Here is a 57,671-nt window from a genome sequence, read left to right as displayed (position 1 = left end):
CGGTGACCTGATACGTGCCCTTCAGATCCGGCTGGTCGAACACCGGGAACATCTGATGCGCCGCAGCCGGCTCGAAGTGCGAGTAGGTGTAGACGCGGCCATCGACCGGATCGACCATGCGGTGCAGGCCCTCGCCGTTGGTGCTGTGCAGACGGCTGTAGGCGATGGTGACGGTATTGCGGCCGGCCACCAGATCGGCGGCGGCCAGCGTGATGAACCACTGGTTGTATTGCGGCGTCACGGCCTTGCCGTTGACGGTCAGGCTGGCGATGGTCGCCTTGTCCAGATCGATGGTCAGCGGCTGCGACGCATCCTTCAGGTCGAAACTCAGCGTGGTGGTGCCGCTGAAGCTTTCCTTGCCGGTCAGCGCGAACGCCAGCGTGTAGTCGACATTGCTGACGCGCGCCGAACGGGCAGCAGCGTCGGTCTGCGACAGATAAGCGTTTTCCGCGCGTGGCGCCACGTCAGCCGCGTGTGCCGCACCAAAGGCCAGTGCCACCGAAGCGGCGATCAGATACTTTTTCATTGACTCTCCCGAAATCGTCGTCGCTCCCGCGCAAGCGGGAGCCCATACTCAGCATGGATTCCCGCGTACGCGGGAATGACGTTGGTTATTTTTTCTTGGTATAGGTATCCAGCCAGTCGATCACCGTGTGATGCCACAGCACCGAGTTGGCCGGCTTCAGCACCCAGTGGTTCTCATCCGGGAAGAACAGCAACTTGCTCGGAATGCCACGGCGCTGCAACGCGGTAAACGCGCCCAGACCCTGCGTGGTCGGAATGCGGAAGTCCAGATCGCCCTGCACCACCAGCATCGGCGTTTTCCAGTTCTTCACCTTCAGCGCCGGGTTGAACTTCTCGTGCAGCTCCGGCACATCGTAATACGCGCCGCCGTTTTCCCACTCGGTGAACCAGATCTCCTCGGTCGAGTAAGCCATGCCGCGCGCATCGAACACGCCGTCGTGATTGACGATGCACTTGAAGCCATCCGACCAGTTACCCTGGATCCAGTTCATCATGAAGCCGCCGTACGACGCACCCAGGGCACAGCTGTTCTCGCGGTCCAGCCATGGATATTTCGCCACCGCCGCCGCCAGGCCCTTCTGCAAATCTTCCAGCGGCTTGCCGCCCCAGTCGCCGCTGATTGAATCGGTGAACTTCTGGCCATAGCCGGTCGAGCCGTGGAAATCGATAAACACCGTCGCATAGCCGGCGCCCGCATACACCTGCGGATTCCAGCGATAGCTCCACGAGTTGCCGAAGCTGCCCTGCGGGCCGCCGTGCACCAGGAAGGCGATCGGATATTTCTGGCCCGGCTGCGCATTCCACGGCTTCATCACGTGACCATAAACGGTCTCGCCATTGGCGCCGGTGAACGAGAACTGCTCGTACTCGCCAAATTTGACGTCGGCCAGCGCCGCTTCGTTCAGATGGGTCAGTTGGGCAGCCTTCTCGCCCGATGCACCGAGCTTGAACTTGAACAGCTGCGCCCCTGCCGCCAGATTGGCCTGCGCCATCACGATGGTGTCGCGCGCCACATCGAAGCCGGCCACATAGCCCTGGCCGGTCAGCGCCGTCACCTTGCCGCTGGCGGCATCGATCGAGAACAGACGGTGTTGGCCGACATCGTCGGCGGTGGCCAGGATGGCCTTGCTGTCCGGGGTCCAGCGGTAGTCCGCAATCGAGCGGTCCCAGCTGTCAGCCACGGTGCGCTTCTTGCCGCTGGCGACATCAATCAGCACCAGGTGGAAGCGGTCCGCCTCGAAGGTCGGCTTGTCCATCGCCACATAGGCCAGCGTCTTGCCGTCCGGCGAATAAATCGCCTTGGCGTCCCACGCCTTATTGTCTTCGGTCAGATCCTTGATCTCGCCGCCGGTAGCCGGCACCGTATAGACATCGAAGTTGGTCGACCACGCCTCGGTGCGGCCGGCGATGCGGGCCGAGAAGGCCACCGTCTTGCCGTCCGGGCTGAAGTGATATTCGTCATGGTCGCCGAACGGTTTGGACGGCACATCGCCGTCCAGCTTGCCGGTCAGGCTGACCGGCTGCACGCTGACCTTGCCGCTGGCGTCGATCGGCGCCGAATACAGCACATTGTTGCGGCCATCGGCCCAGGTATCCCAGTGGCGCACGAACAGCTTGTCGAACACCTTGCCGCTGGCCTTGACCTTGGCCTGCTCGTCCAGGCGCTGCCTGGTGCACGCCAGATCGGCGCAATCGCGGAACACGGCCATGCTGAACAGCAAACGGTCGCCCTGCGGCGACAGCCGGAAATTATCGACGTCCAGCGGCAGATCGGTCACCTTGCTTGCCTCGCCGCCGGCCAGCGGCAGACGCCATACCTGCGACGAACCGGAGCGGCCCGACAGGAAATAAATCGCCTCGCCGTTCGGCGCCCATTCCGGGTCCGCGCTGCTGGCGGCGGCCTGGGTCAGGCGCACGGGCGCAGCCTGCGGATGGCGCAGGTCGAGCAGATACAGCTGGGTATTGCCGCGGTTCTTGTCGAGGTCGGTGGTGCGCACGGTGTACACCACGCGGGTGGCGTCCGGTGACAGCACCGGGTTGCCGACCCGCTCCATCTTGACCATGTCTTCGACAGTGAAACCGCGCGGCGCGGCCATCGCACTGGACGCCATGGCGGCGCCCAGCAGCAGCAAGGGGAATCTCATTCGGTCTCTCCGATGTTATAAAAAATATACCAGCTTGTGGCCGGGCATCGGGAATCATACCAAGAGCGCCGCCTGCTGCGACATATCCTCAGGAAATTGTTACTTTACGCTACTTAACCTGCACGCTTAGCGGTTGACGCCGGTCGGCATGGTGAAGCGGCGCTGCTCCAGCAACTCTTCGGCGTTGACGTTCTGCACGCCATTGCCGGGCGCGCAATCGCGCCGCTTGATCGAGCTGCCGGTCGGCGCATCGTCCGAACGGTTCGGCTTGCACTTGACTTCCGCCGTCGCCGGCGCCGCCGGATCGACCGCCACCTCAGGCTGCGACGCGCACGCCGCCAGCACCAGACACACACCGCTCAACACAACTGCCTTCATTGCTTCTCCTCCAAAGAAAGTAACTGACTTTCATATACTATCAGTTTCATAGCAAAAAAAGCGTTGACTTATTTAAGACGACCGGTCATATTACGCACATGGCCAAAGCAAACGTTAAAGAGCAAATCCTCACCACCAGCGTGACCCTGCTGCACAGCAAAGGGTTCAACGCCACCAGCGTACAAGACATCACCGACGCTGCCGGGGTGCCGAAAGGCTCGTTCTACAACCACTTTACCAGCAAGGAAGCGCTGGGGATGGAAGTATTACAACGTTACCTGGCCGCCGTGGCCGCCATCGCCGCCGTGCTGCACGAGCGCAGCCTGGCACCGACGGTCCGGCTGCAACAGTATTTCGATGGCATGATCGCCGCCAACGCCGCCAATGACTTTCACAGCGGCTGCCTGCTGGGCAATTTCAGCACCGAATTGTCCAACCAGATCCCGGCCATGCGCGGCGCCATGCAGCAGGCGTTTGCGGCCGGAGCCGACAGCCTGGCGGCGGTGATCGCCGAAGGCCAGCAGGACGGCAGCATCGGCAACCAGATGCCGGCCGCCGACCTGGCCGCGTTCATCAACGACGCCTGGCAAGGCGCGGTATTGCGCGCCAAAGCCGAGCAGAGCCGCATCCCGCTGGACCGTTTTGTCCGCCTGGTAATGAGCAACATCCTGCACTGATTTTTTTTCGGCCATTTTTAAGATGACCGGTCATATTGTAGTTAATTAAACCACTCGAAAGGAACCACCATGAATCTCAAAGACTCCGTCGTCCTCGTTACTGGCGCCAACCGTGGCTTGGGCAAAGCCCTGGCCGAAGCCGCCGTCAAAGCCGGCGCCCGCAAAGTCTACGCTGCCGCCCGCAAACCGGAAACCGTGGATATCGCCGGCGCCACGCCGATCAAGCTGGACGTGACCAACGCCGCCGACATCGCCGCCGCCGTGCAAGCCATCCCCGACCTGACCGTCCTGATTAACAACGCCGGCATCCACGTGGTGGGCGGCGTGATCCGCGCCGACGCCACCGAAGCAGCCCGCGCCGAACTGGAAGCCAACTTCTTCGGCCCGCTGGCGCTGAGCAACGCCTTCGCCCCGGTACTGGGCCGCAACGGCGGCGGCGCCATCATCAACATCCTGTCGGCGCTGAGCTGGGCCAGCTTCCCGACCACCGGCACCTACAGCGCCTCCAAGGCCGCCGCCTGGGCCCTGACCAACGGCCTGCGCGGCGAACTGGCCGCCCAGAACACGCAGGTGGTGGGCGCCCACATGGGCTACATGGACACCGACATGACGGCCGGCGTCGACGCCCCGAAATCAAAGCCGGCCGACATCGCCAGCGCCATCTTCACCGCGCTGGAAGCCGGCGCCGACGAAGCGCTGACCGACGACGTCTCCAAACAAGTGCGCGCCAGCTTCGCCGCCCCGCGCGCCTTCTACCTGGGCGCCCCACGCGCCTGAGCGATGCCGCAATGCAGCATTGAGGTTGCGGCCAAAAGCGGCCGCAACCGATAGAAAAAATTATTGTAACGTGCAAGAAATGGCGTATTTTCGCGTGACGAAACAGGGCATAATCTACCTCGCAGCCAAGTGAAAAGCGCGCGTTCTCCGCCGGCCTGACGTGTGCGCAATTCGTTTTCCCCGCCGGTAATGCATCGCATTGTATTGCCTCACAACTAGTTGTGAACAATTGTAAATCGGCGTTGTATGAGCCCGTTTATCACGCTAAGGTAGCAGCTTGAACCTCGGGCGTGTCGGCTCCTCTGCGACGACCTCCGCGCAGCCGACGTCACACGGAACTACGGGAAACGCTATGCTTACTGCCACCTATGTCTTGTTGACACTCTCCATCGAACAGAAGAAAGAACGCCACTTCATCTCGCGGCTGCTGCAGTACGTGCAGACCATCGCCCGCCGGCCCCAGGAAATCGACCCTGTGTTCATTGAATCCCAGCTCAAGGAACTGACCAGCTTTGCCGAAGCGCGCCACCAGCGCAAAGTGGAAGCCTGCCTCATGCCGGCCGTGCGCGCCGCCGAACCGAATTGCGCGCCGCTGATGAACGACCTCGAATCGCTGAGCAAGCGCGGCAGCGCCATGCTCAACGCCGTCTACCGCTGCCTGCGCCGCGCCATGCGCCGCAGCGCCTCGCAGGGCAATTTCCTGTGCAAGACCATCGACCTGTATTGCCAGAACCTGCTCAAGCGCCTCGACAAGGAAGAGCAGGAACTGCTGCCGCTGGCGCAAAAAGTCATCTCCAGCGAAGAGTGGTTCGAAATCGGCAGCAAGTTCCTGGCGCAGGACGACGACAACGCCGCCTCGCGGCCGGAACTGCGGCCGATCCGCAGCCGCATCTACCCCAGCGGCGCCACCGCCTAGCGGAAGGCGTAGCTGGCGTTGACGTACACGAAGCGCCCGCGCGGATCGTAGGTGCTGACGTCATAGCCATACTGGAACTGCGCCGCCACCGGCACGAACGTCTGCGGCTGGCGATCGAACAGATTGCGCACGCCCAGCGTCAGCGTGGTGTTCTTCAAGCCACGCCACGCGATATTGGCGTCGTAGGTCGCCATCGCCCCCATGAACACCCGCTGCCCCAGCAGATCATGCGCCGCCTCGTAACGCGCGCGGTAGTTCTGGATCAGCGTGGTGGCCAGCGCGCCCTGGGTCCAGGTCGCATTCAGCGTGTGCTTCCAGCGCAGCACCACGCCGCCGGCATCGGCGCCGATCACCGGCGTGCCCTTGCTGTCCACCAGCGTGCCCACCTTGTGCGACAGCACGCCGCCCGGACTGGTCTGATCGAACTTGTCCATATACGTGCCGTTCAGCGCCACATCCAGCTTGCCCGGACCGAAAGCCTGGCGGCTGGTGATGAACACATCCGCGCCCTGCACCGTGGCGTTGCCGGTATTCGCCAGCACCGTCTTGACCAGATCGATATCGTTGCCGTTCAGGACCACCAGATTGGCATACGCCGGATCGCCGGCGCGGTAGCGCGAAACCACCTCCTGCGCCGACGGCGTCGCCAGGATGTCGCTGACCTTGATGCGGAACCAGTCCACGCCCGCGTTCAGCCAGCTGGCCGGCGACCACACCACGCCCACCGACGCCTGGCGCGACTCCTCCGGCTTCAGCTGCGAATTACCGCCGGTGAGGCCATTCACCTGCAATGAACTCTGGCCCGTCTTCGGGTCGCTGAACGCCACCGTGGTGCCCAGCACCTGCGGCGTCCACAGATCGCTCAGCGTCGGCGCGCGGAAGCCGCTGCCCGTCGAGCCGCGCAACAGCAAACTGCGCACCGGCTGCCAGCGCAGGCTGGCCTTGTAATTGGTCGACGAACCGACATCGTTGTAATGGTCGTTGCGCAGCGCCAGATTGGCCTCCACGCTGCTCAGCAACGGCGCGTTGATTTCGCCGAATACCGAACGGATGGTGCGGCTGCGATCCACCACCGCCAGCGCGCCGCCCGCGCCGCCGACGTCACCGCTCAGAATCGCCGCGCTGGGCAAAATCTTGTAGCTCTCATGCCGCGCCTGCGCGCCTGCCGCGTACTGCACCGCGCGGCCATCGAGTTTGAATATATCGCCGGTGATTTTGCTGTCGATCAGATCACTGTCCGACCAGCCGTCGATGGTCTTGCCGGTGTACTGCGCCGTCTTCAGTTTCTCCGCCAGCGCGCCGGTCTGCACGCCGCCCGGCGCCCACGGATTCCAGTTATTGGCCGGATCGTTGATGATCTTCGCATACTCCACCTGCAGGAAGTACCCGGACGGCAGCGATCCCGACACCTTGCTGCGGTTGGACGTCAACGCCACCTCATAGTCCTGCCCCCACACCGTGCCGCGCGCGCCACCGACAAAGCGCGACTGCGTCGCCACATCACGCGACTGGCGCGGCCCGAAATCGAACACGCGGCTGGTAATCGCCAGCGGCTGGCCAATGATCGACGTAAAACCCTGCGCCGTCAGATAAGGCACCACAATCGACTGATATACCGGATTACTCGGATAAAGGATCAGCGACGGATCAACCTTCTGCTTGACGAACGCGCTGTCCACCACCAGGAAACTGCGCCGCACAGGGCTGGTCTGTATGGTATTGGTCACCACGCTGCGCGAAAGCAGCGCATCGGCAAACAACTGATGGTCGTTGTTGATCTTGAAAGTCAGGTTGCCGGTCAGGTTGCCCAGCTCACGCGCCGGAATCAGATTGGTGGCCGAGGCGCTGTCATACGCGCAGTAAGGCGCACCCTTGCTGCTCGGCGTCGGATTCTGGAACATCTGGATATCCGCGCACTTGCCCTGCGCCGCCAGCGGATTGCCATAGCCGGTCGCCGGCGACGCACCAAAGCCTGGGCCACGGTCATTCGGATAAGCCCCCGGAATCACCACGCCCTCGATATTGCCCTGCCCCGTCGCGCCGGATACGTAGTACGGCATATTGTTACCCGACCTGGCGTAATCGCGGTCCCGCCCGAACAGCGCCTTCTCCTTCTCCCACGACGCCGACACCACCGCGCTGTAGCCATCGCGCTCCAGATTCCCCAGGCCGCCGGTCACCGACGCCTTGTTATTCTGCCCGCCGCCATGTGTGGTCGGCGAACCAGTGCCGCCACTGACCTCAATGCCCTCAAAGCTCTTCGACAAAATGAAGTTGACCACACCGGCCACCGCATCGCTGCCATACACGCCGGACGCGCCATCCTTCAGCACCTCGATGCGCTCAATCGCCGCCAGCGGAATCACATTGACGTTGACCGTGGCCCCGCCGCCGCCCGCAAACGCTGCCAGCCGGCGGCCATTGACCAGCACAAGCGTGCGCTGCGCGCCCAGCCCGCGCAGCGAAATCGACGACAGCCCGAAGGTGCCGCTCGACGCCCCGGCCGCATTCGACGTCGCCCCCGCCGACGACAGCGATGCGATCGACGCCAGCAGCCCCTCCGTACTCGTGGCGCCGATGCGCTGGATATCCTGCTTGCTGATCATCTGCACCGGCAGCGCGGTCTCCGAATCGGCGCGTTTGACCGACGAACCGGTCACCTCCACGCGCTGCATCTTCTCGCTGTCCTCCTGCGCGATGGCTGGCGCGATCACCGCCGTCGCCGCCAGCCCACCGGCGAACATCACTGAGTGGTGAAGCTTTACTGAGAATTTACTGAGAAGCGCCTGCTTCCTGCATCATGCGGCTGAGCAGATACAGTCGCGGCACAATCGAATCGATGGTGATGTATTCATCCTTGCCATGCACGCCGTCGCCGGCCAGGCCGAAAGCCTCCAGCACGATAGCCGTTCCGGCGCGGCTGGCGTAACCGGCGTCAGTGCCGCCACCGGTGCCTGGATACAGCGCCAGCTTGCGGTCGATCTCACCGTAGATGGCCTGCGCCTTCACCGCACAGGCGCGCGCCGCATCGGTGGCGATGAACGGCGGCCGTCCCTGCTCGATCGCCACCGTGGTAACGGTATCCGCCACCAGCGGCTTGGCCACCTTCTCGCTGAGCGCCTGCTGCAGGCGCTGCGCGCCATCGGTCGCACTCAAGCGTACGTCACCCTGCGCGGTGGCGCTGGCGGGAATCTGATTGGTCACCAGACCGGCATTCGCGCGTGTCCAGTTCAACTGCGCGCCCGGCACATTGATATCCTGGGTTTGCAGCAGCTGGTGCGACAGCTCGATCAGCGTATTGCGGCCAACCTTCGGCGCCACGCCGGCGTGCGCGGCGCGGCCTTGCACCGTCATGGTCGCGGTGGCGATGCCGCTGGCGCTCAGCAGAATGCCCTCCATCTGCGCACCATTCGGCTCGCACGAAAACACAAAGTCATGTTGCGCCGCCTGCGTCGCGATCCATTCGCCGGACGCGCGCGAACCGACTTCCTCGTCCGGGTTGAAGATCACCGTCAGCTGCGCATAATCCCGCCAGCCGCGCGCATGCAGCATCTCGATGGTGTGCAGGATCAGCGCAATGCCACTCTTGTCATCCGCAATGCCGGGACCATACACCCGGTTGCCGTCCACGTGATACGGCTGCGAGACAAGGATGCCGGGCTGGTACACCGTATCCATATGCGCGATCAGCATCAGCCGCTTGCTTCCCTTGCCGGTAAAGCGGCCGGTGACGATGCCGTCCTTGCGCTCCACCACCGCACCCAGCGCCTTCAACCGCAGCGCGCTGACATCGGCCACGCGCGCCACGCCGGCCGTATCGCTGCTGCCGGATTCAATCAGCACCAACTCTTTCAGCGTGGCCAGCAACGGCGCCTGCTGCGCGCGCGCCGCCTCCAGCAAGCCCTGATCGGCCGCCATTGCGCCATGCATAGCGCCACCCAACACCACCGCGAGTATCAGCTTCTTCATTTACCGTTCCTGGCCAGTTGCACATAGAAGCGGACCGCTTCCAGATAGTTATCGATGCCGATGCGTTCGTTGGTGCCATGGAAGCGCGGCAGATCATCCGGTCCGGCGCGCACCGGCGAGAAGCGGTACACATGCTCGCTCACGTCCTTGTAGTGGCGCGAATCGGTGGCGCCGATCACAATCCCCGGGGCCACCGCCGCGTCGCTGAACACTTCGCGGATGGTGCGGTTGATCAGCGCGTACTGCGCCGACTCGATCGGCGAAATGCGCGACGGCTCGGAGGCTCCCACATCCAGCGCCGCATGCACCGCATCGTTATTGACGGCCTGCTTGACGTGCTCCATCACGCCGCCCACCGTATCGCCCGGACGAATACGGAAATTGACCACCGCGTCGGCGCGGCCTGGCAGCACGTTGTCCTTGTTCCCCACGTGGACCACAGTCAGCGCGGTGGTGGTGCGCAGCATGGCGTTGGTTCCTGCCGACTGCTCCAGCTGCTTCTTCACCAGGGGCCCGAACAGCCACAGGTTGGACAGCGCCACCCGGTTCATGCCCTGCATCTCCGGCGCAATGATGTCGAAGGCATCGCGCGCCACGCCGCTTAACTCGGCCGGCATCTGCTTGCGCTCCAGATCCGTCAGCGCGGCGCTCATCATGCCGATGGCGGTGTTATGCGGTGGCATCGACGAGTGACCCGGCGCCGTGGTCACCTCCAGATTGACGCTGGCATAGCCCTTCTCCGCCACACCGATCAGCGCTACCGGCTTGCTGACGCCGGCCATGATGCCCTCCGTCACCAGCATGCCCTCATCCAGCACATAGTCCAGCTGCACGCCGCGTGACTTCAGCAGCCGCGCAATCTCCACCGCGCCACGGCGGCCGCCGACTTCTTCGTCCGCGCCGAAGCCGAAATAAATGGTGGCGCGCGGCTGATAGCCCGACGCCAGCAAATACTCCACCGCCTCCATCTGCGCCACCAGGCTGCCCTTGTCATCCCACGAGCCGCGGCCCCACACAAAGCCGTCCTTCACCACACCGTCGAACGGCGGCTGCTGCCAGTTGGCTTCCGTACCCGGCGCCACCGGCACCACATCCTGGTGCGCCAGCCACATCACCGGCTTGGCCTGAGCGTCGCTGCCCTGCCACGTGAACAGCATGCTGTGGCCGATCATCTCGCGCTTCAGCGCCGCATGCATGCGCGGGAAAGCCTGCGCAAGGTAAGCCTGCATGCGCTCAAACTCTTCGGCGTTGACAGCGCCCGACGCCGGGTCGGAAATCGTGCGGAACTTCAGCGCGCCGGCCAGCCGCCCCGCCACCGCATCGCGCTCCAGCGCCAGCGGCGCGGCCGGCGTCACCATGAGCTGGCGCGACGTCAACCGCCAGGTATTCCACGCCACCGCCGCGACAATCACAGCGATAACCAGTAGTGCGGCATACAAAAGTCGCTTCAACATAAAATGAAAATCCATGTAAAAAAGTGCGCCAGATTGGTGCGCAACGCGACCTTGCGTTGCCCTTTTCGGACACTGTTGTTTTGATTTCTTGCGAACGATTCTAAAGCTTGCCTAAGCAATATCGTGCAGCTAATATCGCCAATATGCAGACCAATCCCGCCACCGACCTCGCACCGCTTGACGTGCAGCTGCTATGGCTACCGGAAGCGATGCCGGGTAATTTGTTTGCCGCCATCGATGTGCTGAATGTGGCGGCAGGGATACTACAACTGCGCAAGCCGCACGTGCCGGCGCCGCTGACGTGGCGCGTGATCACCCCGCCCGGCGTCGCCTCGCCGCTCAACGCCGACGCCATGGCCGGCATGCAGAAACTGCCGCCGCAAGAACTACCGCCCAACCGCACGCTGATCGTGGTGCCCGGCCTCGCCGCCCGCAACGCCCCGCACCTGGGCGACATCGCCGAGCGCCATCCCGACGTGCTGCAACTGCTGCACGACCACGCGCTGCACGGCGGCCTGATTGCCGCCTGCTTCACCGGCATGGTGTTCCCGGCGCGTCTGGGCCTGCTGACCGGCGCCCCGTGCGCGCCGCCGTGGGCCTACCAATCGTGGATGAAACTGCACTTCCCCGAAGGCGACTTCGACACGGACGAACCGATGTCCTTCCACGAACGCGTATCGACCTGCGTCGCGCCCGGCCTGCAAACCGAATTCATCGCCGCGCTGCTGGGCCGCCTGCTCGACCCCGACCTGATGGAAGGCTGCCTGCAAGTGCTGCAATATCAGCAGCGCCGCCAGCAGATCACCTCCGAACTAAGCGGCGTCTGGCTCACGCCCACCTCCGACAGCCCCGTCTACCGCGCCACCCAATGGCTGCAAGCCAATCTGGAACAGCCGTACAACCTGCACGCACTGGCCGAAGCCGCCGCCACCAGCGAACGCACGCTGCTGCGCCACTTCCGCCAGGCGGTCGGCATGACGCCGCTGGAATATCTGCACAAGCTGCGCGTGGAGCGCGCCAAGGTGATGATGGAAGTCTCGCTGCACAACTTCCACACCATCGCCTCCGCCTGCGGCTATGCGGACGCCGGCTCGTTCCGCCGCCTGTTCCAGCAGGCCACCGGCATGAATCCCAGCGTCTACCGCGAACGCTTCACGCTGCGCGCGCGCCGGCCGCATTGGAAGGTCGAACAAAAATCGCAAGAGGCACTCACATGAGCCACGGCGCCAAAATCCTGCACCTGCGCGGCGCTGCCGGCATGAACGCGATCTACCGCAAAGTCAGCTGGCGCCTGCTGCCATTGCTGATGCTGTGCTACGCGGTGGCGTACCTGGACCGCGTCAATGTCAGCTACGCCAAGCTGCAAATGGGCGCCGACCTCGATTTCAGCAACCAGACCTACGCCTGGGGCGTGGGCATCTTCTTCATCGGCTACTGCCTGTGCGAGATCCCCAGCAACCTGCTGCTGGAAAGAATCGGCGCCCGCAAAACGCTGCTGCGCATCATGCTGTGCTGGGGCGTGACCGCTGCTGCTGGCGCCTTCGTGCGCGAACCGGTCGAGTTCTACGTCATCCGCTTTCTGCTTGGCGTGTTTGAAGCCGGCTTCTTCCCCGGCGTGATCCTCTACCTGACCTACTGGTATCCGGCGGCGCGGCGCGCGCGCGTGATCGCCCTCTTCGCTTCGGCCGCGCTGCTGGCCGGCGTAGCCGCTGGCCCACTGTGCGGCGCCACGCTGCAATACATGCACCAATCCGGCGGCCTGCAAGGGTGGCAATGGCTGCTGGTGCTGCAAGGCCTGCCGGCCGTGCTGCTCGGCGTGGTCGCCTACTTCTACCTCGATGACAGACCGGAAGACGCACGCTGGCTGTCGTCGTTTGAACAGCAGATGATCGAACAGGATCTGGAACGCGACGAAGCAGCGCTCAACGCCGCCGCCGGCAACGACGGCCATGCCCCGCACGCGCCGGACGCCCGCAACGGCAACGCGAACGCCAGTGCCGCCGACGCTACCGACGCCGAGCCGCCATCCGCCTTCGCCACCATCTGGTCGCTGGTGCGCCAACCCGCCATCGCGCTGCTGGCCGTGGCCAACCTGCTGCTGATGGGCGCCAGCTACGCATTGATCTTCTGGTCGCCGACGCTGATGCAGCGCTGGGGCGCCGGCAGCCATATGCAGCTTGGCCTGCTGGCCGTCATCCCCAACCTGGCCGGCGTGATCGGCATGATCCTGATCGGCTACGACTCCGACCGCCGGCGCGAGCGGCGCGGCCACTTCATCGCCTGCATGGTGCTGGCGGCCGGCGGCCTGGCGCTGGCCATCGCCGGCGACAACCGCCTCACCTGGTCGCTGGCTGGCCTGACGCTGGCCTCAATGGGCATCGCCGCCGCCTCGCCGCTACTGATCGCCATCGTCACCGGCATGCTGAACCGGCGCCGCGCCGCCGCCGGCATCGCGCTGATCGGCAGCTTTGGCCTGCTGGGCGGCGCCTTCGGGCCACCGCTCAGCGAACGCCTGCTGGCATGGGGCGGCAGCGCCGCCATGCTGGCCGCGCTGATCGTCCTGTACCTGGCGGCGGGCGCCATCCTGCTGCTGGCATTGCGCTTCGCCCCGCGCCACGGCGATCCTGACGCGGGCCGTGGTCAAACCGACAAGATGGCCCGCAACTAACGGTTCGGCTAGAATCTGGGAGGCGCTGCGATCCGGCGCTCCCGTTCACCCAACCTACAAGCGAAACTTCGATGCGTTTTGTATTGCCACTTGTGGCCACCGCCATTGCGGCCCACGCCGCTGCCGTCAACGCCGCACCAACGCCCATCACCCTTGATCAAGCCATGGCCAATCCGGACTGGATCGGCAACCCGGTGGAATCCGCCTGGTGGGGCTGGGACAGCCGCCAGGTCTACTTCAAGCAAAAACGCACCGCCTCCGCCGTGCGCGACACTTACCAGATCGCCGGCAGCGCCGCCAAACTGGTGGACGAAAAACAGCTGGCCAACCTCGATAGCGCCGATCCGGTCTACAACCGCGAACGCACCCGCGCCGTCCTACTGCGCAACGGCGACCTGTTTGAACGCGACCTGAAAACCGGCGCGCTGACGCAGATCGTGCGCGGCACCACGCCGGCCTCCGACGCCCAATACGCCGCCGACGGCAACCACGTACAGTTCCGCGTCGGCAGCGACTGGTTCAGCTGGAGCCGCAGCGAACGTCTGGTGTCGCCGGTCGCGCTGCTGCGCACCGCCAAAGACCCGGACGCCGCGCCGGACGCCGACTTCCGCCGCGACATGCAGCTGCGCCTCATCACCACGCTGGCGCAACTGAAGAAGGACAAGGACGACACCCGCGACCAGCGCAACGCCGACCGCGCCGCCGACGCCACCCGCGCGCCGCTGCCGATCTACCTGGGCGACAAAGTCACCATCGAAACCAGCTCGCTGTCGCCGGACGGCCGCTATCTGCTGGTGGTCACCGCCGCCAAGGACGGTGACAAACGCCGCATCGGCAAGCTGCCGAAATACGTCACCGAATCCGGCTACGAAGAAACCGACGAAGAGCGCAAGCGCGTCAGCGAAGCCGGCCCGCTGGCGCATCAACTGAAGCTGATTGAAGTCGCCACCCGCAAAGTGACCGACCTGTCGCTGGACGACCTGCCCGGCATCAAGGAAGACCCGCTGGCCGCGATGCGCGTCGCGCAGAAACTCGATCCGATCAAAGGCAACCGCGCCGTGCGCTTCGAAGGCCGCGAAGACTCGATCCGCTGGAGCGCCAACGGCGCGCGCGTCGCCGTGCTGGCGCAAGCCATCGACAACAAGGACCGCTGGATCGCCGCCGTCGACCTGGCCGCCGCCAGGCTGCAACCGCTGCATCGCCTGAGCGACGCCGCCTGGGTCAACAACCGCGGCAACGACTTTGGCTGGCAACAGGACAACAGCACGCTGTGGTACGAATCGGAAGAAAGCGGCTACTCACACCTGTATCTGCGCAGCGCCGACGGCAAGGCGCGTCCGCTCACCTCAGGCAAATGGGAAGAGTCCAACGTCACCTGGTCGGGCGACGGCCAGACCGCCTACTTCATGTGCAACCCAAAACTGCCGGGCACCTATGAAGTCTGCTCGACCAACACCAGGGACGGCGCGCTGAAGGAACTGACGTCGCTGGGCGGCGTCGAAAGCTTCGCGCTGTCGCCGGACGGCCGCAAGCTGCTGGTGCGCTACTCCACCGCCTACATGCCGGCGCAGATCGGCACCGTCAGCAGCAGCGGCGGCGCCATCACCCAGCTGACCGACACCCGCACCGCCGACTACAAGGCACGCGAATGGATCGAACCGCAAATCGTGCCGGTGCCGTCGACCCACGGCGCCGATCCGGTGTGGGCCAAGCTGTATCGCCCGGCCACGCTGGAAGCCGGCAAAAAATATCCGGTCGTGATGTTCGTGCACGGCGCCGGCTACCTGCAAAACGTCACCAGGCGCTACCCGGTCTATTTCCGCGAACAGATGTTCCACAACCTGCTGGTGCAGAAGGGTTACATCGTGATCGACATGGACTACCGCGCCTCGCTCGGCTATGGCCGCAACTGGCGCACCGCGATCTACCGCCAGATGGGTCACCCGGAACTGGAAGACTACGTCGATGGCCTGAACTGGATGGTGGCCAATCAACAGGGCGACGTTAAAAATGTCGGCATCTACGGCGGCAGCTACGGCGGCTTCATGACCTTCATGGCGCTGCTGCGCGCACCGGACCAGTTCAAGTCCGGCGCCGCGCTGCGTCCCGTCACCGACTGGACCACCTACAACCACGAATACACCGCCAACATCCTGAATACGCCGGAGCTGGACCCGGAAGCGTACAAGGTATCGTCGCCGATCGAATACGCCGATAAGCTGAAAGGCAACCTGCTGATCGCCCACGGCATGATCGACGATAACGTCTTCTTCCAGGACTCGGTGCGCATGGCCCAGCGCTTCATCGAACTGAAAAAGGCCAACTGGGAACTGGCGCCGTATCCGCTGGAGCGTCACGGCTTCGTGCATCCGGAATCGTGGTACGACGAATACCGCCGCATCTATGAACTGTTTGAACGCACGCTGAAATAAGGGACTCTATGAAAAAGCTTGCCGCCTCGCTGATCCTGGCGACGTTATTCACCGCCGCCCACGCCGAGCCGAAACACCCGGCGTGGTCGCGCAGCGCCAACGTGTATGAAGTCAACCCGCGCCAGTTCAGCAAGGAAGGCACGCTGAACGCGGTCGCCGCCAGCCTGCCGCGCCTCAAGCAGATGGGCGTGGACATCGTCTGGCTGATGCCGATCCATCCGATCGGCCAGAAGAACCACAAGGGCACGCTGGGCAGCTACTACGCGGTGCAGGACTACACCGCCGTCAACCCGGATTACGGCAGCGTCGACGACCTGCGCAAGCTGGTCAAGCAGGCGCACGCGCTGGGCATGCACGTGATCCTCGACTGGGTGGGCAACCACACGGCGTGGGACAACCCGTGGGTGACGCAGCATCCCGACTGGTTCAAGAAAAACGACAAGGGGGAAATCTACTCGGTCACCTTCAAGAACGAAGCCGGCGGCACCGAAGAATGGAGCGACGTCGTTGGCCTTGACTACGACAACAAGGAACTGTGGAAGGGCATGACCAACGCCATGGCCTTCTGGGTCAAGGACGCAGGCATCGACGGCTTCCGCGCCGACGCCGCCGGCATGGTGCCGACCGCGTTCTGGGACCAGGCGCGCGCGCAGCTGGACAAGATCAAGCCGGTGTTCATGCTGGCGGAAGCGGACGATCCGGCGCTGCACGACAAAGCCTTCGACGCCAGCTACGACTGGCCGCTGAACGGCATAATGAAAAAGATCGGCAAAGGCGAAGCCGGCGCCGCCGAGCTGCGCGACTACGTGACCAACCCGCCGAAAGCCTTCCCGCGCGACGCCTTCCGCCTGCAGTTCACCAACAACCACGACATCAACTCGTGGGAAGGTGCGGACAAGGATTTATACGGCCCGGCGTGGGGCGCGATGACGGTGCTGAGCTACACGCTGCCAGGCATCCCGCTTATCTACAACGGCCAGGAATCGCGGCTGGACAAGAAGCTGGAGTTCTTCGAGAAAGATCCGATCGACTGGAAGAACTATGAGCTGGAAGGCTTCTTCGCCGGCCTCAACGCGCTGAAGAAGCAGAACCCGGCGCTGTGGAGCGGCACGGCCGGCGGCGCGGTGCAGTTGCTGGACGTCGGCAACCCGCAGGTGTTTGCCTTCAAGCGCCAGCAGGGCGCCAACCATGTGCGCGTGATCGTCAACCCGACCGCCCAGCCGCAGAAATACAAAGTGCCCGGCGAACCAGGCCAGTCCACGCTCAAGCCGTGGCGCTGGCGGATCATCGTGCCGGAGTAACCCCAAAACGAAAGGGTCTGACCCCGTACGGGGTCAGACCCTAGCCGCAGCGCTGTGCGGGTTGCAGCAGTGCCACGCACATCGCAATCAAATACCACCCTATTCCGTCGCCAGCCGCTTGCCGAGGCGGTACAGATATTCCTGACCGTCGTACAGCGACTTCACGCGGATGTGTTCATTCAGACCGTGCGCGCCGCTGCCTTCCGGACCATGGAACATGCCGCTGACGCCATAGGTCCAGATACCGGCGTTGTTGAGGAAGCGGCCATCGGTGCCGCCGGTGGACATGGTCGGCACCACCGGCACGCCCGGCCACATGGCGTTGCTGATTTCCTCCACCGCCGTCATCAGCACCGGCGTCATGGGCGGCATCGGACCGTCGACGCCATCGCCGATGCGGGTGATCTTGATCTTGTCATCGGCCACCACGCGCTGCAAGATCGCCTGCACCTCGGCGATCGGCTCGCCCGGCAGGATGCGGCAATTGACCGTGGCCCGCGCGCGCTGCGGCAGCGCGTTGTCGGCGTGGCCGGCATCGACCCTGGTCGCCACGCAGGTGGTGCGCACGGTGGAATTGTGGACCGGGCTTACCGCATACAAACGGTCCAGCGCCGCCTGGTCCGGCGGATCTTGCAGGATCGCCTTCATGTCCTGCGCCACCTGGCCCTTCTCAATGGTCGACATGCGCTCGTAGTAGGCGCGCGTGACCGGCGACAGCTTGAACGGGAACGAGAACTGCCCCAGCCGCGACAAGCCATCGGCCAGATGATAAATCGCGTTGTCCTTGAACGGCGCCGAACTGTGGCCGCCGGGATTGGTCACCTCCAGCTGGAAGCTCTGGTAGATCTTTTCGCCGGCCTGGATGCCGTGGCGGACCGGCTTGCCGTCCTTGTCCAGCAGACCGCCGCCGCCTTCGTTCAGCGCGATCTCGGCGTCGATCAGCGCGCGGTGATGGTTGACCAGATATTCGGCGCCGTCAAACCTGGACGGCACCAGCTCCTCATCGCAGGTCAGCGCCAGGATGATGTCGCGCTTCAGCGGCAGCTTTTCTTTCTTGTAGAGCAGCATATTGTTGACGAAGGCGGCGGCCATGGCCTTATCGTCCGATGAGCCGCGTGCGTAGAACATGCCGTTCTCCTCCACCAGCTTGAATGGATCGCGCTCCCAGTCCTCGCGCTTGGCCTCGACCACATCGATGTGGGCCAACAGCAGCAGCGGTTTCTTGCTGCCGTCGCCCTTCAGGCGCGCGATCAGATTGCCCTTTTGCGGGCCGCCGGGCGGGATGATCATCTGCAGTTCGCTGTCCTTGAAACCGCCGGCTTTGAGGCGCCTGGCCATCTTCTGCGCGGCCTCGGTGCAGGAGCCGACCGAATTGGTGGTATTGGTCTCCACCAGTTCCTGGTAAATCGACCGCATCTGCTGCTGCACCGGCGTCAACTCCGCCCCGTGCGCCGCGCCCGCCGCGGTCAACAACGCCCACCACCAAGCCGCCTTCTTCATATCATCCCTGTCTGATCAGATTGTCTAATTGGCCAAATTTAGCCCTCCATCATGTTGCTGTCAATAAAATGGATTCAGGCTCTTGCCAAACCCGGCGAGTGGTCGCTATAATTGCGGCCCTTGGCCTGGTAGCTCAGTTGGTAGAGCAGAGGATTGAAAATCCTTGTGTCGGTGGTTCGATTCCGCCCCGGGCCACCAAGAACAGTCCTAAACGAAACGCCAACCCATACAGGTTGGCGTTTTGCTTTGCGCGCATTTATGCACCCAGTTTCCCAATTGATATATTTATTGCAAAATTGAGTTGCCAAAAGGCTAATTTACAATAAAAAGTATAGTCCCGTTCGCGTGGCCATATATGATTTCATCACTAGGGTAATAAATATGAAATACGTTCCTCTTCTTGCCATAGCCATGTCTTTCCTCGTCACTGGCTGTGCTTCCGTGACCATGGCGCCTCAAGCAGATTCCGCCAAAGCCAAACAATTCGCTGCCCCTGGCGCGAATAATGCTGGACTCTACGTTTACCGGAACAGCTTTGTTGGCAAGGCACTGAAAAAGGATATCTTTATCGACGGTAACTGCCTCGGCGAAAGCGCACCAGACGTGTTTTTCTACACCGAGGTTGCAGGCGGTAAAACCCTCAAGATCTCCACCGAATCCGAGTTCTCGCCAAATGAACTGACCCTGAGCGTCGACTCTGGGAAAAATTACTTCGTCCGTCAATACATCAAAATGGGCGTGCTCATTGGCGGCGCAGGTGTTGAACTGGTGACCGAGCAACAAGGCAAAACCGATATCGCACCGCTGGAAATGGCCCAAGCCGGCAAATGCAGCGTAACGAAATAAACGCGATTTCTATGGAGCCATGACCGGCTACAGCGACTTAGACTTCAATGCCACCTTCGGGTGGCATTTGTTTAGAATTTCGCAAACTCTGCCGAAGCGCTCGACCCATGGTGCACACCGCTGCCATACTGCCGATCAGAGACGCCTATAAATGCCGCGCCGCCAAGCCTTGTGCAGTAATCAATGACACTGCTTTCTTATCGAAAGAAACAAAAGTATCGCCGCCAAGCGATTGCCCCTCGTAGGCGATGGCACCGTCGGCGAAATCACCTCCCGCTTCAAGCATCCGTAACCCAGCCTCCACGGCGGGGCGTAGCAGGACATTGGTGTCGACGGATATTTTCACTTACGATCAGCCCAGGCTTGCGCCGTCGCGTCATTGATCTCCTGCAGCGTGGCCACTTTTTCTGTACGCCCGGCCAGCAAACCGACAAAGCCTCCGATTGTTCCACTTGGCTGCGCAGCCTTCAGTAGTCCTTTGGAATCCGGTAGCAAATCGAGTTCGATCTTGTCGCCAGGCTTGATGCCGAGGTGTTGCAGCACCTCTTTTTTCAATGTGACCTGCCCACGTGCGGTAACTGTCAAAATCGCCATGATGCCCCCTGTGCTCAATCCATAAAGTGTAGTTCAATTGCGCGGGGTTTCCGCCGCGTTTAGGTATATTGTCGCTTCTCTACTTTTGCCATTATCACCACATATGAAATCTGTCCTGGCAGCCGCCCTCCTGCTCCCCCTCCTCGCCAGCGCCAATGACGGTGTCGGCGGTGTCAGCGCTGGCGGCATTGTGTTCCGCAAGACCGATGCCATCGCCATGAAGAAGGAAGTGCTCACCGTCAGCCACCGGTTGATCAGCGTCGACTATGAATTCCTCAACGAGGCGGCGCAGGATGTGGAGGAGACCATCATCTTCCCGCTGCCCGCCTATCCCGCTGCGCAGCAGCCCAACGATACCTACTACGGCCAGCCCAACGGCTTCTCGATTAAGGTAGACGGCAAGCCGGTCGGCTTCCGTACCGTGGTGCAAGCGCTGCTGGACAAGAAAGACGTCACCGAACAACTGCGCAAGCTGGGCCTGACCGACGCGCAGATCGCCTATCACCCTTCCTTCAGCCCGCCCACCAAGGAGCAGACGTTCACCGCCCAGCAGCGCCAGCAGCTCACCAGGCTCAAGCTGATCGCTGAAGGATCGGATGGCGACATGGCGCCGGCGTGGCAGATCCAGGTCAACTATGTGTGGCAGCAGAAGTTCCCGGCCAATAAGGTAGTGCGGGTGCATCACGAGTACCGGCCCTTCATCTCGGCCGGTCCCGGCGAATCCGTCATGGATGACGAGACCGCCAAGCTGTACTGCGCCGACGCCGCCTTTCTGAAAAGCTGGCACAAGCTGGCCAGGCACAACAACGATCGCACCGACAGTTACCTGAGCGCCGCCAAGGTCTCCTACATCCTCAAGACCGGCAATACATGGAAGCGCGGCATCGAGGACTTCACGCTGAATGTGGTCAAGAGCACGCCGGCCGAGCTGGTCAGCCTGTGCTTCCCCGGCGCCTTCAAGAAGACCGACGCCAAGACCTACCAGGTCCACCTGAGCAACTTCCAGCCGGCCCAGGATCTTGAGGTCTACTTCGGTAACGTCGAGCCGTCGGACGAGCCCAACAACGGCGTGATGCCGGTGCTGAACAAGTAAGCCTAGCGGCTGCGGCCGGGGGGACGGAACCACAGTTCGCGCCGGTCCAGCGGTGTGGCGGCCGACAGCAGCGGATTGCGCAATTCAAACACGCGACGCGCACCCAGCGTCGAGCGCGCCGCCATCTCGCCGAAATACTCCTGGAACAGGCGCACGTAGCTGCCATCGGCCAGCATGCTTTCCAGCCCGCGCTGGATGGCCGCCGCCAGTGCGGTATTGGATTTTTTAACGAAGAAGTAGAACGCGCTCGGGTAGTGCAGCGCCAGACCCGGCGCCACCATCAGCCCCTGCTGCGCGAACGCGGCCGCCTCGTGCCAGACTTCAAACACGGCGCGCGGAAAATAATCAACCCGCCCGGACTCCAGCATCTTGAACATGCCGGCGTAATCGGACGCGGTCTGCACCTTGTAATGGTTGGCACGCAGGATGTCGGTGTCGGGCCAGTCGTGCCCTTGCAGCGCGTCCAGCGCCTGCAACTCGGCGGCCTGGCGGATGACGCCGAAGCGCTCGGCGTCGCTGCGGCGTATCAGCAGCAGGCGCCAGCCGATCAGGCCCATGTCGAGCGGAATCCGCACCGGCAGCAGGTCGCGCTCGCGCGTCTGCGAAGTCATGGTCCACAGCACGTCGACCACGCGGCCGGCCTGCAACTCGGCCAGCGCGCGGTTTTGCCGCATCATCACGGCGGTCGGTTGCAGCGCGTAGTCGTGGCCGGAGCGCGCCAGCGCCATGCGCAGCAGGCGCACCGGATAGTGCTCGGCGCCGTCGCCATGCCCTTCCGCTTCCGATTGCGGATGGCGCACCAGCGTGGCGCCGCGCGCCGGTGTGATGCCCAGCGCCAGCGCGCTGCCCAGAATGAATCGTCTACGGTCGAACATGACCGGATATTAACTTAAAAGCAAGTCAACGTAAAATGACGAAATGTATCAACTATGGCGCGCCGCCAGCCTGGCGCGCAGCTCCTTGATTTCGGCGGCGTAGTTGTCGCGCGCGGTGACCGCCCCCACCAGTTCCATCTCGGCCGTCAGCCGGGCGTCGGACAGCGCCGCCGCCGCCGCGACATTGCGCTCGATCTGCGCGCGCAGGTCGGCCAGTTGCGCATCCTTGCCTTCAATGGCCAGCTGGTCCTTGGCCTTGCCGACCAGCGCGTCGGTGGCGATGCTGCGGGCGTTGCGCAATTCGGCCATCAGCTGTTGAATCTCCTCGTCGCGCTCGTCGGCCAGCGCTTTGGCCTGGTCGCGCGCGGCGGTGGTATCGGCCAGTTCGGCGCGGGCCGCCTGCAATGCTTCTTCAGTGCGCGCCAGCGCTTCGCGCGGCCCGGCAACGGCCGCTTCCGCCGTCTGCTGCACCCAGTCGCCCAGGGCGCTGACGATGGCTTCGGGGATCTCCAGTTTTGCTGCGGTCATTGCGGGCTCCAGTCAGGTGTAAGTTCGTACGATACCGCAGGCGTTGCCATCGAGCAAGCAATCGGGCAAGCATAGGCGCTGGCCGTGACCATCCTGCCAACACTATCAAGGACGCTTATGACTGCGCCAAAGAATTTCTGAATATTCATTGTCGCGTGCGGCCCCTACTATGACCTGACCGGGTGCATTCCGACATCCAGATATCAGGAGAACCAACATGACTGACTTGAAACGCCGCAGCGTCCTCGCCAATGCCGCCGCTGGCGCCGTCGCCCTGGGCGCCACCGCCGCCGTCAAAGCCGCCGAATTCGGCAACCCAGACCGTCCGCTGCAAGGCGCGATCAACTCCAGCGCCGTCGCCAATGCCGAGCCCGGCCCAAAAAATGCGCTGCTGCGCGACCAGCTGCCGTCGTTCACCAATCCGCCGCCGACCGACGTCGGCGGCATGGCGATTCCATGGGCTTCGTTCAACCTGGCGCACAAGCGCATCCAGAACGGCGGCTGGGCCCGTGAAGTGACCACCAAGGCCTTCCCGATTTCCAAGGACATCGCCGGCGTCAACATGCGCCTCGGCCCGGGCGGCGTGCGCGAGCTGCACTGGCACCAGCAGGCCGAATGGGCGATCATGGTCAGTGGCGAGGTGCGCATCACCACCATCGACAGCCTGGGCCGCGCCGAAGTGGCCGACGTCAAGACCGGCGACCTGTGGTACTTCCCGCCCGGCCTGCCGCATTCGCTGCAGGGCCTGGGCGCCGACGGCGGCGAGTTCGTGCTGGCCTTCGACAACGGCGCCGCCGGCGAATTCAACACGCTGATGGTGTCTGAATGGCTGGCGCACACGCCGCCCGACATCCTGGCGCAAAACTTCGGCATCCCCGCCGACAAGTTCAAGAACATCCCGCTGGAGCAGCTGTGGATTTACCAGGGCGCACCCGCCGGTCCGCTGGCCGCCGCCCAGGCGTATTCCGCCTCATCCGCCGGCCGGCCCGACCATCCGTTCATCTTCCGCACCGGCGCCATGGCGCCAACGCTGCGCCAGCCCGGCGGCGAAGTGAAGATTATCGACACCCGCAACTTCCCCATCTCCAAAACGGTGGCGGCGGCGCTGGTCACGCTGCGCCCCGGCGGCCTGCGCGAGATGCACTGGCATCCGGATGCCGATGAGTGGCAATACTTCATCCAGGGCAAGGGCAGCATGACGGTGTTCAACGCCGGCCCGGCGGCGCAGACGGTCGACTTCAACCCCGGCGACGTCGGTTACGTCGAGAAAAACCTCGGCCACTACGTCAAGAATACCGGCAGCACCGACCTGGTGTTCCTGGAGCTGTTCAAGTCGGACCACTTCTCGGAAGTCACGCTGTCGCAATGGCTGGCCAACACGCCGCGCCAGCTGGTCAAAGAGCACCTGCAGGTGGACGACGCCACGCTCGACGTGATCCACAAGCTGAAAGACCGCCGCGACGTGCTGGCCTGAAGCCCCGGCAGCACCGCCCGCCGCCGCGCCCGTACCAGCGGGCGCGGCGGATTGAACCACGCTACCGCAGGAGAGCCGCCCCATGTTTGCCGCCATCGATAGCAAGGCCACCGTCGCCGCCATGCGCGACAGTCTCGACCATCCCCAGAGCGGCGCGCGCGGGCTGCTGGCGTTTGCCGGCCCGGCCGTGATCGCCTCGGTGGCGTATATGGACCCCGGCAATTTCGCCACCAACATCCAGGCCGGTTCCACCTACGGTTATCAGCTGCTGTGGGTGGTGCTGCTGGCCAGCCTGGTGTCGATGCTGTTCCAGGCCATGTCGGCCAAGCTCGGCATCATCACCGGCCGCAGCCTGGCGGAACTGTGCCGCGACGAGTTCCCGCGCCCGGTGGTGATCGCCATGTGGCTGGGGTCCGAAGTGGCGGCGATGGCCACCGATCTGGCCGAATTCATGGGCGGCGCGCTCGGCATCTCGCTGCTGTTCCATATCGCACTGGGCTGGGCGTTGATGATCACCGGCATCGTCACCTACGCCATCCTGTCGCTGGACAAAGCCGGCTTCCGGCCGCTGGAAATCGTCATCGGCGCGCTGGTCGCCGTCATCGGTCTCAGCTATCTGGCCGAGATGATCATCACCCCGCCGGACTGGCACGCGGCGCTGTTCCACAGCGTGGTGCCGGAACTGCACGGCAAGGACGCGCTGATGCTGGCGGTGGGCATCGTCGGCGCCACCATCATGCCGCACTCCATCTACTTGCATTCCGGCCTGACGCAGAACCGTGCACCGGCCCGCAACGACGAACAGCGCCTGCGGCTGGTGCGCTTCTCCAACCGCGAAGTGATGATCGCGCTCGGCATGGCCGGCCTGGTCAACATGGCCATGGTGGCGATGGCCGCCAGCGCCTTCAGCAAGACCGCGCCCGGCATCGCCGACATCACGGTGGCCTACCACACGCTGACGCCGGTGCTGGGCGCCGGCGCCGCGCTGCTGTTCCTGATTTCATTGCTGGCGTCGGGCATTTCCAGCTCGGTGGTCGGTACCATGGCCGGCCAGAACATCATGCAGGGCTTTGTCGGCTTCCACATTCCGCTGCTGGCGCGGCGCCTGATCACCATGGTGCCGGCAGTGCTGGTGTGCCTGACCGCCAATCCGATGACCGCCATGATCGACAGCCAGATCGTGCTCAGCATCGTGCTGCCGGTGCCGCTGATTGCGCTGGTGGTGCTGTCGTCGCGCCGCTCGGTGATGGGCCGCTTTACCGCCGGCCGCAAGCTGACGGCCATGGCGGTGCTGGCCACCGCCGCCATCATCGGCCTCAACCTGGCGTTGCTGTGGCAGGCGCTGGCATGACGCGCTTACAACACGGCCAGCGGCGCCAGCCGCAGCGCCGCCTCGTCCAGCAAAAACTGGCGGAAGCCGCGCGCCACCGACGGCAGCGGCCGGTCGCCGCAATGCACCACATGCCACTGGCGCTTGACCGGCAAGCCCTGCACCGCCAGCACCGTCAGCAAGCCGGCGCGCACATCGGCCTGCACCTCCTGCGCCGAAAGCAGGCTGACGCCCATGCCGGCGATCACCGATTGCTTGATCGCCTCACTGCACCCCAGTTCCATGAAGCGCGGCGGATTGGACAGGCTGAGGAAGATGTCGTCGGCCACGATGCGGGTGTCGGTGCCGCTCTCGCGCACCAGCAGGCATTCGCTGGCGATGCGCGCCACCGGGATCTCGCGCTCGGCCGCCAGCGGATGCATGGGCGAGGCCACCAGCACGAACGGATTGGCGGCAAACGGTTCTGCGGCCAGACTGGGCAGGGACGGCGCACGCACCATCACCGCCAGGTCCAGCTGGTCGGCGCGCAGCATGGACAGCAGCTGTTCGCGCGGCCGCACCTGCATGTCCAGCTGGAGCCCGGCATGCTGCTGAAGAAAAGCGTTAATCATGTGCGGGAAGAAGCGGCTGCCGGACGTGATCAGCCCAACGCGCAGACGCTGCACGGCGCCAGTCATCAGGTCGGCCAGCGACTGCTCGGCGGCGTTCAGATCGGCCAGGATCACCTGGCAGTGGCGCAACACCAGCGAGCCGCCCTCGGTCAGCGCGATGCGCTTGCCGTTGTGTTGAAAGAGCGGCAAGCCCGCCAGTCCCTCCATCTGCTTGATCTGCATCGACACGGCCGGCTGGGTCAGGTGCAAGTCCTCCGCCGCGCGAGAAAAACTCAGGTTGCGCGCCACACTTTCAAAGATTTTAATCTGGCGTAGTGTTATGTGCTTCATAGGTGGATCAGTCTCCTTCCGCAGCCAGTGTAGGCAGCTTTATATTGTGCGGCCCCTCCCGCCTGGCTAGCGGTGACCACTCATTCCAGCTATTAGACCATTCATCGCGACAGGCTGCAGGCTGTCGCTCCGGCGTGGCGCCAGCGTGTTAAATTGCTATCCTTGGTTTTCCTTCCACCGACGATGAGGTATCCATGATCCGCTACGCCCTGCCTGCCCTGCTCCTGACTAGTGTCTTGCCAGTTTATGCCCAGTCCCCCGCCGCCGAGGTGCCGCTGATCGAGCGCGGCAAGATTTTCGGCAACCCCAGCAAAACCGCCGCCAAGATCAGCCCGGACGGCAAGTGGCTGTCATGGATCGCGCCGCGCGATGGCGTGCTCAATGTGTGGGTGGCGCCGGCTGACAAGCTGTCCGACGCCAGGCCGCTGACGGACGAAAAAACCCGGCCGATCCGCAACAGCTTCTGGTCGCCCGATTCCAAGGTGGTGCTGTTCATCCAGGACAAGGGCGGCGACGAAAACTTCCTGCTGTACGGCGTCAACGTCGCCAGCGGCAAGCAGACCAACTACACGCCGTTTGAAAAGACCCGCGTGCAAGTGCTGCAAATCAGCAGCAAGATCAAGGACCGCATCCTGGTCGGCGTCAACAACCGCGATCCGCGCTGGCACGACGTCTACAGCCTCGAGCTGGCCAGCGGCAAGCTGACGCTGGTGCAGCAGAACGACGGCTACGGCGGCTTCGTGGCCGACGACAACCTCAAGCTGCGCATCGCCCAGAAAGCCCGCGACGATGGCGGCGCCACCTACTACCGCATCAGCGACGGCAAGATCGACACCACGCCGCTGGCCGAAGTGAGCCTGGAAGATTCGCAGACCACCGGCCCCGGCGCCTTCACGGCGGACGGCAAGACGCTGTACTGGATCGATTCGCGCAACCGCAATACCGCCGCGCTGGTGGCGCAGGATGTCGCCAGCGGCAAGGCCACCGTGATTGCCGAAGACGCCCGCGCCGACATCGGCCAGCCGCTGTTCGACGAACGCACCGGCCGCGTGCAGGCCTACACCGTCAACTACCTGAAGCAGGAATACGTCCCGGTCGATAACAGCATCAAGGAAGACCTGGCGTTCCTGAAGAAAAACACCAAGGGCCAGTTCGCCGTCACCTCGCGCACCGAGGCCGAGGACAAATGGCTGGTGGCGGTCGATCCCGTCACCGCGCCGGCCTCGACCTGGCTGTACGACCGCAAGGCCAAGAAGCTGACCCAGCTCTACGTCAGCCGGCCGGAGCTGGATGGCGCGCCGCTGGCGGCCATGCATCCGCAGGAAATCAAATCGCGCGATGGGCTGACGCTGGTGTCCTACCTGACGCTGCCGAAATCGGTGGACGCCAACGGTACTGGCAAGGCCAGCAAACCGGTGCCGATGGTGCTGCTGGTACACGGCGGGCCGTGGGCGCGCGACGGCTTCGGCTACAACGGCTACCACCAGTGGCTGGCCAACCGCGGCTACGCGGTGCTGTCGGTGAACTACCGCGGCTCGACCGGCTTCGGCAAGAAATTCATCTCGGCCGGCGATCTGCAATGGGGCCGCAAGATGCATGACGACCTGATCGATGCGGTGGACTGGGCGGTCAAGAACGGCGTCACCACGGCGGACAAAGTGGCCATCATGGGCGGCTCGTATGGCGGCTACGCCACGCTGGCCGGACTGACATTCACGCCGACCACCTTTGCCTGCGGCGTCGACATCGTCGGCCCGTCCAACCTGTTCACGCTGCTGCAAACCATTCCGCCGTATTGGGAAGCGGGCAAGCAGCAGTTCTACAAGCGCATGGGCGACCCGACCACCGACGCCGGCAAGGCCTTGCTGAAGGAACGCTCGCCGCTGAACTTTGCTGCCGACATTCAGCGGCCGCTGCTGATCGGCCAGGGCGCCAACGACCCGCGCGTCAACGTGCGCGAGTCGGAGCAGATTGTGGCGGCGATGGCGGCCAAGAATATTCCTGTGACGTATGTCGAGTTTCCGGATGAAGGCCATGGCTTTGCGCGGCCAGTCAACAACATTGCCTTCAACGCCGTGACCGAAAACTTCCTGGCCAAATGCCTCAACGGCCGTGCCGAACCGATCGGCGGCGCCCTCAAAGCCTCGACCGCCCAGGTCAAACACGGCGCCGAATTCGCTCCGGGCCTGGCGGACGCCATCAAGTAAGACCATCACCCTTGTGCTGCCTAAGTAGCTGACTGAGGCACGCACGATACGCTGGCGGTATTCCCCCGCCGCCAGCGATGGTCGACAATGCCGATACAGTCCTTTAAATGCAGAGACACGGAAAAAGTGTTTAACAACCTTGCTGTGCCGAGGTTCGCTCAGTTTCGGTCCGCGCTTGAACGAAAAGCGCTACAGGATTTGCTTCGTGTGGACCGCCGCTGGACCGTCTGAAGTCGAGGTGGTGGATTATCACAGCTAGAAGGAGGTAAGCATGCTTGAAGATAAAATGCGCCCGATTCATCCAGGCGAAATCCTGCGCGAAGATTTCATGGTGCCGTTAAAGATGAAGCCTGTAGCGTTTGCCAATATGCTCGACTTGCCGGTTACCGTAGTCGCCGAAGTGCTTGGCGAGAAACGCAGCGTGTCCACCGAAATTGCCGCGCATATCGTGCGGCATTTTGGTGGGCACGTGGACTTCTGGCTACGCCTTCAGCAAAGCTACGACGAGAAAATCGCCCAGCTTAAACCTGGCCAGCCCTGGCCAGCGACGCGCGCAGTGTCATCGTGACGGGGTAGTTGCGGGTGACCGGGCGTTGCAGGTCGTAGCAGCGGTTCAGCAGGTCGCTGACACCGTTCTGCGTCATCTCGCGCCATGGCATGTGGACCGTGCTCAGGCGCGGGGCGGAGAATTCGGCGCTGGGCGTATCGTCGTAGCCGATGACGGAAATCTCGTGCGGCACGCGAATGCCTGCTTCCTGGAAGTAGGACAGCGCACCGGCCGCCATCTCATCGTTGGCGCAAAACATCGCGGTGCAGCGCCGCCCGGATTCCACCAGCTCTTTCGCCGCCGACCAGCCGCCCGCCGGCGAGAAGTCTTTCTCCACCGCCCACATAGCGCCCGTGTCGATGCCGGCCGCCGTCAGCTCCACCTTGAACGCCGTCACCCGCGCCACGTTATCCGGCAGACTGGCCGGCCCCGACACCAGCGCAATCTCGCGGTGCCCATGGTCCAGCAGGGTGCGCGCAGCGATCTTGCCGCCCAGCTTGTGATCGACCGTGAAGCACTGCCCGGAGATGCTGTCGAAATAATGGTTCAGCACCACCATCGGCTTGGGACGCGGCCCTAGCACGCTCAAGTCTTCCTCCTGCAACACGTTGGTCATCAGGATCAGCCCGTCGCAACCGCGCTCGACGAGAAAAGTCAGCCCCTCGATGGCCTGCTGGCGCGCCCCGCCCAGGCCAGCGCCAAACGCCACCACCATATGCAGCCCGGCCGCGCGCAATTCGTTGTCGATGATTTGCAGGATCGGCGTATAAAACGTCCCGCTCAGCACCGGAATGTAGACGCCGACCATGCGGCTGTTGCCAGACAACAGGGTGCGTGCCGCATGCGACGGCCGGAAGCCGAGCTGGTCGATCGCAGCCCGCACCTTGACCAGCGTGGCCGGCGACACCGAACCCTTACCGCTCACCACCCGCGATGCCGTGCCCAGCCCTACGCCCGCCAGGCGGGCTACGTCTTTAATGGTCGCCACGTTGAGTCTTCACATAAGTCATGATGTTCAGGAAAGTATCGGTCCAGTAGCGCTGCCGGTTGGCCGCAAGGTACTGTACCAGTTCCTCGTGCGCAGCGGCACTGGTCGTCAGATAGTCGCCACCCACGCCGTGGAAGGTGAAATTGACCATGGTCCCCTTCGCTGCCGCCTGCTGCACAATCGCAATCAGCTGCTGGCCGCTCAGCCCCTCCGGCGCATACACGCCCACCGCCGACGGATTGAGCGTGGCCATCGACGGCGTCACCGCCTCGCCGCCCACCTTGATCGCGACAAACGCCGGCGCCACCGCCTTCAGGTAGTCGGCGCCGGCCGCCAGCGTATCGCCGCACGGCACGGTGTAAGTACGTTCGCGCTTGCCGTCGATCGCGTACAGCATGGTGTTGCCCAGCAAGACCTGATCCTGCATCTGCGCCACGCTGGTGGTGTCGAGGTCGCGCTGCGGCTGCACCCACTCATGCCCCGGCGCGCGCCGCGAACATTGATGGAACAGGCTGTGATTGCCCAGCTCGTGACCGTTGCGGGCCGCCGCGCGCCATGCCGCCATCCGCTTGTCCACCGCCGGATTGGACAGTTGCAGGTAAAAACTGCCCTTCAGCCCGGCGCGGTCCAGCGCCGGAATGGCGATATCCAGCTGCGAATCGAGCGCGTCGTCATACGCCAGGCTGACCGCCGCCCGGGCGCCGTGCGGCCATTGGAAAGGTAATCCATTTTGCGCCGCAACAACGCCGGACAACACGCTCATCCACGCCGCCGCCAGCACCTGCAAAGTCGATATTTTCATCAAAAGTGTCTCTTTTTGGAAACGTTCCCAGATCATGTTGCCCGCCTTATCTTCCTATGTCAACCAAAACGGGTGCACAATTTTAAGGCATGCCAAATTGACTTTGAATTTCGATCAATGCTATATTCGCCATGTTAGTTGGAAAGGTTTCCAAGAACACGATGAAAAGTAGCAGGCAGGCGGTTGATAAAAACACAGAAAACACAGGAGATGACATGCATTATCCGAAGGCACGACAAACATTGATGAGCCTGGCAGTCGCCAGCGCATGCGCGGCCGCCGCCGTGCCAGCCATGGCGCAAGACGCCCCGGTCAAAGCGGCGGAAGCCACGGAGGTTCAGAGCGTCGTCGTGACCGGCCTGCGCCAGTCGCTGATTTCGTCGATGAACCTGAAACGCAATTCCGACGGTATCGTCGACGGCATCGTCGCCGAAGACATCGGCAAGTTCCCGGATACCAACCTGGCCGAGTCGCTGCAACGCATCTCCGGCGTCTCGATCGACCGCTCGATCGGCGAAGGATCGAAGATCACCGTGCGCGGCGTCGGTCCCGACTTCAATCTGGTGCTGCTGAACGGCCGCCAGATGCCGACCTCCAACCTGGGCGACCTGAACGGCCGCGCCTTCGACTTCGCCAACCTGGCGTCGGAAGCCATCTCGCAGATCCAGGTCTACAAGACCAGCCGCGCGGAAAACGCCACCGGCGGCATCGGCGCCACCGTCAACGTCATGACCGCCAAGCCGCTCGACCGTCCGGGCATGCACTCCAGCATCGGCGCCAAGGCGGTGTACGACACCTCCAACGACAACCTGCCGTCCGACGTGCAAGCCAACCGCTCGCTGACGCCGGAGGTCTCGGGCCTGTACTCCAACACCTTCGCCAACAACACGATTGGCGTGGCGCTGACCGGCAGCTACCAGGAACGCAACCTGGGCTACAACACCGCCGCCGTCTCCAACGGCTGGAAAGGCCCGTACGCCGGCAACGCCGGCCCGCTGATCGGCGCCGGCAACCAGGTCACCAACGGCCCCGGCGCGACCGACCTGTACTCGCTGCCGCAGAACTTGAACTACAACTTCAACGGCGTCAAACGCCAGCGCACCAACGCCCAGCTGACCTTGCAGTACAAGCCGGTCGACTCGCTGGTCACCACGCTGGACTACACCTACTCGGAAAACAAGATCCAGACCAAGCGCAACGACATTTCGGCCTGGTTCAACTTCGGCCCGTCGGCCAGCTCGTGGACCAAGGGGTCGCCGACCAGCCCAACCAGCTGGACCGAGTTCGTCACTGGCAGCGACATCGCCATGGGCGCCGCCGACTTCGCCACCAAGACGCAGAACAAATCGCTCGGCTTCAACGCTGTCTGGAAAGCCACGAACACGCTGCGCTTCGAGCTGGACACCCACCATTCGACCGCTGAATCCGGCGCCGACAGCCCGTTCGGTTCCAGCAACACGCTGGGCACCGCCAGCTTCAGCCGCGGCACCACCACGGTAGACTTCAGCAAGGACTTCCCGGTGCTGAGCATCCAGGGCGCCGACTTCGTCAAGGCCGGCCAGCAGGTCACCGGCTCGGTCTTCACCAACTCCTACATGAAGGGTGAAGTCGACCAGACCCAGGTCAAGGGTGCATGGAAAGTGCTGGAGGCGTCCGAGCTGAAATTCGGCGCCGGCTTCAACAAGGTCGAGAACCGTTCGGCCTTCTCCAACCAGCAGCGCGACACCTGGGGCGGCGCCACCAGCCCGGCCGATTACCCAAGCAGCGTCTGGCACCCGAACTCGGTTGGCCAGTACTTCGACCAGATCAACGGCAGCGCCAACCCGAACCTGTTCAACCAGTTCTACACCTTTAACTTTGCCCAGGTGCGCCAGATCGCCGCCAACGCGTCCGGCCTGCCGGCGCTGTACCTGCCGAAGAGCACCTTCGACAACGACGCCCGCACCCAGGAAAAAACCAAGTCGGCCTTCGTCCAGTTCAATACCGACTGGGATACCAAATTCCCGATCCGCACCGCCATCGGCATGCGCTACGAGAAAACCGACGTGGTCTCGACCGCGCTGGTGCCGGCCGCGACCGGCATCAGCTGGGTCTCGCAGAACGAACTGCCGATCAGCTTCGGCGCGCCGACCTTCACCACGCTGGGCGGCTCCTACCACCACCTGCTGCCGAGCTTTGACTCCGACATCGAGCTGACGCCGACCCAGAAGCTGCGTTTCAGCGCCGGCGAAACCATCGGCCGTCCGCGCTACGACCAGATCCAGGGCGGCCAGACGCTGGACCGCCTGACGCGCACCGACGGCGGCACCGGCTCGCAAGGCAACCCGGCGCTGAAACCGGTCAAGTCCAAGAATCTGGACCTGTCCTACGAGTGGTACTACGGCAAGCAGAACTTCTTCTCGCTGGGTTACTTCAAGAAGAATCTGGAGAACTACGCCGGCCAGTCGCAGATCATCGCCACGCCGTTCAACCTGCATACGCCAGTGGGCGGCGCGCTGTGGAACGAAGCGCTGTCGGCCGGCAAGTGCCTGGCGTCGGACACCACCTGCATCCGCCAGTACATCTTCACCAACCACCCGACCGCGCCGGGCGTGACAGCGCCGGGTGTCAATGGCGACGTCAACGGCACCATCGTTGGCCAGCCAAGCGATCCGGTTGCCAACTTCCGCATCACCTCCTTCTCCAACCAGAAGAAGGCCAGCCTCAGCGGCCTCGAGCTGAACCTGCAGCACATGTTCGGCGACAGCGGCTTCGGCGTGTCGACCAACTACACCTATGTGCACTCGGGCCTGCGCTACGACAACAACAAGGTAGGCGAGCAGTTTGCGCTGGTCGGCCTGTCGAACTCGTCGAACGTGGTCGGTATCTACGAGGACAAGAAGTTCACCGCGCGCGTGGCCTACAACTGGCGTGGCGAGTTCCTGTCGTCGACCTTCGACGGCTCCGGTCCTAACCCGCAGTATGTGGAAGCATATGGCCAGGTCGACATCAGCCTGGGTTACAACTACAACGACAAGCTGAGCTTCCAGATCGAGGGCATTAACGTCGGCAACGCGATCCAGCGCGTGCATAGCCGCACCCAGAACCAGGTGGAATCGGTGACGCAAGCCGGCCCACGTTACATGATCGGCGCCCGCTACAAGTTCTAAGCCGGTGTTGTAACTTCACCACGCCCCCGTCATTCCCGCGAAAGCGGGAATCCATGCTGAGCCTCCCGGCCGGCGTTCCATGGATTCCCGCCTGCGCGGGAATGACGGTTTTTTTTGCTTAACCGGGGTCAGCTTTTCGGTTAAACTTTATGCAACTCACTGAAAGGCAAGCTATGCTGCAACGCATCGTGATCATCGGCGGTGGTTCAGCCGGCTGGCTCACGGCCGGCCTGCTGGCAGCCGAACACCGCGCCGCCCATGGCGGCCTGCACATCACCCTGATCGAATCGCCGGACGTGCCGCCCATCGGCGTCGGCGAAGGCACCTGGCCCAGCATGCGCGACACGCTGCGCCGCATCGGCGTGTCCGAATCCGATTTCTTCCGCGAGTGCGACGCCGCCTTCAAGCAGGGCTCGCGCTTCAACCGCTGGACCACCGGCGGCGCCGACGACGCCTACTTCCACCCGTTCTCGCTGCCGCAGGGCCACGGCGAGGTCAACCTGCCCGAGCACTGGCTGGCGCAGCACCCGCACCTCCCGTTTGCCGACCTGGTCAGCTACCAGCCGCACCTGTGCGTCGCGGGCCGCGCGCCGAAACAGGTGGTGACGCCGGAATACGCCTCGGTGGCCAACTACGGCTACCACCTGGACGCCGGCAAGTTCGGCGTGTTCCTGCGCAAGCACTGCCTGGAAAAACTCGGCGTGCACTACGTGCCGGACCACGTCACCGCCGTCAATGCGCACGACAATGGCGACATCGCCTCGCTGCAAACCGCCAGGCACGGCGCTGTCGAAGGCGAGCTGTTCATCGACTGCACCGGCATGCAATCGCTGCTGCTGGGCCAGCATTACGGCATCCCGCTGATCAGCCAGAAACACGTGCTGTACAACGACTCGGCGCTGGCGGTGCAGATCCCCTACCCGGCCGACGACACCCCGATCGCCTCGCAGACCTCGTCCACCGCGCAAAGTGCCGGCTGGATCTGGGACATCGGCCTGCCGACCCGGCGCGGCGTCGGCCACGTGTATGCCAGCGCCTACCTCAGCGACGACGAAGCCGAAGCCCAACTGCGCGCCTACATCGTGCAGACCGGCGGTCCGCGCGATATCCCGCAGCCGCGCAAGCTCAGCTTCCATCCCGGCTACCGCGAGCAATTCTGGCACCGCAACTGCGTCGCCATCGGCCTGTCTGCCGGCTTCATCGAACCGCTGGAAGCATCGGCGCTGGCCATCGTCGAGATGTCGGCCGCCATGCTCAGCGACGACCTGCCAGCCACGCGCGAAGCGATGGACATCGTCGCCGGCCGCTTCAACGAAGCCTTCCGCTACCGCTGGGAGCGGGTGATCGACTTCCTCAAGCTGCACTACGTGCTGAGCCGGCGACGCGACTCGGCCTACTGGCGCGACAACGCCGTCGACGTGCCGGAACGCTTGGCCGGCCTGCTGACCCTGTGGCGTCACCGGGCGCCGTCGCGCAGCGATTTCAACCGCATCGAGGAAGTCTTTCCGGCCGCCAGCTACCAGTACATCCTGTACGGCATGGGCTTCCGCAGCGACTTCAGCCGGGCGCCAAAACCGCACGAGGCCGCACAATCTGACGCCTATTTCCAGGAAGCTGCTACATTAACGAAAAAAATGTTGCACGGGCTGCCGGACAACCGGTCGCTGATTAACCATATCAAGCTTCACGGCTTGCAAAAAATATAGAACGAGACACTATGCCTAACCCGGTTTTACTCAACAATATCGATCACAAGGATCTGCGCGTCATCACCCGCCGCGGCGCCGCCTACGGCGACCAGCTGATGGCCGTGCCCACCTTCCCGGCCGAGTTCCGCGACGTCCAGGCCTGCTACCCGATCGTCTTCCGCAAGACCACGGACGGCCTCGGCTTCGAGCCGCTGGTGCTGTTCGGCTTCCAGGACGGCGAAAACCTGTTCCTGCAGGGCGAGCGCTGGGATGCCCCCTACGTGCCGATGATGCTGGAACGCCAGCCCTTCCTGATCGGCCTGGCCGGCAACGAACTGATGATCAATGTCGACCTCGATCACCCGCGCGTCAGCCGCAGCGAAGGCGAGGAAGTGTTCAAGCCGCACGGCGGCACCACCGACTACCTGGACCGCGCCAACTCGCTGCTGCTGGCCATCCACGAAGGCATGCAGGGCATGCCCGGCTTCCTGCAGGCGCTGCTTGACAATGAATTGTTGGAAAGCTTTACGCTGGATGTCGAGCTGAACGACGGTTCGCAGAACCGCATGATCGGCTTCTACACCATCAACGAAGACCGGCTGCAGGCGCTGGGCGGCGACGCCATCGTCAAGCTGCACCAGGCCGGCTATTTGCACGCGATCTACATGGTCATCGCCTCGCTGTCCAACTTCCGCATGCTGATCGACCGCAAGAATGCCCGCCTCGCCTGAACCCATCCGCGAGATCGGCGGTCTGGGCCCGGCCGATCTCAGCGACGCCATCCTGACCTCGACCCAGCCGCTGGTGCTGCGCGGCCTGGCCGCCAGCTGGCCGATGGTGCGCGCCGCGCGCGAAGGCGACCGTGCCGGCCTCGACTACCTGCGCCAGCACTACCAGGACGCCACCGTCGGCGCCATGCTGGGCGGCGCCGAGGCCGGCGGCCGCTTCTTCTACAACGACAGCGTGGACGGCTTCAACTTCCAGCCGGTGCACGCCAAGCTGAGCGGCGTGCTGGAGGAAATCGAGAACAAGCTGGCGCTGGACCCGGCGCCGACCATCTACGTCGGTTCGACCACCATCGACACCTGCCTGCCCGGCTTTCGCCAGCATAACGATCTCGACCTCGGCCAGCGCGACGCCCTGGCCAGCATCTGGATCGGCAACCGCACCCGCATCGCCGCCCACTACGACCTGCCGGACAATGTGGCGGTGGTGGCGGCCGGGCGCCGCCGCTTCACGCTGTTCCCACCGGAGCAGTTGCCCAACCTGTACGTCGGCCCGATCGATTTCACGCCGGCCGGCCAGGCCATCAGCCTGGTCGATTTCCACCAGCCGGATTTCGACAAGTTCCCGAAATTTGCCGAAGCGCTGCGCCACGCGCAAAGCGCCGAACTGGAAGCCGGCGACGCCATTTTCATCCCCAGCATGTGGTGGCATCACATCGAGGCGCTGTCGCCGTTCAACGTGCTGGTCAACTACTGGTGGCGGCAGTCGCCCGATTACATGGACACGCCGACCAACGCCCTGATGGCGGCCTTCCTCACCATGCGCGACCTGCCGTTAGAGCAGCGCAAGGCCTGGCAGGAAATCTTTCGTCATTACATCTTCGAAGCCGACACAGAAACGGCCGCCCATATTCCGGCACACGCCCGCGGCGTGTTGTCGCCACTGACCGCCGACGGGGCACGCGCGCTGCGCGGGCATTTGCTTAAAAAACTGAATCGCTAGAGGAGACACCATGCGAGATCCAAACAATCGCCAACCGGTGCGCCGGGTGGTCATCTGCGGCGGCGGCACCGCCGGCTGGATGGCCGCCACCGGCATCGCCAAGGTGCTGGGCAAGCAGCTCGACATCAAACTGATCGAGTCGGAAGAAATCGGCACAGTCGGCGTCGGCGAAGCCACCATTCCGACGCTGACCAACTTCCACAACGTGCTGGAAATCAACGAGCAGGAATTCATGGCCGAAACCCAGGCCACCTTCAAGCTTGGCATCAGCTTTGAAAGCTGGCGCAACCTCAAGGAAGACTACATCCACTCGTTCGGCACCACCGGCATCGACCACTGGACCGCCGGCTTTCAACACTTCTGGCACAAGGGCGTTCAGCGCGGCCTGGCCGGCGACTTCGGCGACTACTGCCTGGAGCTGAAGGCGTCGAAGGAAAACCGCTTCGCCCACCTGCCCAACAACGGCATGAACTACGCGTATCACCTGGATGCCAGCCGCTACGCCAAGTTCCTGCGCCGCCTGAGCGAACCGCGCGGCGTGCAGCGCATCGAAGGCAAGATCGTCCGCTACACCAGGCACGACAACGGCGACGTGCGCTCGGTGGTGCTGGCCTCTGGCCAGGAAATCGAAGGCGACTTCTTCATCGACTGCACCGGCTTCCGCGCGCTGCTGATCGGCGAGGCGATGGACGAGCCGGTGGAAGAATGGTCGCAATGGCTGTTCTGCGACCGCGCCATCGCGGTGCAGACCACATCGGTCGGCGACGCCGTGCCGCTGACGCGCTCCATGGCGCATCAAGCCGGCTGGCAGTGGCGCATTCCGCTGCAACACCGGGTCGGCAACGGCATCGTCTATTCAAGCCGCTACCTGGATGAAGACACCGCACGCAAGCAGCTGCTGGCCAACGTCGAGGGCAAGACGCTGATCGAGCCGCGTGTGATCAAGTTCCAGCCGTGCCAGCGGCGCCATACGTGGAAAGGCAACGTGGTGGCGATCGGTTTGGCCAGCGGCTTCCTGGAGCCGATTGAATCGACCAGCATCCACCTGATCCAGCGCAGCGTGATCCGCCTGATGCAGATGTTCCCGTCCGACGGCATCCAGCAGGCCGACATCGACGAGTACAACAACCAGTGCAACAGCGAGATCAACCACATCCGCGACTTCATCATCCTGCACTACCACGCCAACAACCGCACCGATTCGCAGTTCTGGATCGACGCGCGCGAGATGAAGATACCGGCCTCGCTGCAGCACCGCATCGACCTGTTCCGCGAAACCGGCCGCGTGTTCCGCGTGCCGAACGAACTGTTCGCGGAAAATTCGTGGATCCAGGTGATGATCGGCCAGGGCATCATGCCGAAGTCGCACCACTCGACGGCCGACCTGATGGGCGACGAGGAACTGAAAGCCTTCCTCGGCAACATCAAGAGCCGCATCGACCGCACCGTGGTGCAGCTGCCGACCCACCAGGCCTACGTGCAGCGCTACTGCGGCCGTCCGGACGAAGGCGCCAAGGCGGCCTGACCCCGCAAGCCTTTAGTGATACGCAAGCGTTACCACTTAGGGGTCTGACCCCGCACGGGGTCCGACCCCGCCTGGCCGTGCGGGTCTAAGAGCCAAGCCGCTCCACCAGCTGGTCGAACACCAGCCGGATGCGGGCCGGCACCGGCCCGCGCTGCGGCCGATACACATAAATATCCCACGGCTCCGGTTGCAGCTTCTGCAGCACCGGCACCAGCCGGCCACTGGCGATATGTGGATCGGCCATAAAGCCCGGCAACTGGCCAAAGCCCAGCCCGGCCATGATGGCGTCAAACTCGGCCTCGGAATCGCTGCTGAGGAAACGCGGATTCACCGGCGAGATGTGCAGGCCGCCGGCAAAGTACCAGGGCCACGCCTTGCCGGTGCTGTGATCGCGCAGCGACGTGGTCGGCAACGCATGCAGATCCTCCACCTGCTTGGGCTTGCCGTGCCGCGCAATCAACTCCGGCGTGCCCACCGTGCGGAACGGCTGCGGCGCCACGCTGCGCGCCACATAGCGGCTGTCGCGCAGCGAACCGAAGCGCACGCCGATATCGATGCGGTCGTCCACCACATCGGCATGGGTGTCGCTGAACTGCACGTCGAAGCGCAGCAGCGGATGGTCGCGGCCCAGCGCGGTCAGCACCGGCAGCATCAGCATGCGGCCCAGCGCCACCGGCGCGGTCAGCCGCACCAATCCTTCCAGCTGCGCCGTTGCCGCTTCGGCCGGCGGCTGGAACAGCGCATCGACCCGCTGCACGCTGTCGCGCGCCTGCGCCGCCAGGTGCTCGCCGTAAGTGGTGATCTGCACCCCGCGCGTATTCCGGTGGAACAGCAGCTCGCCCTGCGCCGCCTCCAGGTCCTGCACCGCGCGCGTCACCGCCTGCGGCGAAATCCCCAGCCGCGCCGCCGCTTCCTTGAAGTTGCGCGCTTCCGCCGCCGCCACGAAGATGCGCAGCATTTCCAATCGATTGAGCATGATTTTTATAATTCCAAAAAGTGGAATTCTCAAATCATATCATTTCCATTTATTTACATAGTCGGACTTCCTATACTGGCTGCATCAACCAACCACAAGGAGTTACGACATGAGCACCAACATCGAAAACAAAGTTGTTGTCATCACCGGCGCCAGCAGCGGCCTGGGCGAAGCCACCGCCCGCCATCTGGCCGCGCGCGGCGCCGCCGTGGTGCTGGGTGCGCGTCGCACCGACAAGCTCGAGCAGATCGCCGCCGACATCCGCGCCGCCGGCGGCAAAGCCGAAGTGGTCGCCACCGATGTCACCAGCCGTGAACAGGTGCAGGCGCTGATCGACACCGCCGTGCGCGTATTCGGCCGCGTGGACGTGCTGATCAACAATGCAGGCCTGATGTCGATCGCGCCGCTGGACGAAGTCAAGGTCGACGAGTGGGACCGCATGATCGACATCAACGTCAAGGGCGTGCTGTACGGGATCGCCGCCGCGCTGCCGCAGTTCCGCAAGCAAAACAGCGGCCACTTCATCAACATCGCCTCGGTGGCGGGCGTGAAAGTGTTCAGCCCGGGCGGCACCGTGTACAGCGGCACCAAGTTTGCGGTACGGGCGATTTCCGAAGGCCTGCGCCACGAAGTAGGCGGTGCAATCCGCACCACCACCATCGAACCGGGTGCGGTGGACTCGGAGCTGAAGCACGGCAGCTCGCATGAACAAAGCTCGCAGTTCGTCAACGAGTTCTACAAGCAGGCCATCCCGGCCGACTCGGTGGCGCGCGCGATCGCCTTCGCCATCGAACAGCCGGCCGACGTTGACATCAACGAAATCGTGCTGCGTCCGACGGTACAGGAGTTCTAAACGGCTTCGCCGCGCCACAGGTAGCGCTGCAGGTCAACCACGGCGCCGCCCTGGTTGACCACGCCTTCCGCCTGCAGGCGCGCCGCCTGCTCCGGCAAAAAGTTCAGCAGCTCGCCCCGGGCGTTGACGATGCGGTGCACCGGCAAGCTGGTGCTACGCTTGATGTAGCCAGGCAGTGCCCGCACAAAGCTATCCGCCACGCCGATGGCGACCGCCACATCGCCGTAGCGCAGCACGCGGCCGGCAGGAATCGTCGGCACAAAATCCAGGAATTTTTGGTAGGGAGATTCGGGCAGCGGCGGATAACGGCCGTCGACCAGCGTGAGCGCATCGCCGATGCGCAATTCGCCGCCCATCTCGATCACACCCAGCACACCACGACGGCGCAGCAGTTGGCGCAGGTTGGGCGCCACATGGCTGATGCGCCGGCACGCCTCGCAAAACATCGTCAACCGAATCTCGACGCCGGAGACCGTGACCAACGCCGTGCCAGGCCGGAACAGCGCCGGCTGCTCGCTCGATAGCACGATATTTTCGCCCAGCGCACCTGGCGCAATGTCCAGCGCCCGCAACTCGCTAGCCAGCGTCACCAGCACCTGCCGAGGGCTCAGCCGGTTGGCATGGGCATCACCATGGATGCCCAGGCCCGCCTCGCACACCATCGCCTCGCCCTGCCCCAACGCCCGCAGCGGCTGGCCGCGCGCGGGCTTCAGGTATAGACGTTCGATGCGACTGCTCACGCAGTTATTTGCCGGCCACCACCACGCCGCACGCCAGGCGCTTGCCGGAGTTGCCGGTTGGCTGGGTGACGAAATCATCCGGATCGGCATGCACGATCAGACCACGGCCGATGATGCTGTTGGCGGCGCCGGCGTCCAGCGAAATCTGGCTGGTCGGCACGCTCAGGTGCAGCGAAGCCTTGCCGCTGGCGTCGGCCGTGATGTTGCCGAAGTCGCCGCCGTGATGGGCGGTGGTTTGTGGGCCGCCATGCTGATGGTTGCCTGGATTGAAGTGGCCGCCGGCGCTGGTGCCGTCGGGCGCGCTGCAATCGCCTTTTTCATGCAGATGGAAACCGTGCACGCCCGGCGCCAGGCCGGCGAGGTCGGCGTCGATGCGCAACTGGTCGCCCTGCTGCGTGAAGCGCACCGAACCGGAGGCGGCGCTACCGGCGGTCGGTTTCAGCACCACGTCCGCAGTGGAATCGGCCGCTTGCGCCGCACCGGCCGCCGCCAAGGCCACGCCAACCGCCAGCAGATAGGAAATCGAGATTTTGCGCATAGTAAGAGTCTCCATAATAAAGGCCAAAAGCTTATTGTTGCATTGTTTTCCAGGGACTGTGCACACCTTTACACTTCAGTTATAGTGCTTCTCAGGCAAGCACTTCGCCGCGCCGACCTTGCGAGGATATCTCATGAAAAAACTGTTTGTAGCCAGCCTGATCCTGTCCCTGAGCGGCGCTGTATTTGCGGCTGAGCCGACCGCGCAGCAGAACAAGATGAAAACCTGTAATGCCGACGCCGCCGGCAAAAAGGGGGACGAACGCAAGGCCTTCATGAAGGAATGCCTGAGCGCCAAGCCGGCCGCCGCCGAAGAGCCCAAGCTGACCCAGCAAGACAAAATGAAAAAATGTAATGGCGACGCCACCGGCAAAAAAGGCGATGAGCGCAAGGCTTTCATGAAGGAGTGCCTGAGCAGCAAATAAACTGCCGTCACCCCCGCACAGCGCTGCGGCCAGGGTCTGCCCCCATGCGGGGTCCGACCCGGGCGGCCGGGATTTTCATTACCGCCTTGGCACATTAATTGCTCTGAATATACTTTTTTGTGTTCAAGCCACGTAATGACCAATTACCCTCAAGCTGACGCGGACATATTCCTACCCCATATGCCCGATGTCGCCCGCTGTGAACTCTCGCTGCGGGAACTGAATCAGATGTGGCGGCTTATCGAGTCGTCCGCCAAGATGAACTGCCCGGCCGAAGCACGTCTGCTGCTGCCGGCCATGGTGGCCACGCGCACCGGTTTTGCGCATCTGGAACAAGCGCTGGTTGCCAATTTGGTGCAGGAGAAAGTCCGCCATGTGCTGGCCGAACTCGGCACCCAGGCGCGCTATGCGATCGACATCCTGGTGCGCAACCTGTTCGAGCGCACCGCCGATGTCGGCTTCCTCGCCACCGACGCCGATTTGTGCCGCTTCGTCGCCGGCCTCGACGACGACAAGGACGCCGCCCGCCAGCGCCTGCACGACTACCGCGACAAATACACCGTCTACGATGAAATCCTGCTGCTGGACCTGGAAGGCCGCGTGCTGGTGCAGGCCGATCCGGCCACACCGGTGGCGTATAGCCGCGACCCGCTGCTGCAACAGTCGCTGGACGCCAACGGCTACGTCGAAACCTTCCGCGCCACCGACCTGCGTCCCGGCAAATCGCGCGCGCTGATCTATTCGCACCGCATGCTGCATCCGGACACCGGCGAGCCGGCCGGCGTGCTGTGCCTGTGCTTCAATTTCGAGCAGGAGATGGACGCCATCTTCGCCGCCTACCGCGATCCGTCGCACCGCGCCAACATGCTGCTGCTGGACGCGCAAGACCACGTGATCAGCAGCGCCGATCCGCTGTGGATACCACCCGGCGTGCGCGTGCCCACCAACGCCGACGGCCAGCCGCAATTGCTGATGTTCGGCGGCCGCGAATACCTGGTGCGCACCTTCTGCTCGGAAGGCTACCAGGGCTATCCCGGCCCGGCCGGCTGGAAGGCGCAGCTGATGATCCCGGTCGACCTGGCGTTCCGCACCAGCGGCGGCCACTCGCTGGCCGAGGTCGAGCCGGCGCTGATGCAAGGCCTGCTGTCGCATGCGCAGGCGTTCAGTCCGTCGCTGCACGAGCTGATGAGTTCCGTCACCCGCACCACCCGCACCATCGAGCGCATCGTCTGGAACGGCAAGGTCACCAGCGCCGCCAACGACCAGGTCAACGCCGACGGCAGCCACTCGGGCGGCATCAACAAACTCAACACGGTGCTCGACCAGATCACCGAAACGGGCGAGCGCAGCGACGCGCTGTTCTCGCACTCGATCCAGGATTTGTACCAGACCGTGCTGGCCTCCAGCATCAGCGAGGCCGAACTGACGTCGCAGTTGCTGGTTGATATGCTGGACCGCAACCTGTACGAACGCGCCAACGATTGCCGCTGGTGGGCCTTGTCGGCGCAGCTGCGGCGCGGGCTGGCGCAGCCGTCCGATGCGCAGACCAAGGCCATCGCCGACGTGCTGGCGTATATCAACAGCCTGTACACCGTGTATGCGCGCCTGTTCGTCTACGACCGGGGCGGCCGCATCATCGCCAGCACCGGTGGCGACGAGATCGTCGGCCAGTACATCAGCGGCGACACGCTGGGCCGCGTGGCGGCGCTGCGCAGCGAACTGGATCACTATCCGGAAGCGTTCGGGCCGTCGGCCTTCTACGGCGGCGAGGCCACCTACATTTACCATGCGGCGATCCGTCATCCGGAGCAAAGCGGCACCGTGGTCGGCGGCATCGGCATCGTGTTCGACGCCAGGCCGGAGCTGCTCAACATGCTGCACAGCGGCGTCGCCAGCCGTGCCAACATGCGCGCCTACTTCGTCACGCCGCAGGGCCAGGTCCTGTCCAGCACCGACGCCGCCTGCGCGCCGGGCGACGTGCTGCAACTCGATACCGGCCTGCTGGCGCAAGCCGATGCCGGCCACGGCGCCAGCGTCTCGCGCATCATGCAGCACGACGGCCAGTACGTGATCGCCGCCTGCACCCGCAGCGCCGGCTACCGCGAATTCCGCGCCGTCGACGGCGTCGAACAGCCGGTGATCGCGGTGCTGCTGCAAGCCTTCGGCCCGGTGCGCAACGAACTGCCGGCGCGCGCCGCCGTGCGCATCGAACGGCTGCGCGACAGCGGTCCGGACTTCGCCATCTTCTACGCCGGCCGCACGCTGATGGCGCTGCGCGCCACGCAGATCCAGGAGGCGGTGCCGTTCGCCAAAGTGCAGCGCACCACCAGCGCCGGCCACCCGGCCCGCATGGGCATGCTGGACGTGCCGCTGGCCGGTGGCCAGAAGCACTTCGTCTGGGTATTCGACCTGGCGCTGCTGGCCACCGGCAAAGCCGGCACGGTCACCGACAACAGTCAGGTGATGCTGGTGCACAGCGGCGCCACCGTGGTCGGCCTGCTGGTCGACGACCTGCACTCGGTGCAGCAGTTCGACAGCGCCGACATGACCGAGTCGCCGTTCGGCAGCGGCGACATGGCGCTGGCGCCGCGCCTGATCAAGGCCAACCAGGGCAATGTGCTGATCCAGGAGATCGACATCGACCGGCTGATGGCGCGCCTGCGCGGCTGATGGTGAACTGAGCGCCAGTTATGCGCCGGCGACGTGCAGCAGCCGGCGCTCCTGGCGACGATACAGCACCAGCGTGGCGCACAGGCCGCACACGGCGGCCAGCGTCATCCACCAACCCGGCGCGCTCTTGTCGCCGCTGTAGGCGATCAAGGCGGTGGCGATGGCCGGCGTGAAGCCGCCGAACAGCGCCGTCGCCAGGCTGTACGCCAGCGAGAAGCCGACCGTGCGCACATCTTCCGGCATCACCTCGGCCAGCGCCACCACCATCGCGCCGTTGTAGCTGGCGTACAGGAAGGACAGCCACAACTCCACCTCCAGCATGCGGCCAAAGCTGGGCGCCTGCACCAGCCAGTGCAGCGCCGGGTAGGCGGTCAGGATGGTCAGCACGGTTACGCCCAGCAGCAGCGGGCGGCGGCCAATGCGGTCCGACAGCGCCCCCATCACCGGCAGCCAGATGAAGTTGGAGATGCCGATCAGCGCCGTCACCACCAGCGCGTCGGTGCTGCTCAGGTGCAGCACGGTCTTGCCGAAAGTCGGCGTGTAGACCGTGATCAGGTAGAACGACACGGTGGTCATCGACACCAGCATCATGCCGCACAGGACCAGGCCCCAGTTGCTGACCATCGAGCGGAAGATTTCATGCAGTTCCGGCCGCCGCTTGCGGGCCTGGAAGGCCGCCGTCTCCTGCAACGAGCGGCGCAGGAAGAACAGCACCGGCACGATCATGCAGCCGATGAAAAACGGAATGCGCCAGCCCCAGGCGCTGATGTCGGCCGGCGCCATCAGTTCGTTCAGGGCGAATCCCAGCGCCGCCGCCACCACCACCGCCACCTGCTGGCTGGCCGACTGCCAGCTGACATAAAAGCCCTTGTTGCCCGGCGTCGCCATCTCCGACAGGTAGATCGACACGCCGCCCAGCTCCACGCCGGCCGAAAAGCCCTGCAGCAGGCGGCCGGTCAGCACCAGCGCCGGCGCCAGGTAGCCGATGCTGGCGTAGCCCGGCACGCAGGCGATCAGCAGCGTGCCGGTCGCCATCAGCGCCAGCGTCACGATCAGCCCCTTGCGGCGGCCGACGCGGTCGACATAGGCGCCCAGCAGGATCGCGCCGAGAGGGCGCATCAGGAAACCGGCGCCGAACGTCATAAAGGTCAGCATCAGCGACGCCACGCCGTCGCCGGCCGGGAAAAACGCGGCGGCGATGGCGTTGGCGTAAAAGCCGAACAGGAAGAAATCGAACATTTCCATGAAATTGCCGCTGACCACGCGGATCACGGTGCCGGTTTGGGTTGCCACATCGTCCTCAATGAAAGCTGCGGCACACCGCCGCGTCCGCCTCACTATAGAGGAAATAGTCGCCGGCAAACAACACAGCCCCCATTTTCGGCAGTTCGTCACAAAACTTTCGGCAGAGGCAAGCAAGTTCAGTAAAATCAACCATGTCGAATTAAACAACTTTACCGAGGAATTATCATGCGCCGTACCGCTGCCGCCGTCCTGATCCCCGCCCTGTTCACGTTTGGCGCCCTGAGCGCCCCGCATCTGCAGGCGGCGGAATCCACCCGCGCGCTGCCGTCGTTCATCGCCATCAACGCCAAGGGCGCGTTTGCCATGACGGTGGAAGTGGGCAAGGCGCAGTCGGTGGTGATCAGCGGCGAGGACAAATTCGTCGCCAACCTGAAGACCGAGGTGATCGACAATGAACTGCAAATCACGCTGCCGGAAAAGGTTTACAAGGGCAACCTGAAAGACCCGCGCATCACCATCACCCTGCCGGCGCTGAGCCGCGTCAAGGTGGAGGGCGCCGGCGAGACGCTGCTCAACAAGGTCAACACGGACCGCCTGGACATCAGCTACCAGGGCGCCGGCCGGCTGGCCGCCAACGGCAAGGTCAAGTACCTGCGCGTGAACGCGCGCGGCGTTGGCGAAGTCGATACCAGCAAGCTGCTGGCCGATCGCGTGGACGTCAGCTTTGAAGGCATCGGCAATGTGAGCGTTTATGCCACGGACCTGCTCAACGCGGTCGCCAAGGGCATCGGCGAACTGACTTACTACGGCCATCCGAAGACCGTCAACAAGTCGGTGTCCGGTATCGGCAACGTCAAGGCCGGCGACTAAGCGACGGAGTAAGTTGCTCGGTGACACCGTTAGCGAATGCGGGTACTATCAGTTTAATAAGAACCGCAACGCACCCGGGAGATTCGCTTCGTGGCTGTGGCAAACGACATCGCACACTGGCGCGCACAGATCTTTGCCAAGCTGCTGCTGGTGGTGTTTGTGCTCGGATTATTCACAGCGATTCCCAGCGCGCTGCTGGCCGCCAGCGAGGGCATGTGGTCGATCGCCGTCGTTGATGTGGTGGCGCTGGCGTGGATCGGCGCCATCTGGCGCTGGCGCAGCCTGGCCTACACGGCGCGTGTGGTCAACTTCCTCGGCGTCGCCATCGTGGTCGGCATCGCCCTGCTGCTCAAAGTGGGGCCGGTCAGCCAGATCTACCTGATGGCGGTGCCGGTGCTGGCGGCGCTGCTGCTGGGCCTGCGCCCGGCGCTGGTCACGCTGGTCCTGACCGCGCTGATCGTCATGGTGCTGGGCTTTAACGACAACGCCAGCCTGCACCTCTCCGGCCTGCCGGACGAAGGCTTTCTGCGCGCCGCCATCATCTCCCTCAACTTCAGCTTCATGACGGCGGTGCTGACGCTGTCGTGCGCGGTGCTGCTGCAGCACCTGGAACGCTCGTTCGACAAGCTGTCCGACCTCAACGCCGAACTGCGTTTGACCTCGGCCGCCGTGGCGCGCCTGAACGACATGGTGCTGATCGCCCAGGTGGGGCAGGACGCCGCCCAGCAGATCATCTTCGTCAACGAGGCGTTTGAACGGCGCACCGGCTACCGCCGCGACGAAGTGATCGGGCGCGACCTGCGCCTGCTGCGCGGCCCCGACACCGATCCGGCGGTAGTCGACACCATCGAACGCGCGATGGCGCGCAGCGAAACCGTGCGCGCCGAACTGCTCAACTACACCAAGTCCGGCGCCGCCTACTGGGTGGAGACGGAGCTGGTGCCGTTTGCCGACGAAGGTGGCGTCAACACGCACTGGGTGGCGGTGGAGCGCGACATCACCGACCGCAAAAAATCCCAGGACGATATCCACCGCCTGGCCTTCTTCGACGTGCTCACCGGCCTGCCCAACCGCCGCCTGCTGATGGACCGCATCGACAAGCTGCTGGCCAGCTCCGAGCGCGGCGCCACCTATAGCGCGGTGATGTTCATCGACCTCGATCGCTTCAAGACCATCAACGACGCCCGCGGCCATGCCATCGGCGACGCCCTGCTGTGCAACGCCGCCGCGCGCCTGAGCAAATTGATGCGCAAGGCCGACACTGTGGCGCGCATCGGCGGCGACGAATTCGTGGTGCTGCTCGGCCACCTGTCGCACGAACTGCCCGGCGCCACCCACGCGGCGCAGACGGTGGCGGAGAAAATCCGCAACGCCCTCGGCCAGGATCTCGACATCGCCGGCCAGACCTACAACTCCACCGCCAGCATCGGCGTGACCATGCTGCCGCGGCCAGGATCGCCCGGCCAGAGCGCGCAAGACCTGCTGCGCGAAGCCGATACCGCCATGTACCGCGCCAAGTCCAATGGCCGTAACGGCATCGCCTTCTTCGAGACAGCGATGCAGGCCGAAGTCGAACAGCGCCTGACGCTGGAGCACGACCTGGCCGCCGCGCTGGCCAAGGGCGAATTGCAGATGCACGTGCAGGTGCAGGTCGACCGCCATGGCCGCGCGGTCGGCGGCGAAATGCTGATGCGCTGGCCGCTGACGGATGGCGGCATGATCCCGCCGTCCGTCTTCATCCCGGTGGCCGAGGAGTCGGGCCTGATCGTCGAACTGGGTGCGTGGGCCTTGCGCCAGGCCTGCCACGCCGTGCTGGAATTGCAGGCGGCCGGGCTGGCGATGCCGCTGTCGGTCAACGTCAGCCCGACGCAATTCCGCCAGGTTGATTTCGTCGAGCAGGTGCAGCGGGTGCTGGCCGACACCGGCGCGCCGGCCGCGCTGCTGGTGCTGGAGGTAACCGAAGGCCTGTTGATCGACAAGATGGACGACACCATCGGCCGCATGCACCGGCTGACCGAAATGGGCCTGCGCTTTTCGATCGACGATTTCGGCACCGGCTATTCCAGCATGGCGTACCTGAAGAAGATGCCGCTGTATGAGCTGAAGATCGACCGCAGCTTCATCATGGACACGCCGGAAGACGCCAGCAGCAAGGCGCTGGTGCAATCGATCCTGGCGATGGCCGGCCATCTCGGGCTGCGCGTGGTGGCCGAGGGGGTGGAGACGCAGGCCCAGGCCGATTTCCTGATCGCCCACGATTGCGCCTGCATGCAGGGCTACCTGTACGCGCGGCCGCTGCCGCTGGCGTCGTTCATCACAAGTTTACAAAGCAGTACGGTCGTGGCAGCCGTCGTCTAGCCACCTACTACAAAAAGGGGGGATGCAATGAAACTGAGCGTTGCGCAAAAAATGGGACTGCTGGCCGCAGCGGCCCTGGCGGGCATCGTACTGATGGCGGGCCTGAGCCAGTACCAGATGGAGGAAGTCTACGACGCCGCCAACTACTCCACCGTCAACACGGTGCCCAGCCTGGTGGTGATCGACAAACTGCGCGACAGCTTTTTGCGCATGCGCATCCGCGTCAACCAGCATGTGCTCAACACCGACGACAAGAAATTCCCGGAGCTGGACAATGGCGTCGCCGACATGCGCAAGCTGGTCGACGACAGTATCAAGAAATACGAGCCGCTGATCACCGACGACAAGGACAAGGCCATCCTCGACAAGGAAAAAGCCTCCTGGGCCAGGATACAGCCGCAGATCGAGGCGGTGCTGGCCGAATCGCGCAGCAACCACAATGACAAGGCGCGCATCGCGCTGGAGGCGGCGCGGCCGGAAATCCAGGTGATGCAGGCGCTGCTCGACAACCACTTCGACTACAACGTCGAACTGGGACAGCAAGGTGCCGAACGCGCGGTCGTCGCCAAGAAAGCGGCGGCGCGCAACGCCATCGTCATCGCCGTCTGCACCTTGCTGGCAGTGGCGCTGATCAGCGCCCTGATCACGCGCGCGCTGCTCAGGCAACTGGGCGGCGAACCGGATTACGCCGCCGACATCGTCAACCGCGTGGCCAATGGCGACCTGACGGTGACGGTGCAGATCAGGCAAGGCGACACCACCAGCCTGCTGGCGGCGATGCACAGCATGGTCGGCAACCTGTCGCGCGTGGTGGGAGAAGTCAACGACGGCGCCGAGGCCCTGGCCAGCGCTTCGGAAGAAGTCAGCGCCACGGCGCAGTCGCTGTCGCAGGGGGCCAGCGAACAGGCGGCGGCAGCGGAAGAATCCAGCGCCGCCATCGAGCAGATGTCGGCCTCCATCGCGCAGAACACCGAGAACGCCAAGGTCACCGACGGCATGGCCGGCAAGGCGGCGCAGGAAGCGGGAGAAGGCGGCGCGGCGGTGCGCTCCACCGTGACGGCGATGCGCGAGATTGCCAAGAAAATCGGCATCATCGACGATATCGCCTACCAGACCAACCTGCTGGCGCTGAACGCGGCGATCGAAGCGGCGCGCGCCGGCGAACATGGCAAGGGCTTCGCCGTGGTGGCGGCCGAGGTGCGCAAGCTGGCGGAACGCAGCCAGGTGGCGGCGCAGGAAATCGAACAGGTGGCGTCGGGCAGCGTGAGCCTGGCCGAGAAGGCCGGCGCGCTGCTCGACACCATGCTGCCGAATATCAAACGCACTTCGGACCTGGTGCAGGAGATTACGGCGGCGTCGGAGGAGCAGTCGGCCGGCGCGGGGCAGATCAATTCCGCCATGAGCCAGTTAAGCCAGACCACGCAGATGAACGCCTCCAGCTCCGAGCAACTGGCCGCCACCGCCGAAGAGATGAGCGGTCAGGCCGAGCAGCTGCAAAGCGCGATGGCGTTCTTCAAGGTGCGTTAGATCAGCTGTTAATTCACGACGGTGACGTGCTTGCCGCTGACGTTGCGCTGGGCCGGATTGCCGTACACCGTCACGCCGCCGGAGCCGTTCGCATACGCCACCACCGACTGCGTGACGGTGGCCGAAATGCCGCCGGAGCCATTGCTGTTCAGGTCTGCGCTCTGGCTGGTCAGGCTGGCCAGGTCGGCGCTGCCGGAGCCGTTCAGACGCACCGTGACATTGCGCACGTTGCCGCTGGCATTGGCGCCGCCGGAGCCGCGCAGGTCCAGGTTCAGCGATTCGCCATTGATGCGGCCCAGGTCCAGCCGCCCGGAACCATTCAGGCGGGCCACGGTGGAGCCGCTGTCCAGGCCCGAGGCATTCAGTCCGCCGGAGCCGTTCAGGCGCGCGTCCAGCCGCTCGACGTTGCCGCTCAGGCGCACCGAGCGCGAGCCGTTCAGCGCCAGCTCCAGCGGCGCGCCATTCAGGCCGCTGACCACCATCGAACCCGAACCGTTGGCCGACAGGTGGCGCAGCGCCGGCGTGCTGTAGGTGACGCGGATCGGATTGCTGGTGCGGATATTCCCCTCGATCCAGACGCGCAGCGTGCCGCCGCTGGCGTCGGTGCGGATCAGCGGCAGGATGTTGCTGTCGCCTTCCAGTTGCAGGGCGGTGGCCTGGCCCACCCGTACCTCGACCTGCATCGGACCATTGACGTCGAAGCCATCCAGCGTGGCGACCTGGCGGTTTTCCACCACTACCTTGCCGTCGCCCTGCACCGCATTGCCGCCGTACGCCGATTTGTACGACATGCCGCCATCGCCGTCCGGCACCACGATAACGGCGCAGCCGGCGAGGATGGCGAGGGAAGCGAGAGCGATGACAGTGCGGCGCATGATGGGTGTCCTTGAAATAGTAAAGTGTTGCCACTATAGCCAGCGGTCGCCCCGCCCACCCGGGCGTTGCGACAAACGGTCGAAAAAGAGGGATGAAACGCAGAATCGGCGGTGTACCATAACGGTCATGAAAACATCCGACCTAACCGATCTGCACGATCTGCATGATTTGCGTGAGCGCACGCGCCAATTCGCCCAGGCCCGCGACTGGGGCCAGTTCCACACGCCCAAAAACCTGGCCATGGCGCTGTCGGTGGAAGTGGCGGAACTGGCCGAGCATTTCCAGTGGCTGCAGACCGGCGCCGACGCCGAGCTGAATGACGCCACGCGCACCGCCATCCGCCACGAGCTGGCCGACGTGCTGCTCTACCTGGTACAGCTGGCGGACAAGATGCAAGTCGACCTGCACGCCGCCGCCGTCGAGAAAATGGCGCTCAACGCCATCAAATACCCGGCTGGGGCGCCTCCGGCACTTGCAGGATGAACTGGCTGCGCAGGTCGCGCACCATTTTTTTGATGTCGCCCTGCATCGCCAGATAGTCTTCCGGTGTGCACACGCGGGTGCCGGCCTTGCCGCTTTTTAAAGCGCGCTTGATCAGCAGCTTGCCGTCCACCTGGCGGAACTCCGCGCTGTACTGGAAATACGGGCTGGCCAGGTGCATATCCGGCGGCACCGCCAGCAGCGTGGCGTTGGCCGGAAACTCGTAGCTCGCATCTTCCTCGAAATCGCTTTCCGGGCACAGATAGGGCTGGGTGCGGGTCGTTTCGTTGGTCAGGCCGAAAACCTGCTGCGCCAGGCCGACATACAGGCTGCTGGACGCAGGCATGCCGACCGGGCCAGGCAGATAGACCCAGTTCTCGCCGCTGCCGTTCAGGCTAAAGCGGTAACCTTTGCCGCTCGCCCCCTCACTCAAGTCGCCCAGCACCACCTCGCCGTGGGCCTTGACGCCGGCGGATTTGAGCAGCACTTCAACAAAGCGTTGCTGATCGGCCTTGGCCCAGTTGCGATGCTCGTTGCGCACCGCCTCTTCCCAGGCGCCCAACTGCTCGCGCGCAAAGTCGAACGTGGCCGAGCCGTCGGCCGCAATCTTCACCGCGTAGTGATTCTTTATCTTGATGAGCTGCGCCAGCGGCGTGTGTCCCAGCTGTCCGCTGCGGGTCAGAATTACCTGCTTGTCCAGTTCCTGGCCCGGCAGGTAGCCGGCGGCGATGCCGTCCGCCGTCGAATCGAGATACAGGTCCAGGCTTGGAATGTAGGTGATGACATGATTGAACTGGCCCAGTTGCGCCACCGGCGACAGCTTGTACGACCAGCCCAGGTTGATCAGCGCCGGCATGCTGTCGACGCCCACCGCGTGCAGCATCGCCTCCATCAGCACCACGTGATCCTTGCAGTCGCCATAGCGGTTGTCCAGTATCGACTCCGCGCTGTGCGGCTCCAGGCCGCCGTTGCCGATGTAGACCGCGACATAGCGCACGTTCTTGCGCACCCAGTTATCGATGGCCATGGCCTGCGCGCGCGGATCGCTCAAGCCCTTTACCACTTCGCGCGCCCTGGCGGCGATGCGCGGCGTCACCGCTGCCGCCGGCGCTGCGGTACGGTCGTAGGCCAGGCCCACCTCGCCGTAGCTGTTGAAGGTGGAGACGATCAGATGGCGCCCATAGTCGGCGTAGGCGATCGTTCCGGCCTCGATACGCGGCGTCGGCGCCTGCACGTAGTCCCAGCGGTAGACGGTGCGGCCGTCGTGCTGCTGCGGCGCGCTGGCTTTGAAGCCAGGATCGTCCGCTTTCAGCGTCATCCCGTCCGGCATGTCGTAGATCAGTGTGTGCTGGTCGGTGCGGCGGAACAGCGGATAAGTGGTGTCGCTGAACTGGCCGGGGAAATAAGCGCTGCGGCGGATCTTGCGGGTCTTTGAATACAGCTTGTCGCCGACCGCCACGTCTGCATAGATCACGCTTTTGACCTGCATGTCCTGGAACATGGCGGCGCCGTTGTAGGCCGGCTCGTTTTGCAGCTTGATCTGCTCCGGCAGCACCGGAATGCGGCGGCCGTCCGGCTTCTCGGTATAGGCCTCGATGACTTCCAGATCTTCCAGCGTGCGGTTGAAATGGAAGCGGCGCTGCGCCACAGGCGCCACGGCGCGCTGCTCGTTGATCTGCACCAGCTCTTCGAAATCCTGGACATAGCTGCCGTCGCGCTGTACCACAAAGGTCTGCTGGTTCTTCAGCGTGGTCACCGAGGTATCGATGCCATCATCGGCGGCCAGCGCAGGTTGGGACAGCAGCGCGGCGGCGCACAGCAGTGCAGGCAATGTCGATTTCATGGGCAAATTCAGAAGGATGCAGGAGCGTGCATTCTTGGCATCCTTTGCTTTTTTGTCAAATTACCGCTAGGTTAGGTGGCGCTAGAACGGGATCGGACACGGCGCCGCTTTCGGCTGGCCGAAGCCGACCTGGCCGCTCTTGGCGGAGCCGATGGCGCTGTTTTTATCGGCGTAGTAGAGGCAGTAGTCGCCCAGTGCGGTGGTCACGCGGTAGATGCGGTTTGGATCGTTGGGTGGGCTGATCAACTCGATGCGCGCAGGTTCAAACCATTGGGGCTTGACCGCCGCATGCGCAGCGGCGATGCCCTTGGCCAGCCGCGCGTTGGTGGAATTGGCAGACGCGCCTGCGGCCTTGGCGCCAGCGGACGCGTCAACGCCCACAACAGCGCCAGATGCAGCCGGACGACGAACGCGATATTGGCCGCGCGCCCCTGGTTCATCGGGGCGGCAGCCCCAGTGCCTTGCGAATGTGCGCCGACACGATGCGCCACGACGGCGACGTCGCCGCCACCTCGTCGTAATGGCTGCCGCCCGGCAGCGACACCACTTCCGCCGCATCGCCGGCCGCCTGCGCGCGGCGCGCATAATCCTGGCCCACACGCAGCGGCGCGATGGTATCGTGCTCGCCGTGGATCAGCACCGTGCGTACGCCCAGCGGCAGCAGTTCCGCCGGCGACGTATCGCTGAAAATATCGGGCCGCTCCGCGCTGGCCACGCCGGCCAGTTGCGCCATGTCGCGGTCGCAGCTGGACTTGATCAGCGCCTGTTCGTTGCGCAGATCGGCCAGGCCGCCAAGGCTGATCACCACCGGCACCGGCAGCGGATCGGCCGCGTACAACGGGCTGCTGCGCGGCAGCCGTGCACGCGCCGACGCCCACTGCGCCAGATGGCCGCCGGCCGAATGCCCGACCAGCACCACGCGCGACAGGTCAAGCTTGTGCTCTGCCGCCAGCACGCGCAGGCGGTCCATGGCGGTAGCGACGTCGTGGTACATGCCCGGATAACCGCCACCTTCCTCGTCGTAGCGGCGGTACTCCACATTCCACACCGCGATGCCCTGCCCCGCCAGGTCGCCGGCCATATTGCGCATCTGCGTGATGCCGCCAAATTCCTTGGTCCAGCAACCGCCGTGGATGATCACCGCAACCGGGAACGGGCCGTCGCCATGCGGCTGGAACAGTTCCGCAAACTGCGACGGCGCCGCACCATACGCCACATGGCGCGTCGGCGCCGGGCCGCTGAGCGCCAGGTAATCCTGCAGGGTCATGGGCGCCGCAACGGCGCCGCCCACGCTGCCGGCCAGCGCCGCCGCCAGCAAAGTTCTACCGATCTTTTTCAACATGCACGCAATCCTCCAACGAGAGCCGCCATGCTACACCAAAAAAAAGGGCCGCCCCGAAGGACGACCCCAAAGCAACTAAGCCCCCGCTTAGAACTTGTAGTTGGCGCGCGCGTAGTAGTAGCCGCCATTGATGCCGAACGGCGAGAAGCTAGGCAGAACGGTCACGGCGCCATTGTCGTTGTTGCCGCGCTGCTCCGCCAGCAGGCCCGGATTGATGCCATTCGGGTACGTGTTGAACAGATTGTTGGCGCCGACCGCCAGCGACCAGGCATTGTTCAATTTGTAGCCCACTTCCAGATCGGTGATGGCCTTGGTGGCGATCTTGGTCAGGTAGTAGTTGCTGGAACCGTCCGCGTGCTGCCATTCCGACGACTTGCCGTAAATCGCTTCGCGCAGATTGACGGTCCAGTTACCGATCTTCCACAGCGCGCCGAGGTTGACGCGCATTTTCGGCGATGCGGTTTCCAGATCGGAAATAGCGGTCCTGTCGAGCAGCGTCTGTGGCAGCAGTTGCGCCGGCACCTGATTGACCTTGGTCACTTCGACCTTGTTGTAGTTGGCGGCGATCGACCAGTCCACCGAGCCCGCCGTGCCATAACGCTCGTTGAGCGTGGTGACGAATTCCACGCCGCGGCTACGGGTGTTGACCGCATTCGAGAAGATGTTGATACCGGTGGTGGTCACCGACGAATCGAGCACGTTGCCGTTGGCCTTGATCGCCGCCACCACTGCCGGCGACACCACATCCGCGCCGGAGCCGTTCAACGCACCGCTGCCGACGATGCGATCGCGGATGGTGATCTGGTAGGCGTCCAGCGTCATCGACAGATTGGACGCCGGATTCAATACCAGGCCGACGCTGAAGTTGGTCGAGCGTTCAGGCTTCAGGCCATCGACGCCCACCAGCCTGGCGCCAGCCGAATTCGGCGCCAGCTGGACGAAGGCCGACCCTGGTGAGACGTTGGTGGCCGAATAGTAGGACTCGGCCAGCGTCGGCGCGCGGAAGCCGTTGGAGACCGTGCCGCGCAAGGCCACCACCGGCGAGAAATCGTAACGGCTGGTGAATTTGCCCACCTTGGCGTTACCGAAGTCGCTGAAGTGTTCATAGCGCGCTGCCAGGTCCAGCGTCAGGTCGGCGATCGGATTGCCGGCGAAGTCCAGATAGGCCGCCTGGTTGGTGCGGCGATGGCTGCCGGCATCGGTCAGCGAAAATCCCGGATACGACTGCGAACCTTCCTTGTAGCGCGACGCTTCGTCGCCGGCCTCGATCTCGTACTTGTCGATGCGGTGCTCGATACCGCCGGCAATGTTCAGCGGTTTGGCCCAGCCGATGTTGAATTCCTTGGACGCTTCCAGCGTGGTGGTCAGCTGACTGGCGATGAAGGCGCCGGCACTGAACACGGTCGGCGTGAAGCCGGTGTCGTTAAACAGCGAGACGTTGCCCGAATCGGCCACGCCGATGCGCGCCTTGTCGCGGCCATAGGTCGAACTCAGGTCGATATTCCAGCCTGCTGCCTTGGTCTTGTAGCCGCCGGTGAAGGCGAAGTCCTCTTCCTTCATGGTCTCTTTCGGAGAGAAGCCGGTCGGATAGATCTTCGGCAGGCGGCTCGGCAGGCGGTAGTTCTCATACGCGCGCGCTTCCTTGCGGCCGACAGTGGCAAATGCATACAGCTGGCTATCGGGCGATATATCCCAGCCGAAGTTGGCGGCGACCACGCTCAGGTGATACTGGGCGTCGCCCTGGATCTTGTTGACGTGCGGGTAGCCAGGCTGCTGGAACATACCAGGGTACAGCGCGACATTGGCCGGATCGATCACGCGGGGATCGATGCCGCCTCGGTCGCTGTAGCCGTGGTATTTGGATTCGGCGGTG

Annotated in this window: 48 protein-coding genes and 1 tRNA gene (2 of these 49 cut by a window edge); 26 read left to right on the top strand and 23 right to left on the bottom strand. The window is 64.0% G+C overall.

All coding sequences use genetic code 11. From position 1 onward, the window contains the following. From pepN to GTP55_RS19640, 3 genes are all read right to left on the bottom strand, one after another. Positions 1–526, bottom strand: the 5' end (the start) of a protein-coding gene (gene pepN / locus GTP55_RS19650) for an aminopeptidase N (RefSeq protein ID WP_161046556.1). 2,096 nt of this gene lie to the left of the window's left edge; 526 of the gene's 2,622 nt are visible here — the first part of the coding sequence; it begins with the start codon at positions 524–526; its stop codon lies off the left edge, out of view. An 85-nt stretch (positions 527–611) separates the two neighbouring features. Continuing rightward, a complete protein-coding gene (locus tag GTP55_RS19645; protein WP_161046555.1) occupies positions 612–2,669 on the bottom strand; it encodes a S9 family peptidase in 2,058 nt (685 codons plus the stop codon). Positions 2,670–2,795: 126 nt separating this feature from the next. Then, positions 2,796–3,047: a hypothetical protein gene (locus tag GTP55_RS19640; RefSeq protein WP_161046554.1), complete on the bottom strand. Its 252-nt coding sequence runs from the start codon at positions 3,045–3,047 to the stop codon at positions 2,796–2,798. 98 nt (positions 3,048–3,145) lie between these two features. On the opposite strand from GTP55_RS19640, the gene GTP55_RS19635 reads away from it, so the two are divergent. The 3 genes from GTP55_RS19635 to GTP55_RS19625 all read left to right on the top strand — a co-directional run bounded on the left by GTP55_RS19635 (position 3,146) and on the right by GTP55_RS19625 (position 5,417). After that, positions 3,146–3,724, top strand: a complete 579-nt coding sequence (locus GTP55_RS19635) for a TetR/AcrR family transcriptional regulator (RefSeq protein ID WP_161046553.1) — start codon at positions 3,146–3,148, stop codon at positions 3,722–3,724. Positions 3,725–3,793: 69 nt separating this feature from the next. After that, positions 3,794–4,501, top strand: coding sequence for an SDR family oxidoreductase (locus GTP55_RS19630; protein ID WP_161046552.1), 708 nt, complete (start codon positions 3,794–3,796; stop codon positions 4,499–4,501). A 352-nt stretch (positions 4,502–4,853) separates the two neighbouring features. Next, a complete protein-coding gene (locus tag GTP55_RS19625; RefSeq protein ID WP_161046551.1) occupies positions 4,854–5,417 on the top strand; it encodes a hypothetical protein in 564 nt (187 codons plus the stop codon). Here GTP55_RS19625 and GTP55_RS19620 read toward each other — a convergent pair. Genes GTP55_RS19620 through GTP55_RS19610 form a run of 3 tightly spaced genes read right to left on the bottom strand, consistent with a single transcriptional unit; the run spans position 5,414 to position 10,840 of the window. Then, on the bottom strand, positions 5,414–8,161 hold the full coding sequence (locus tag GTP55_RS19620) for a TonB-dependent receptor domain-containing protein (protein ID WP_161046599.1): 2,748 nt from the start codon (positions 8,159–8,161) through the stop codon (positions 5,414–5,416). The genes GTP55_RS19625 and GTP55_RS19620 overlap by 4 nt on opposite strands. 28 nt (positions 8,162–8,189) lie before the next feature. Beyond that, entirely contained in the window at positions 8,190–9,386 is a 1,197-nt protein-coding gene (locus GTP55_RS19615) for a glutamate carboxypeptidase (RefSeq protein ID WP_161046550.1), read from the bottom strand. Continuing rightward, the gene (locus tag GTP55_RS19610; RefSeq protein WP_161046549.1) at positions 9,383–10,840 is read right to left on the bottom strand and encodes a M20 family peptidase; all 1,458 of its coding nucleotides are present in this window, start codon (positions 10,838–10,840) and stop codon (positions 9,383–9,385) included. The genes GTP55_RS19615 and GTP55_RS19610 overlap by 4 nt, the downstream gene beginning before the upstream one ends. A 107-nt stretch (positions 10,841–10,947) precedes the next feature. Here GTP55_RS19610 and GTP55_RS19605 point away from each other — a divergent pair, with 107 nt between their 5' ends. From GTP55_RS19605 to GTP55_RS19590, 4 genes are all read left to right on the top strand, one after another. Then, positions 10,948–12,057 (top strand): GlxA family transcriptional regulator, encoded by a 1,110-nt coding sequence (locus GTP55_RS19605; protein WP_229258060.1) that lies wholly within the window; start codon positions 10,948–10,950, stop codon positions 12,055–12,057. Beyond that, a complete protein-coding gene (locus tag GTP55_RS19600) occupies positions 12,054–13,508 on the top strand; it encodes an MFS transporter (RefSeq protein WP_161046548.1) in 1,455 nt (484 codons plus the stop codon). Before GTP55_RS19605 ends, GTP55_RS19600 begins: the two co-directional genes overlap by 4 nt. 71 nt (positions 13,509–13,579) lie before the next feature. Beyond that, positions 13,580–15,940 (top strand): S9 family peptidase, encoded by a 2,361-nt coding sequence (locus tag GTP55_RS19595; protein WP_161046547.1) that lies wholly within the window; start codon positions 13,580–13,582, stop codon positions 15,938–15,940. Between the two features lie 8 nt (positions 15,941–15,948). After that, entirely contained in the window at positions 15,949–17,241 is a 1,293-nt protein-coding gene (locus GTP55_RS19590; protein WP_161046546.1) for an alpha-amylase family glycosyl hydrolase, read from the top strand. Positions 17,242–17,340: 99 nt separating this feature from the next. Here the strand turns inward: GTP55_RS19590 and GTP55_RS19585 are convergent, their stop codons facing one another. Then, entirely contained in the window at positions 17,341–18,741 is a 1,401-nt protein-coding gene (locus GTP55_RS19585; protein WP_161046545.1) for a M20/M25/M40 family metallo-hydrolase, read from the bottom strand. A 122-nt stretch (positions 18,742–18,863) separates the two neighbouring features. Between GTP55_RS19585 and GTP55_RS19580 the strand changes: the two genes are divergently transcribed. Continuing rightward, positions 18,864–18,939, top strand: a tRNA-Phe gene (locus tag GTP55_RS19580). Between the two features lie 183 nt (positions 18,940–19,122). Continuing rightward, the gene (locus GTP55_RS19575; RefSeq protein WP_161046544.1) at positions 19,123–19,587 is read left to right on the top strand and encodes a DUF2846 domain-containing protein; all 465 of its coding nucleotides are present in this window, start codon (positions 19,123–19,125) and stop codon (positions 19,585–19,587) included. Positions 19,588–19,732: 145 nt separating this feature from the next. On the opposite strand, the gene GTP55_RS19570 is transcribed toward GTP55_RS19575, so the two are convergent. After that, positions 19,733–19,933, bottom strand: a complete 201-nt coding sequence (locus tag GTP55_RS19570) for a PIN domain-containing protein (protein WP_229258059.1) — start codon at positions 19,931–19,933, stop codon at positions 19,733–19,735. Further along, positions 19,930–20,181, bottom strand: a complete 252-nt coding sequence (locus GTP55_RS19565) for an AbrB/MazE/SpoVT family DNA-binding domain-containing protein (RefSeq protein ID WP_161046543.1) — start codon at positions 20,179–20,181, stop codon at positions 19,930–19,932. The genes GTP55_RS19570 and GTP55_RS19565 overlap by 4 nt, the downstream gene beginning before the upstream one ends. Before the next feature lie 103 nt (positions 20,182–20,284). Between GTP55_RS19565 and GTP55_RS19560 the strand changes: the two genes are divergently transcribed. Further along, complete coding sequence (locus GTP55_RS19560; RefSeq protein WP_161046542.1) at positions 20,285–21,274, top strand: DUF4424 family protein; 990 nt, start codon at positions 20,285–20,287, stop codon at positions 21,272–21,274. 2 nt (positions 21,275–21,276) lie between these two features. Here the strand turns inward: GTP55_RS19560 and GTP55_RS19555 are convergent, their stop codons facing one another. Both GTP55_RS19555 and GTP55_RS19550 read right to left on the bottom strand, forming a co-directional pair. Continuing rightward, the gene (locus tag GTP55_RS19555; protein WP_161046541.1) at positions 21,277–22,149 is read right to left on the bottom strand and encodes a substrate-binding periplasmic protein; all 873 of its coding nucleotides are present in this window, start codon (positions 22,147–22,149) and stop codon (positions 21,277–21,279) included. Positions 22,150–22,197: 48 nt separating this feature from the next. Continuing rightward, entirely contained in the window at positions 22,198–22,677 is a 480-nt protein-coding gene (locus GTP55_RS19550; RefSeq protein WP_161046540.1) for a hypothetical protein, read from the bottom strand. Positions 22,678–22,894: 217 nt separating this feature from the next. Between GTP55_RS19550 and GTP55_RS19545 the strand changes: the two genes are divergently transcribed. Together GTP55_RS19545 and GTP55_RS19540 are read left to right on the top strand one after the other, a co-directional pair. Continuing rightward, positions 22,895–24,151 (top strand): cupin domain-containing protein, encoded by a 1,257-nt coding sequence (locus GTP55_RS19545; protein ID WP_161046539.1) that lies wholly within the window; start codon positions 22,895–22,897, stop codon positions 24,149–24,151. 82 nt (positions 24,152–24,233) lie between these two features. After that, the gene (locus tag GTP55_RS19540; RefSeq protein ID WP_161046538.1) at positions 24,234–25,502 is read left to right on the top strand and encodes an Nramp family divalent metal transporter; all 1,269 of its coding nucleotides are present in this window, start codon (positions 24,234–24,236) and stop codon (positions 25,500–25,502) included. 5 nt (positions 25,503–25,507) lie between these two features. On the opposite strand, the gene GTP55_RS19535 is transcribed toward GTP55_RS19540, so the two are convergent. Next, positions 25,508–26,422: a LysR family transcriptional regulator gene (locus tag GTP55_RS19535; protein WP_161046537.1), complete on the bottom strand. Its 915-nt coding sequence runs from the start codon at positions 26,420–26,422 to the stop codon at positions 25,508–25,510. A gap of 194 nt (positions 26,423–26,616) precedes the next feature. Here GTP55_RS19535 and GTP55_RS19530 point away from each other — a divergent pair, with 194 nt between their 5' ends. Together GTP55_RS19530 and GTP55_RS19525 are read left to right on the top strand one after the other, a co-directional pair. Then, a complete protein-coding gene (locus tag GTP55_RS19530) occupies positions 26,617–28,629 on the top strand; it encodes a S9 family peptidase (RefSeq protein ID WP_161046536.1) in 2,013 nt (670 codons plus the stop codon). A 271-nt stretch (positions 28,630–28,900) separates the two neighbouring features. After that, a complete protein-coding gene (locus GTP55_RS19525) occupies positions 28,901–29,197 on the top strand; it encodes a HigA family addiction module antitoxin (RefSeq protein WP_161046535.1) in 297 nt (98 codons plus the stop codon). On the opposite strand, the gene GTP55_RS19520 is transcribed toward GTP55_RS19525, so the two are convergent. After that, positions 29,151–30,164: a LacI family DNA-binding transcriptional regulator gene (locus GTP55_RS19520; protein WP_161046534.1), complete on the bottom strand. Its 1,014-nt coding sequence runs from the start codon at positions 30,162–30,164 to the stop codon at positions 29,151–29,153. The genes GTP55_RS19525 and GTP55_RS19520 overlap by 47 nt on opposite strands. Beyond that, positions 30,151–30,966: a polysaccharide deacetylase family protein gene (locus GTP55_RS19515; RefSeq protein ID WP_161046533.1), complete on the bottom strand. Its 816-nt coding sequence runs from the start codon at positions 30,964–30,966 to the stop codon at positions 30,151–30,153. Before GTP55_RS19515 ends, GTP55_RS19520 begins: the two co-directional genes overlap by 14 nt. Before the next feature lie 245 nt (positions 30,967–31,211). Between GTP55_RS19515 and GTP55_RS19510 the strand changes: the two genes are divergently transcribed. From GTP55_RS19510 to GTP55_RS19490, 5 genes are all read left to right on the top strand, one after another. Continuing rightward, positions 31,212–34,115 (top strand): TonB-dependent receptor, encoded by a 2,904-nt coding sequence (locus tag GTP55_RS19510; protein ID WP_229258058.1) that lies wholly within the window; start codon positions 31,212–31,214, stop codon positions 34,113–34,115. A gap of 173 nt (positions 34,116–34,288) precedes the next feature. Next, positions 34,289–35,821 carry a tryptophan halogenase family protein gene (locus tag GTP55_RS19505; RefSeq protein WP_161046531.1) on the top strand — a complete coding sequence of 511 codons (1,533 nt, stop codon included), beginning with the start codon at positions 34,289–34,291 and terminating at the stop codon, positions 35,819–35,821. An 11-nt stretch (positions 35,822–35,832) separates the two neighbouring features. Beyond that, positions 35,833–36,534 carry a SapC family protein gene (locus GTP55_RS19500; RefSeq protein WP_161046530.1) on the top strand — a complete coding sequence of 234 codons (702 nt, stop codon included), beginning with the start codon at positions 35,833–35,835 and terminating at the stop codon, positions 36,532–36,534. Beyond that, positions 36,518–37,531, top strand: a complete 1,014-nt coding sequence (locus GTP55_RS19495) for a cupin-like domain-containing protein (RefSeq protein WP_161046529.1) — start codon at positions 36,518–36,520, stop codon at positions 37,529–37,531. The genes GTP55_RS19500 and GTP55_RS19495 overlap by 17 nt, the downstream gene beginning before the upstream one ends. A gap of 10 nt (positions 37,532–37,541) precedes the next feature. Beyond that, a complete protein-coding gene (locus GTP55_RS19490) occupies positions 37,542–39,056 on the top strand; it encodes a tryptophan halogenase family protein (RefSeq protein ID WP_161046528.1) in 1,515 nt (504 codons plus the stop codon). 85 nt (positions 39,057–39,141) lie between these two features. Here the strand turns inward: GTP55_RS19490 and GTP55_RS19485 are convergent, their stop codons facing one another. Next, positions 39,142–40,032 (bottom strand): LysR family transcriptional regulator, encoded by an 891-nt coding sequence (locus tag GTP55_RS19485; protein ID WP_161046527.1) that lies wholly within the window; start codon positions 40,030–40,032, stop codon positions 39,142–39,144. A 109-nt stretch (positions 40,033–40,141) separates the two neighbouring features. Between GTP55_RS19485 and GTP55_RS19480 the strand changes: the two genes are divergently transcribed. Further along, positions 40,142–40,885, top strand: a complete 744-nt coding sequence (locus GTP55_RS19480; protein WP_161046526.1) for an SDR family oxidoreductase — start codon at positions 40,142–40,144, stop codon at positions 40,883–40,885. Here GTP55_RS19480 and GTP55_RS30380 read toward each other — a convergent pair. Together GTP55_RS30380 and GTP55_RS19470 are read right to left on the bottom strand one after the other, a co-directional pair. After that, positions 40,882–41,625, bottom strand: a complete 744-nt coding sequence (locus tag GTP55_RS30380; RefSeq protein ID WP_161046525.1) for an MGMT family protein — start codon at positions 41,623–41,625, stop codon at positions 40,882–40,884. The two genes, GTP55_RS19480 and GTP55_RS30380, sit on opposite strands and share 4 nt — an antisense overlap. 4 nt (positions 41,626–41,629) lie before the next feature. Next, positions 41,630–42,163, bottom strand: a complete 534-nt coding sequence (locus GTP55_RS19470; protein WP_161046524.1) for a superoxide dismutase family protein — start codon at positions 42,161–42,163, stop codon at positions 41,630–41,632. A gap of 133 nt (positions 42,164–42,296) precedes the next feature. Between GTP55_RS19470 and GTP55_RS19465 the strand changes: the two genes are divergently transcribed. Together GTP55_RS19465 and GTP55_RS19460 are read left to right on the top strand one after the other, a co-directional pair. After that, positions 42,297–42,587: a PsiF family protein gene (locus tag GTP55_RS19465; protein WP_161046523.1), complete on the top strand. Its 291-nt coding sequence runs from the start codon at positions 42,297–42,299 to the stop codon at positions 42,585–42,587. A gap of 228 nt (positions 42,588–42,815) precedes the next feature. After that, a complete protein-coding gene (locus GTP55_RS19460) occupies positions 42,816–45,257 on the top strand; it encodes a chemotaxis protein CheW (RefSeq protein ID WP_229258057.1) in 2,442 nt (813 codons plus the stop codon). An 18-nt stretch (positions 45,258–45,275) separates the two neighbouring features. Here the strand turns inward: GTP55_RS19460 and GTP55_RS19455 are convergent, their stop codons facing one another. After that, a complete protein-coding gene (locus GTP55_RS19455; RefSeq protein WP_202423793.1) occupies positions 45,276–46,502 on the bottom strand; it encodes an MFS transporter in 1,227 nt (408 codons plus the stop codon). A gap of 225 nt (positions 46,503–46,727) precedes the next feature. Between GTP55_RS19455 and GTP55_RS19450 the strand changes: the two genes are divergently transcribed. From GTP55_RS19450 to GTP55_RS19440, 3 genes are all read left to right on the top strand, one after another. Next, positions 46,728–47,372 carry a GIN domain-containing protein gene (locus GTP55_RS19450; protein WP_161046521.1) on the top strand — a complete coding sequence of 215 codons (645 nt, stop codon included), beginning with the start codon at positions 46,728–46,730 and terminating at the stop codon, positions 47,370–47,372. 90 nt (positions 47,373–47,462) lie between these two features. Then, positions 47,463–49,730 (top strand): putative bifunctional diguanylate cyclase/phosphodiesterase, encoded by a 2,268-nt coding sequence (locus GTP55_RS19445; protein ID WP_161046520.1) that lies wholly within the window; start codon positions 47,463–47,465, stop codon positions 49,728–49,730. A gap of 27 nt (positions 49,731–49,757) precedes the next feature. After that, positions 49,758–51,257, top strand: a complete 1,500-nt coding sequence (locus tag GTP55_RS19440; protein ID WP_161046519.1) for a methyl-accepting chemotaxis protein — start codon at positions 49,758–49,760, stop codon at positions 51,255–51,257. An 8-nt stretch (positions 51,258–51,265) separates the two neighbouring features. Here the strand turns inward: GTP55_RS19440 and GTP55_RS19435 are convergent, their stop codons facing one another. Then, positions 51,266–52,132 carry a GIN domain-containing protein gene (locus GTP55_RS19435; protein ID WP_161046518.1) on the bottom strand — a complete coding sequence of 289 codons (867 nt, stop codon included), beginning with the start codon at positions 52,130–52,132 and terminating at the stop codon, positions 51,266–51,268. Positions 52,133–52,259: 127 nt separating this feature from the next. Here GTP55_RS19435 and GTP55_RS19430 point away from each other — a divergent pair, with 127 nt between their 5' ends. Beyond that, the gene (locus GTP55_RS19430; protein ID WP_161046517.1) at positions 52,260–52,616 is read left to right on the top strand and encodes a nucleotide pyrophosphohydrolase; all 357 of its coding nucleotides are present in this window, start codon (positions 52,260–52,262) and stop codon (positions 52,614–52,616) included. On the opposite strand, the gene GTP55_RS19425 is transcribed toward GTP55_RS19430, so the two are convergent. The 4 genes from GTP55_RS19425 to GTP55_RS19410 all read right to left on the bottom strand — a co-directional run. Further along, a complete protein-coding gene (locus GTP55_RS19425; protein WP_161046516.1) occupies positions 52,576–54,456 on the bottom strand; it encodes a DUF3857 domain-containing protein in 1,881 nt (626 codons plus the stop codon). The two genes, GTP55_RS19430 and GTP55_RS19425, sit on opposite strands and share 41 nt — an antisense overlap. An 81-nt stretch (positions 54,457–54,537) precedes the next feature. Beyond that, the gene (locus GTP55_RS19420) at positions 54,538–54,837 is read right to left on the bottom strand and encodes a hypothetical protein (RefSeq protein WP_161046515.1); all 300 of its coding nucleotides are present in this window, start codon (positions 54,835–54,837) and stop codon (positions 54,538–54,540) included. A gap of 55 nt (positions 54,838–54,892) precedes the next feature. Then, positions 54,893–55,798 (bottom strand): alpha/beta hydrolase, encoded by a 906-nt coding sequence (locus tag GTP55_RS19415; RefSeq protein ID WP_161046514.1) that lies wholly within the window; start codon positions 55,796–55,798, stop codon positions 54,893–54,895. Between the two features lie 87 nt (positions 55,799–55,885). Further along, a protein-coding gene (locus GTP55_RS19410; protein ID WP_161046513.1) for a TonB-dependent receptor plug domain-containing protein crosses the window boundary here: on the bottom strand, positions 55,886–57,671 show its 3' portion. The gene runs 665 nt beyond the window's last position; only the last 1,786 of its 2,451 coding nucleotides appear in the window; its start codon lies off the right edge, out of view — the gene reads right to left on this strand; its stop codon occupies positions 55,886–55,888.

The organism is Duganella margarita, assembly GCF_009857535.1.
Classification (GTDB): domain Bacteria; phylum Pseudomonadota; class Gammaproteobacteria; order Burkholderiales; family Burkholderiaceae_D; genus Rugamonas; species Rugamonas margarita.
Note: the sequence above shows the minus strand (reverse complement) of the source record. Positions and strands in the feature narration are given on the sequence as shown.

Coding starts and splice junctions, on each gene's coding strand:
- GTP55_RS19465 (WP_161046523.1), top strand. CDS start 42,297: ATGAAAAAACTGTTTGTAGCCAGCCTGATCCTGTCCCTGAGCGGCGCT.
- GTP55_RS19470 (WP_161046524.1), bottom strand. CDS start 42,163: ATGCGCAAAATCTCGATTTCCTATCTGCTGGCGGTTGGCGTGGCCTTG.
- GTP55_RS19620 (WP_161046599.1), bottom strand. CDS start 8,161: ATGTTCGCCGGTGGGCTGGCGGCGACGGCGGTGATCGCGCCAGCCATC.
- GTP55_RS19500 (WP_161046530.1), top strand. CDS start 35,833: ATGCCTAACCCGGTTTTACTCAACAATATCGATCACAAGGATCTGCGC.
- GTP55_RS19630 (WP_161046552.1), top strand. CDS start 3,794: ATGAATCTCAAAGACTCCGTCGTCCTCGTTACTGGCGCCAACCGTGGC.
- GTP55_RS19610 (WP_161046549.1), bottom strand. CDS start 10,840: ATGTTGAAGCGACTTTTGTATGCCGCACTACTGGTTATCGCTGTGATT.
- GTP55_RS19515 (WP_161046533.1), bottom strand. CDS start 30,966: ATGAAAATATCGACTTTGCAGGTGCTGGCGGCGGCGTGGATGAGCGTG.
- GTP55_RS19480 (WP_161046526.1), top strand. CDS start 40,142: ATGAGCACCAACATCGAAAACAAAGTTGTTGTCATCACCGGCGCCAGC.
- GTP55_RS19450 (WP_161046521.1), top strand. CDS start 46,728: ATGCGCCGTACCGCTGCCGCCGTCCTGATCCCCGCCCTGTTCACGTTT.
- GTP55_RS19615 (WP_161046550.1), bottom strand. CDS start 9,386: ATGAAGAAGCTGATACTCGCGGTGGTGTTGGGTGGCGCTATGCATGGC.
- GTP55_RS19545 (WP_161046539.1), top strand. CDS start 22,895: ATGACTGACTTGAAACGCCGCAGCGTCCTCGCCAATGCCGCCGCTGGC.
- GTP55_RS19575 (WP_161046544.1), top strand. CDS start 19,123: ATGAAATACGTTCCTCTTCTTGCCATAGCCATGTCTTTCCTCGTCACT.
- GTP55_RS19495 (WP_161046529.1), top strand. CDS start 36,518: ATGCCCGCCTCGCCTGAACCCATCCGCGAGATCGGCGGTCTGGGCCCG.
- GTP55_RS19530 (WP_161046536.1), top strand. CDS start 26,617: ATGATCCGCTACGCCCTGCCTGCCCTGCTCCTGACTAGTGTCTTGCCA.
- GTP55_RS19540 (WP_161046538.1), top strand. CDS start 24,234: ATGTTTGCCGCCATCGATAGCAAGGCCACCGTCGCCGCCATGCGCGAC.
- GTP55_RS19555 (WP_161046541.1), bottom strand. CDS start 22,149: ATGTTCGACCGTAGACGATTCATTCTGGGCAGCGCGCTGGCGCTGGGC.
- GTP55_RS19490 (WP_161046528.1), top strand. CDS start 37,542: ATGCGAGATCCAAACAATCGCCAACCGGTGCGCCGGGTGGTCATCTGC.
- GTP55_RS19485 (WP_161046527.1), bottom strand. CDS start 40,032: ATGCTCAATCGATTGGAAATGCTGCGCATCTTCGTGGCGGCGGCGGAA.
- GTP55_RS19565 (WP_161046543.1), bottom strand. CDS start 20,181: ATGGCGATTTTGACAGTTACCGCACGTGGGCAGGTCACATTGAAAAAA.
- GTP55_RS19430 (WP_161046517.1), top strand. CDS start 52,260: ATGAAAACATCCGACCTAACCGATCTGCACGATCTGCATGATTTGCGT.
- GTP55_RS19510 (WP_229258058.1), top strand. CDS start 31,212: ATGAGCCTGGCAGTCGCCAGCGCATGCGCGGCCGCCGCCGTGCCAGCC.
- GTP55_RS19425 (WP_161046516.1), bottom strand. CDS start 54,456: ATGAAATCGACATTGCCTGCACTGCTGTGCGCCGCCGCGCTGCTGTCC.
- GTP55_RS19440 (WP_161046519.1), top strand. CDS start 49,758: ATGAAACTGAGCGTTGCGCAAAAAATGGGACTGCTGGCCGCAGCGGCC.
- GTP55_RS19560 (WP_161046542.1), top strand. CDS start 20,285: ATGAAATCTGTCCTGGCAGCCGCCCTCCTGCTCCCCCTCCTCGCCAGC.
- GTP55_RS19455 (WP_202423793.1), bottom strand. CDS start 46,502: ATGGAAATGTTCGATTTCTTCCTGTTCGGCTTTTACGCCAACGCCATC.
- GTP55_RS19640 (WP_161046554.1), bottom strand. CDS start 3,047: ATGAAGGCAGTTGTGTTGAGCGGTGTGTGTCTGGTGCTGGCGGCGTGC.
- GTP55_RS19585 (WP_161046545.1), bottom strand. CDS start 18,741: ATGAAGAAGGCGGCTTGGTGGTGGGCGTTGTTGACCGCGGCGGGCGCG.
- GTP55_RS19505 (WP_161046531.1), top strand. CDS start 34,289: ATGCTGCAACGCATCGTGATCATCGGCGGTGGTTCAGCCGGCTGGCTC.
- GTP55_RS19635 (WP_161046553.1), top strand. CDS start 3,146: ATGGCCAAAGCAAACGTTAAAGAGCAAATCCTCACCACCAGCGTGACC.
- GTP55_RS19415 (WP_161046514.1), bottom strand. CDS start 55,798: ATGTTGAAAAAGATCGGTAGAACTTTGCTGGCGGCGGCGCTGGCCGGC.
- GTP55_RS19595 (WP_161046547.1), top strand. CDS start 13,580: ATGCGTTTTGTATTGCCACTTGTGGCCACCGCCATTGCGGCCCACGCC.
- GTP55_RS19435 (WP_161046518.1), bottom strand. CDS start 52,132: ATGCGCCGCACTGTCATCGCTCTCGCTTCCCTCGCCATCCTCGCCGGC.
- GTP55_RS19550 (WP_161046540.1), bottom strand. CDS start 22,677: ATGACCGCAGCAAAACTGGAGATCCCCGAAGCCATCGTCAGCGCCCTG.
- GTP55_RS19460 (WP_229258057.1), top strand. CDS start 42,816: ATGTGGCGGCTTATCGAGTCGTCCGCCAAGATGAACTGCCCGGCCGAA.
- GTP55_RS19535 (WP_161046537.1), bottom strand. CDS start 26,422: ATGAAGCACATAACACTACGCCAGATTAAAATCTTTGAAAGTGTGGCG.
- GTP55_RS19525 (WP_161046535.1), top strand. CDS start 28,901: ATGCTTGAAGATAAAATGCGCCCGATTCATCCAGGCGAAATCCTGCGC.
- GTP55_RS19600 (WP_161046548.1), top strand. CDS start 12,054: ATGAGCCACGGCGCCAAAATCCTGCACCTGCGCGGCGCTGCCGGCATG.
- GTP55_RS19625 (WP_161046551.1), top strand. CDS start 4,854: ATGCTTACTGCCACCTATGTCTTGTTGACACTCTCCATCGAACAGAAG.
- GTP55_RS19590 (WP_161046546.1), top strand. CDS start 15,949: ATGAAAAAGCTTGCCGCCTCGCTGATCCTGGCGACGTTATTCACCGCC.
- GTP55_RS19645 (WP_161046555.1), bottom strand. CDS start 2,669: ATGAGATTCCCCTTGCTGCTGCTGGGCGCCGCCATGGCGTCCAGTGCG.